Consider the following 57,671-nt stretch of genomic DNA (forward strand, 5'->3'; position numbering starts at 1 on the left):
CCAGCAGGTGAGTGCAGGAACGGGTCACCCGGACACGCCGACGAATCCCCTAGAAGACACCACGGTCAGTCAGAGGGTGAGTCAGACCAGCCGGGTGACCCGCTCCCACATCATCACTGTCAGAGGATGACGATGCCAGGCATCATCATCGCGTGGATGCCCGCCGGACGATCGTCTTGGTCGATGATCTCCGTTCGTTCGTGGACGGCCGTGGCGCCGAGGTGGCCCGCAGCAGCGCCGCCGGCGTTGAACTCCTCGATCGGTACCGCGACCGGCGTCTGGACGAGCTGTGGCTGGATCACGACCTGGGCGGGGACGACACGATCTGGCCGGTCGTGGAGGTTCTGGAACGGGCTGCCTTCGACAAGTGCCCCTTCGACGTCGGCGTCATCAACGTCCACTCTGCCAATCCGGCCGGTGCCGCAAAGGTCGCCCAGGTCCTCCGGCGCTGGGGGTATCGGGTCCGGGTCGCGTCGGGCTCCACTGACGTCGGCTATCTCGACGGTCTCCCGTCGAGCTGACCGGCTCGAACCCGCCGCCCGACAGCTGTCACACCGGGCGCGGCAGTCCCGAGCACCGGTGAGAGGCGTCGCGCTGACCGACGGGCTCGGCTTCCCGTACGTGATCGACGGCATCGGCTCCGGCCGGATCCTCGAATCGGCCACCACCGTGTCGTCGGGGGCGGTCGGATCCTCGTCGCACCGGGCACCACCGGCCCGAGTCAGGCAGTCCGGCGGCCGGGCGCGTGACCGGGCCACCGCTGCCCACGGGAGGGGCCCTGCACCGACCCGCCCGAGGGGATCGTCGGTGTGGTGCGCGAGGATGGGCGCGTGTTCGACGGGATCGACGACATCGACTGGGTGCGGCTCGGTCACGCCTACGGCTCGGCCGGCGATGTGCCCGGCCTGCTCCGCGCCCTGCGGTCGCCCGACGAGCAGGAGCGCCACGCCGCCTTCGGCGCGCTCTACGCCAGCATCTTCCACCAGGGCACCCGCTACGAGGCGTCGGCTTATGCGGTGCCGTTCCTGCTGGAGTTGCTCGCCGATCCGGCCGCCCCTGACCGGGAGTTGGTGCTCTATCTGGTGACGGTGCTTGCGGTGGGCCACGATGCGAGGTGGCTGCCGCAGGGCATCCCGGTGGTCGAGCTGCGTCGGGTGGCCGACGGCGGGCGGGAACTGCTCGCCGCCAAACCGCCTCCGTGGCACGGCGACGACGAGGCCCGCAAGGAGTACGTCGAGTACGCGTACGTGGAGTCGCTCGACGAGGCCGACCGGCAGCGGCTGTGGGCGTACGTCGAGCTGGCCGTCTACGACGCGGTGCGGGCCGGCGTGCCCCTCTTGCGTGACCTGCTCACTGACGCCGCCCCGGGACTGCGCGTCGGTGCGGCGTACGCGCTCGCCTGGTTCCCGCAGGACGCGGCCGGCAGTATCCCGGCGCTCGTCGCGGCGGCCGAGGCCGCAGTGGAGGTGGACGAGGGTGAGGCGGCGACGGCTCTGGTGGCGGCGGGGTTGCTCGGTGCCGCGCCCGACGCCGGGCTGTTGGCTGATCCGCGTCCGGTGATCCGCTGGGCCGCCGCGGTCGGCCGGGCCCGGGTGCTCGGCGTCAACGCCGACGAGGCGACGGTCGACGAGCTGCTCGCCTGGACGGCCGCCGCCGAGCCGGACAACCGGCCGGCCACCGGCGGGGCCGAGGTGCCCTTCCTCGACGGCGACCTCAACGGGTACGCGGGGCTGTCGCTGCGCCTGCTCGGCCCCCGGCACACCGATCGGGCGCTCGACGCGCTGCTCGACCGGCTGTCCGTCGCCGTCGGTGAACAGGCGTTGCCGGTGGTGGCCGAGGCGCTGCGCCTGGCCTTCCCTGGTGGCCGGCTGCCCGCCGGGGTGGACGGTGCTGCGTTGGCTGCCCGGCAACGGCGGCTCGTCGAGGTGCTGGCCCGCTCGCCCGGGGCGTGGCTGATCGACGGCGTGTCGTTCGGCAACTTCGCCTCGCTCGTCGGCGACTACGGTCTGCCACGCAGCCGGGAAGCGATGCTTGCCTACCTCGACGGACCTCCAGCGGGACGCTGATGCGGTGTGGGCCGTCAGCGACGGACAGCCGCAACCGGTGGCGCCGCCTGGACGTGCCGTTCGGGCCGGCCGTGGCACTGGCCCGCTCACCGGTGGCCGCCCCGCTGCCCGCGTCACCGGGCGGCTCACCTCAACCCACCGGCGTACGCCTCAACGGCGAGGCGGCGCTACGTGATGTCGAACAGTTGCCTCAGTCGGGCCTCGATCAGGGGTTGGCCGGCGGCGGACACGTCGTAGTGGCCGGCTCCTTCGAGGACGGCGAGGTTGATGTCGTTGTCGTTGATCAGCATCTTGTTGACGGTGTCGTAGGTGACCGTGGCGGGGCTGGTGATGTCGTCGGTGCCGTACAGCCAGAGAATCGAGCCGGGCAGGGTCGAGTTCTCCAGTCTGCCCTGGTTCTCCGCGTAGAACCGTTTGTTCTCGGGCAGCGAGTTCGGGGTGTCGCCGCGAACACCGGGGTAGGTGGTCAGCCGGTGTGCGGGCGACGCGTTCAGGTAGTGCTGGATGTCCCGTTTGACCAGGGCATTGAGATCGTCCAGGCAGGTACGCCAGTTGTCGCGGTAGAACCTCAGCATGTTGGGGCCGTAGATCGTGGCGGGGTCGATGTCGTAGCCCGCGTACCGTTCGGTCCTGGTGAAGTAGATGGTCTCCGCGTTGGCGAAGACGAGTTGCTCGATCTGGTGCTCCGTTGGCGGGAGCCCCGATCGCGCGGCCGCCTCGATGTCGTTCCACAGGACCCGGTTCATGGCGGGCACGTCCGGTACCGGGGCGAGGGTGATGGTGCCGCGGTAGTCCAGGTCGGGGTCGGCCATGGTGGCCCGGTCGGAGTAGTACGCGGCGGCCAGGGCGGCGAAGCCACCTTCCGACCAGCCCGCCGGCACCCACTGACCCGACAGTCGGTCACCGAGGAGCCGTTGCGCGGCCACCGCGGCGAAGACCATCGAGTTTCCCTCGCTGGACAGCTCGTAGTAGCCGTGCCCCTCCGGGACACCCTCGGCCACCGGGCCGAGTCCCTCGTAGTCCGGGGCGACCACGGCGATGTTCATCTTCAGGATGGACGCCAGCAGGGCCGCGTTCGGCCCGTCGGCCCACCGACCGTGCTCCTGGAGTTGCACGCTCGGCGCGCACTCCGGAGCCCACCCGACGGTGCCGTGCCCCCACACCACGAGTGGCCACCCGCCGGCCGGTGGTGCCTGCGTGGGCAGGAACAGCATGGCGGTGGCGTTGATCTGGCCGCCCCGTATACCGGGCATGCGGTAGACGACGAGTTGACCGTCGGCCACGTCGGCGATCACCGAGGGGACGTTACGCAGCGGCGTGGGGGTGCCGACCACGTCCCCGTCGGCGGCCATCTCGACGGTGCCGGTCGGACCACCGTCGGCACCCCACGCCGGGGCGACGGGGATCAACAACCCCACCAGCAGCACGACGAGCGGGAATCCGCGTCGGACACGACCACGTCGTCCGGGTGATCCGATGGGGCAACTGGTCATCGTGCTCCCGTCGTCGTGAGTTCCCGAGACTGTCCCGGGCAGGGCGTCATGCTCCACCACCATCGACGTGACCCGTCGCGTCGTCCGAGCACCACCACAGGGCCCCGGGCAGCCGGGAGCACGTGGCCGTGACGTGTGCCGGGTCGGCAGGCCGGACCCCGCGACGATCCTCCGGTTCCGGTGCCTACGGGTCGAGAATAGGCCCGTGCGGTCAGCTCAGAGGTGGTTTTCCCGGGCCGGCCCCGGGCCGGCGGCGACGACCGGCCCGGGGCCGGCCCGTCCGACGCCATGACCACCCACCGGGCAGGTGATCGCCTGACCCCAGCAGCGGGGAGGAAGCCCTACCCGGCCAGGCCCTCCGTCACCACGTAGACCTCACCGTCACCGGGTCGACCCGACCTACCGGCATCATCGGGGCGACCCGCCGCCAGGCCCCCAGGAGCACGACGGCCATGGCGCCCTGGCCTTCTCCGGGATCACACCATGGCGGGACCTTCCTGACGAATTCGCCATGTGGGCGGGTGCCGACTCCTGGTTCCGTCGCTGGACTGCGGACGCACGCCGCTTGACCGGTCACTTGTATTTTGCAAGTATGGACCGCATGAGCCTCTTCATCACCTGCCCGGTCGAGAGCGTCGAGCGCGCAACCGCCTTCTACACCGCCCTCGGCTGGACCCTCAACGCCGAGATGTCCGACCACAACGTGTCGTGCTTCGCAATCGCCCCCGAGCAGTACGTCATGCTCGGCAGCCGCGAGATGTACGCGAGCGTCGGCGGAGTCGAAGAGCTGATCGGCGGACCGCAGACGCCCTCGAAGGTCACGGTCTCGTTCGACCTGGGCAGCCGGGACGCGGTCGACGAACTCATCGACCGCGCCGGCGCTGCTGGCGGGCGGATCGGTGACACCGACGACTACCCCTTCATGTACCAGCGCCAATTCGACGACCCCGACGGCTACCACTACTCACCGTTCTGGATGAAGACGGACGCCGATCCGACCGCGTGAGCGACCTCGCCGCGGCCCTCGACATCGTCGGAGCACGGTGGGCCCTGCTCATTGTGGAACGGCTGCTCGACGGGCCACAACGCTACGGCGATCTGCAGCGCGACCTCGGCGTACCGACAAACATGCTCGCGATACGCCTACGCGAGCTCGAAGCGGCTGGCGTGCTGATCCGCCTGCCCCTTCGACACAACACCCGGGCCTATGCGCTGACCGATCGCGGGTTCGCCTTGCGCGAGGCGATCGTCGCACTCGGCAACTGGGGCAGGCGCGACTCCTAGTACGGCACCGCCGTCCGGGATCATGGCTGGTCGTCCACAGGAGGCAGAGCATGCAGGGCACGGTAGGCAGATGACTGCTACCGCAGGCGGTCCGATGGTAAGAGACATGACGCCGCGTCAAGCGGTCGACTTACGGGTGCACCGCTGGCTGATGATCGTGGGGGCGCTCCTCACCGCCGCAGCCCTGCTGCTGTTGTCGCTTCTGCCTGACCCGCCCGCCGAGGCCGTCGCGATGACGGCGTGGGTCGAACGCGGCCACCCGTTGCTGATGTGGAGCAACGAACTGCTGTTCTTCGCGGTCATCTGCTGGGGAGCCGGTGCGCGCGGTCTCTTCAGCGCGGGCCGGGCCGGCCCGTCGGCGCGGATCGACGTGGGAAGGACCGCCCTCACGGTCGCCCTCGTCGCGCTCGTCGTCGTGCTGCTCGCGGTGGGGCGTCTGGTCTACCCGGTGTTTGAGATCGACCTGTCAACCGAGGTCGTAGCCCTGCTCGTCAGCTCGACATTCGGCGCCCTGCACGTGGCGTTCCTGGGTTTCGCCGTTGCTGCGGTGACGCTCGGCTGGTCGACACGCGCCGGACTGGCCGGGCGAGCTGTCGGCATCGTTGCCGCAGCCGCATTCATTGTGGGCTCCTTCCCCTGGTTGACACCGAACTGGTGGAACTCACTGGTCCCGGTGCTGATCGCCGCGTGGGGCGTGTTTCTCGCCTGCGTAACCCGCACCGGGCATTCCGGCGACGCGACGGAGAGGACGGGTACCACTGTCTAGCGCATCAGCCGTCGCGAGACCCTGACGGGAATCCGGGATGGAGGCGGCGTGTAGTGGGCTCGTCGGGCTCGAGCTTGTGGAGTCGCGTCAACCCGACCAGTGCAGACGGTGGGTGGCGTCGTTGATCGGACGGATGACGCACGCGTGATCAGGCGGCGGACCCCATTGACCGTGGGCGTGATCAGCATGGTGTCGGCCGGGTCGTCGTCGGTGGCGTCGTGACTACAACCCCGTCGACCTGCAACCCCGTCGATCTGCCACCCGGTGTCCAGATCAGCCTTGGCCACCTATCGCAGACCGCCCCTGGTCGGCGAGGTCGATGGTCACCTCGGACAGGGGCTGGGCGACACACGTCAGGGTGTAGCCGGCGGCCCGCTGCTGCGGGGTGAGACAGTTCGGCTCGCTCACCACGACGTCGCCGCGGCGAAGCCGCACGACGCACTCGCCGCAGGTGCCGACGGTGCAGGAGAACGGCAGGTCGATCCCGGTGGCGAGACCCGCGTCGAGCAGACTCTGGCCGGGTTCGACCGTCCCCGTGCCGACCGGCTGCCCGGCCGCCTCCACGGTCATCGGCTGGGGCGTGGTCGTCGCGATCGTGGTGCCGGCGCCCGAGGTGTACGTCTCATGGTGCACCCGCGCGTCCGGCACGCCGAGGCTCGCGAGTACCTTCCGTACGGTGCTCATCAGCGCCTCGGGGCCGCAGACGTAGTAGCGGGCGTCTGCGGCCGGCGTACGGCCGGTGAACCAGTCCACCAGGCGGTCCGCGTCGAGGCGGCCGTCCCGGCTGGTCAGGACGTGGGTGACGGACAACCGGTCGGGGTGCTCCGCAGCCAACCGGTCGAGGTCGGCGGCGAAGATGACCTCGTCGGCGTCCCGGCTGCTGTAGAGCAGCGCGATCCGGTCGTGGCCGGCCCGGTCGGCGAGCCGCGTACGGATCATGCTCATCATCGGCGTCACGCCGCTGCCGGCGGCGACGAGCACCATCTCGGTCGACGGCTCGGCCTCGGTGTGGAACGTCCCGGACGGGCCGTGCAGGCCCAGGAGGTCCCCGACGCGCAGCATCCGGTGCACGTGGCCGGAGAGCCGCCCTCCCTCGACATGCTTGACGGTGACCTCCAGCCGCGTCGTCCCCGGCGCGGACGAGGCCGAATAGGCGCGTCGGACCGGGCGGCCGTCGACCTCGACGACGAGCGTGAAGTACTGGCCGGGCCGGAACGCGAAAGGGTCGGGCCGTCCGGCGGCATCTTCGAGGACGAGCGTGACGGTGGTCGGCGTCTCCCGGCGCATCTCCACGACGCGCACCTCCCGCAGCGGACTCCCGGCCCGGTCGCCGTCGGTCCGTCGCCCGTCCGCGACGTCGGCGTAACCCTCCCTACGCAGTGCGGAGCGGTAGGCGCGGCGCATCACCACCCGCAGCGCCCGCGACAGCCCCGGGATCGCGCCGACGACCCTGAACAGCGCCGCAGGCGGCCCGCCCGGCGCGTCCGCCGAGTTCGTGGCGAGGTGCTCCAACGCGATCATGGTGAGATCCGGTGCGGCACTGCGGTCGAGGTGCGCGCCGGGATGCCACAGCCGGGCCCGGGCCACCGCGTCGTTGCCGGTCACCTCGGCGTGTTCGACGTCGATGACGAGCGCCGCGTGCGGTGCCAGCCCGCGCAGCGCGAGGGTCCGTAGCAGTGCCGGGTCGTCGGTTACCACGCCGCGCCCGCGTACGTGCAGCACCCCGCTGCGGCCGGGCACGAGCGCGGCGAAGGCGAGCCGCTCGTCCTGCAGCAGGTTGTGTAGCGTGTCGGCGCGTTTGTTGCCCCTGCGGTCCGGGAGCACGAGCGTCCGACCGTCGAGGATCCGGACCACCGTTCCCCGGTCGCCCCGGGGACTGGTGTCGCTGCCACCCTCGGTGTCCCAGCTCGACAGTGCGAGGAACGGCGCTGCGGCGAGGAACTCGGCCACACCGGGCGCCCCCAACGGCTCGTCGACGGCGAGCTGCGGGGCCGGCGCGGCCTTCGCGGGTGGTTGCCACAGGCCGGACCGGAGGATGGCCTGCGCGCAGTGGACCCACGCCTGCCTGATCACCACCGTGGTCCGTGCTCCCTGCTGGGAGGTGACCGTGCCGTTGACGCGCAGGACCTCGCCGACGCCAGGCAGCAGGAAGAACATCGACGCCGGCCCGGGGGCGGCGTCGGCCTCGGGGAGGGCGAACGAGATCCGCGTGGGGGAGTGGACGTGGGCGAACCCGGCGACGCCACCGACGAACGTCGTCCGGCTAGTGCCGCCGGTGTCGCGGTAGCCGAGCGCCGCGATCGGGCTGTGCGCCAGGACGGTGCGGCAACCTGCGTCGATGGCGTCGACCTGCTTGAGCATGACCATGGACGGCGGGCGGCCGACGAGCGCCTCGACCTCGTCCACGGTCGTGAGTCGATGCAGCACCACGGTTCCTCTCAGCCAGGCGCGGGAGAGCCGCGTAGCCGGCGAAGGTGCCGTCGGCTGTCGGTGCACCGACTCGACGAGACCTTGTATCAGCAGCTCAGGGCAATATTATGAGCAATAGCTCAGCTCTTCGCCTACTCGCTTTCCGTGCCCCGGAAGGACCATCGGATGCCGTCAGCCGACCGTCGTCTTCAGCCTCGTCGCGAGCCCCGCCAGGTGCGGGCCGAGCTCACCCGGGAGCGCATCCTGGCCGCCGCTGCTCACATTTTCAGCGAGTACGGCTACGCCGCCGGCACCACGAACCGCATCGCCGAACGGGCCCGGATCTCCATCGGATCGCTGTACCAGTACTTCCCGAACAAGGACGCGATCCTCGCCGCGCTGCTGGTGCGGCACATCGACCGCGGCACCTGGACCCAGGCCGACGAACTCGACCTGTCCCCGGGCACCCTCGCAGCGACGGTCCGGGCCCTGGTCCGCGACGCGATCGACAACCACAGCGAGGACCCACAGCTGCTACGCATCATGATCGAGGAGGCACCGCTGTCGCAGGAACTGCTCGACACCGTCGACCGGCACGGCAAGCAACGCGTCGCCCAGATCCGCGACCTACTCGCCCGGCACCCGGACGTCCGCGTGACCGACCTCGACACGGCAGCCGAACTCATCGTGCTCACCGTGGAGATCAACACGCACAAGCTGATGGCCGATCCCCGGCCGATCCCGGTCGAACGATTCGAGCGTGAGCTGGCAAACATGGTCACCCGATACCTGCACGGGGACCGACACACGGAATGACCGCAGTAGTGGGGCGGCGGACCAGCACCGACCGGGCTACTGGTCGATGCGGTCGGCCGCCGCTGACACGTTTCCTGCTCAGCCGCGGCGTGGCGGGGACAGACGTACTGGAGAAGGTCGTGCAGGGCGTTCGCGCCGTGCAGCCGGCAGAGTCGGACCGCCTGGTCAAGATTCTGGACGAGGCCCGGGCGCCCGAACCCGAGGGACTGTCGGAGGGCCGCCGTCGGCGGTTGGCGCAGGTGACGGTCCGACAGGGGCAGGCCGACTTCCGTCGCCGGCTCATCGAGGCGTACCAGGGCCGCTGTGCGATCAGCGGTTGCGGCGTGAAGGCGGCGCTGCAGGCCGCGCACATCGAGTCGTACGACAGACCGGCCACCAACCGGGTTTCCCACGGCCTTCTACTCCGAGCAGACCTACACAACCTCTTCGACCAGGGGCTGCTCTGGATCGACGACTCCTACCGGGCCCAGGTTGCGGAAGGGCTCGACCACTACGGCGAGTTCGCCGGGGCCGAACTCCCGCCGACGGCGGATCCCGCGCACCGGCCCGACCAGCGGGCGTTGGCGGCGGTCGAAGTTCTACGGGCGGGCGCAGTCATTGGAACAGTGGTGTCGAGTTCATTGATGGTGCTGGCCCTGGTCGTGGGATGCTCGCCACCCTGGCTCCTTGCCCGAATGGATATTTGAGCCTCCACCCGAACCCCCGTTTACCTGGCCGGCGGTCCGGGATCTGTCATTCATCCATGTCGTCGGTGTGGAACGACGGTGGTGCCGATGTCGCCCGGGCTGCGGTTGCCACCACGATCGAGGCGAGGTCCCCGGGGGCGTCGACGGGGACGATGTGTCCGCTGTCCGGGAGCAGGTGCTGGTCGAGGTGGTCCGCGATCAGCGTGAGTTGGCGCGCGGGTGCGTCTCCCACCGTCGAGGCACCGACGGCTGTCACCGGCATGGTCAGCCGGCCCTGCTCGGCCCAGGAACGGTTCCACTGCGCGTTCGTGGGCATCGCGCGGTAGTGCTCGAAGGCCGCGCGCAGGCTGTCTCGTCCCGTGTAGGCGCCGACGAAATGCCGTACGAGGTCCTCCGGGACCCCGCTGCGGGACCCGATGCCGAGAAAGAAACGGACGTAGCGGTCCTCGTCCCCGCTCAGGACGTTCTCGGCGAGGCCGCCCGGTGTCTGGTGGAACCCGAACCACCATGGTCCGCCGGAGCCGAGGAACGCCTCCGCGCCGGTGAGTCCGCTGATGACCGCCTCGACGATGGTGAGGCTGAGTACCCGATTCGGGTGGGCGGCGGCGAGCGCGAATGCGGGCGCGGCGCCGACGTCGAAGCCGACGATGTGCGCCGACTGCAGACGGAGCGCGTCGAGCTGGCGGACCTGGTCCGTCGCGAGGCTCGCGGCGTCGTAGCCGCTTGCCGTCCGTTCGGTGTCGCCGGTGCCACGTAGGTCGGGCATGAGCACTTCATGGCCTGCGGCGACCAGCAGCGGCTCTACCTCCCGCCAGATTTCCTTGGTGTGTGGAAACCCATGGAGTAACAGGACGGGGCTTCCGGCACCGGCTCGGCGCACGCTCACTCGGAGATCGTCGAGTTGGATCATTTCGATCGTCGAACGGTGGACCCGGGCGGCACGACTCATCACGACTCCTAGTTACCATTGGTTACCTGGGAACGATAGGAGAGCTTGGGTGAGCACGAAAGAAGGCACGTCAGGCACGCTTGGTCACCCTGAGGTAACCACCGAACGGCACGGTGACCTCTTCGACGCCAACTGCCCGACGCGGCTGCTGCTCGACCGGGTGGGATCGAAGTGGACCGTCATGATCGTGTTGCTGCTCGCCGACGGAGAGGAGCTGCGGTTCGGTGCGCTGCGCCGCCGCATGCCGGGTGTGTCCCAGAAGATGCTCACCCACACCCTGCGTCAACTCGAAGACGACGGCCTCGCCCACCGCCGGGTGGAACCCACGAGTCCGCCCGCCGTGCACTACTCGTTGACAGCGCTCGGCGACACGCTCGTCGGTCCGTTGCGCGAGCTCAAACGCTGGGCCGAGCTGAACATGGGCGCGATCGATGCGCTGCGTACGGCTGAGGTCAAGGCCGGTCACGACCAGTAGGCGAGGAGGGCGGGCGGATCCTGTCACGGGGTGATGGTCGAAACCCGCGTACCCCCGGCAGGCTGACGCCAGGCCGGCACCTCGACCGGATGGAAGCCAGCACCACCCCGGTCCTTCCGTCGTTTCCGGGTGGGCCGCCTGCCCGGTCGTCCCGGCACGCCCTGCTGCTCCCGCTCCCGTCAGCCGCCCGGGCAGCGGTTGTCGCCGCCGCTGAGTTCCACGCAGTGCCCTGGCGGGCCGGGCGTCGTGTCTGCCGGCACCGGGGTGAGACCCCGCCCGACGGATGCGGCGAACGGTAGGGCGGGCACGGCGATCACGACGGTCAGCACCAGGAAGACGATCGCGGTTCGGACCAGCCGCAGCCGGTACGCGACGAGCGCGATGACTGCCGGGCCGGCGACCGCCACCAACGCGGCGACCAGCAGGGCCCGGCTCGCCTGGCGTCCGAGGCCCACCAGTTCGTCGGGCCGGCCGTCGTAGTTGGCGTTCCACTGCGCCAAGCCGATGTTCAGCCACCACGCGGCTGCCGCGATCAGCCCGCCGATCCAGGCCAGGACCAGGAGCCCCACGATCGGGCCACCCCACCGACGTGCGCCGGCCGCCTCAGACGTCATGCGGTCCAGCGTGGACGGTCCGATCCGACCGGGCATGAGTCGGCGTACTCAGCGCGCCCGTCGAGGCTGTGTTCGTCGGCCCGGGGACATCCGACCGCAGTCAGGCGCGGTCGGTCGGGGCTGGTTTCTCCGTGAGCTGCCACCGGTCGCCGTGACCCGCGGCGATCACGACCGCCTCGACCAGGCGTCGGGCCGCCGCCGGGTCACCGGCGAGTGTGCTGGTGGCTCCGAGGCCGACCGGTGGCCCGCCGGCGAGGCTCGCGGCCACGGCGGTCAGCCGCCGGTCGCGGTCCGGCACGTCGGCGGTCGCCGCGAACCCGACCACTGCCGCCCAGTCGGTGACCTGTCCCATCCGCACGACCTCGTCGTCCCACAACAGATCCAGGATCCGCACGAGGTCGCCGAAGCCCGGCTGGTCGGGGAGCGCGGTGAAGGTCAGCAGGTGTACGGCGGCCTGCTTGCCGAGCGTGGCGCCGGTGGCGATGTCGGTGCGCAGGGCGATCCGGATCTCGTCACCGGTGAACCCCGAAGCGAAGTCCGGCGGGGGAGGCCTCCGGTGCAACGGCGGCGCGGTGTCGGGGTCGGTCAGCAACTCCGCCACCCGCCGGCACTCCACACACGGCGGCAACGTGGTGATGTCCAGGTACGTGTCCCTGCGGTACGCCTCGTAGGCAAGGTCGATCGCCCACTGGTCATTGCCCCAGACCGGACGCTCCGCAGTGGAGCACAAGGTGTATCCCCGACTCCCGTACTCGCCGGCGCGTTCGAGAGCGAGATCCACCGACAGGTGGTGGAACGTGCCGTCCGTACACGGTCGAGGTGTCATCGTGTCCTCCACACCACCGGGTGCTTCGCCGGTCGTCGGTGACAATGAAGTCTACCTGTCTCGGGCAGTATTCCGGATTGCCGATTACTAACCTGCGCAGATCCAATGGCAATCCCATCACCGTCAATGGGTATTCAGGAAGTCGGCGGGGGGGGGCGACCGAAACCCGTATTGCAGTGCCGAAGCGCACTGTCGTCCACAATGAAAATGGGGATTCAGCTGTGCGGCCAGCGGTCGTGGTGGACCGCCTCGGCGAGAGGCCGGCGTCGACGCCACCCGTGCCGTTCCAGGTCGGGCACGGACTCCAGGTGGGTGACCGGCCCGACGCAGAGCCAGGCCACCGGCCGGATGCCGGCCGGTACGCCCAGCAACCCGGCCAGGAACGACTCCCGGTAGAAGGAGACCCACCCGACGCCCAGCCCTTCGGCGGTGGCGGCGAGCCAGAGGTTCTGGATGGCCAGGCAGACCGAGTAGAGACCGGCGTCGGCGATGGCGTGCCGCCCGAGCACGGCCGGGCCCCCACGCTGCGGGTCGTACGTGACGACGACCGACAGCGTCGACTCCAACACCCCGTCGATCTTGATACCCGCGAACCGTTCGGCCGCCGCGCCGTCGAGGGTGGCGGCGAACGTCGCCCGCTCGGCCTGCACGTGCCGGTGGAACCGACGACGGATGGCAGGGTCCCGGACCAGGACGAAGTCCCACGGCTGTGAGTAACCGACGCTGGGTGCGGCGTGCGCGGCGTCCAGGATCCGGTGCAGGGCGCCGTCCGGCACCGGTTCCCCGGTGAACTGGGCCCGGACGTCCCGGCGGCGGTGGATGGCGTCGTAGAGTTCCACAGGCAGGCTCCCGCTGCGCTCGGCCCACCCCCGACGGGCGGGCGGTCGACGCGAGGCCGGTCTTCGGACTCCCGGATCGACGCCAACCCGTCCGCCTTCCCAGCCGTACGGCCAGTGGCTGCGCTCCTCGCGCCTGGACGGTCGCTCCCCGGTCACCGCGGCGGGCCCGTGCCGGATTCACACCGGCTTCCCGATTCTCCCCGCACCCGCGGGGCACCTCGCACGATCATGCCGCCGCCGATGCTAACCCGTGCCGGTGACGCAGGCCGGCCACGCCCCCGGCGGGCGGCGGGCGGTCACTCGCGCGGACTCCACCCCGGCGGTGTGCCCGCCGATCGCGAAGATCCTCCTGCCGCTGGTGACCGCCGCGCCTTCACGATGGGCGGTGGTGGTGCCGGTGACCGTCGCCCAGGTGCCGGTGTCGGGTGAGTACGCGTCCACCCGGGTGGTGTCCACGCAGTCGACCGGTCTTCCCGAAGGGTCGGTGACCAGTTCACAGCCACCTGTCGCATAGATCCGGCCGTCCGGGCCGGTCGTGGCGTCGACCAGACACCGCCGGCTGGGAAGCGGCGCGAGAGTCGCCCAGGTGTCGGTGGTGGGCGAGTAAGCCTCGACGACGTCGAGGACGTTCAGGACGCCGTCCCCGCAGCCGCCGATCGCGTAGATCCGCCCGTCTGGTCCGCCGGTCACCCCCATCTCGTTGCGCGGTGTGGGCATCGACGCCGCGGTGGTCCACCGATCCACCGTCGGCTCGTAGACCTCCAGGGTGGACAGCGAGCCGTGACGCTCCCCGCCGACGGCGTAGACCCGGCCGTCGGTGCCGGCCGTCGCGGCGAGCAGTTGCCGTCCGCTGGGCATCGACGCGACGGGCACCCACTGGTCGTCGCCCGGCGTCAGGGCGAGCACGGAGCTGAGGAACGCTCCCTCGGCACCGGGAGAGCTGCCACCGATCGCGTAGACGCGCCCGTCCCCGCCGGTGGCCGCCGCATGGCGGTACCGGGGCCGGGGCAGCGACGGACCGGCCCTCCACCGCCGGGTCCGAGGCGTGTAGACCTCCACCACCGTGGTGACCGAAGCCGCGTCGGCACCCCCGATCGCGAAGATCGACCCGTCCGGCGCCGTGGCCGCCGCCAGCGCGAAGCGGGAACTCGACAGCGCGTCGTCGGCCCGCCAACGGAGGGCGGGTCGGTCGCCCCTGACGGCGGCACCGGCGACGGGTGCCGGCAGTTGGGCCACCGCGACGGCAATGGCGAGGAACAGTGTCCTCCATGGTGCGACGCGGCCGAGAATGCGAATTGTCGTCACGACTGGGCGCTCCTTTCGCGCTGAGTCGACGGGCGTTTTCCGCTGATCGGCAGGCTAGCAGTCCGGCGTACGCGACAGCCGCGAAGAACCTGCCAATTTCCCCGAGGGTGAAAATGGTGTCGTGGCTGATTGTGTGTTCGCTCGGGAAGCTGTTGCCGGTCACCTCTCGGGGTCCTGTCCGCACGATGCGGAAAGGAATTCTCCTCACCTGCGCCGTGGGTGGTGCCGGCGTCGGGCGGGGAGCGCGACGCCGTGACCGTCGCACCGGCGGCCGCCCGGGGTGAGGGGGTCGGCACCAGCGGGCCGGCCCGGCCTCCACGCCGGACGGCGCGTCGGCGTGACGTTGCGGGGCTGTCCGGTCGGCCAGGTCCGCACCCTGTCCCCAGCGGGATCCTGGTGGTGCACCGCCCTCCGGCGGAACGCCCCCGGGTCCATCGACCCGGCACCGGTCGGGCGTCCGCCACGCGCAGTGACCGCCGACTGCGCTGAAATCGGGACGGTTCACCATGATGGCCGGCGCTACGGACACCTGACCATGAGCCATGCGGACCAGCTCAAATCAGCCGCAACCCCCGCCGGCGAGCTCCCGGCCGTCCATCGATACGTATTGACGCACTCCATCGCTAATGTTACCGTCAGTCATACTCTGGTCGCTAGCTGTGGCAATAGATCGAAGTAATATCCGGCACCGACCGATGATGCTGTCCAAGTTGAATTCACCGTAGGTCACCCCGTGGCGAAACAGTGCCGGGTTCGCTCCCGGGCACTGACATCTCTGTGATTACGCGACACGAGTTTGCGCTTTTTCGACGGATTGCGGGTGTCTGTAGGAAGGAGAGGTAGTGACCGAGGCCCCGGTGAATTCGGTAGACTCGACGGATTCGGCTGAACTGCCACTGTCGTTCGCCCAGGAACAGTTGTGGTTCCTCGACCAACTCGCCCCCGGCACACCGACGTACAACGTCGCCGTGCTGTACCGGATCGACGGCGACCTGGATCACTCGGCACTACAGACCGCGATGACCCGGGTCGTCGCCAACCACGACATCCTCCGCGCGCGCTTCGACGCGCACGACGGCGTTCCCTACCAGGTCATCGCAGCTCCTCCGGAGCAGGCGCTCGTGATCGACGACCACACCGCGGCGGGGGAGCTCGGGGAGACACGTGCCCTCGACGCGGCGACCACGCTGGCACGGACACCGTTCGACCTGGCCGTGGGCCCGCTCTACCGGTTCCGCCTGTTCCGCGTCACAACGGAACGACACCTGTTGTCCATCGTCATTCACCACATCGTGTGTGACGGCTGGTCCATCAACCTGATCAGTGACGAGATCCGCAGGTCGTACGCGGCGATCCGGCAGGGTCACGAACTCCCGGCCGGCCGGGCCGCCACCGACTACGCCGATTTCGTCAAGGCCCAGCGGGTCGCCTTCGAAGACGGCACCTTCGAAGCGCAGCTCACCTACTGGAAGTCCCAACTGTCGGGCCTGCCAGCGTTGAACCTGCCGGCTGACCACCCGCGACCGCCGTACACCGTCCACCGCGGCGAACACCTCAGCCGGGTCTTTCCGGCATCGACCGGTGCCACCGCGCGCCGCCTCGCCCGGTCGCAGAAGGTCTCGCTGTCGATGCTCCTGACCGCGGCCCTCGGGGTGGTCCTGTCCCGTTACACCGGTGAGGAGGACCTCGCCGTCGGCACCACCGCACTCGGCCGGTCCGATCCCGACCTGGAACAGGTCGTCGGCATCTTCGTCAACGCGGTGGTGCTGCGGCTGGACCTGTCCGGAAAGCCCACCTTCGCCGAGCTGCTCGATCGGGTCAAGGACACCTCCCTGCGGGCCTACGAGCTTCAGGACGTGCCGTTCGAGCGGGTGGTCGACCGCCTTGCCGTCCCCCGCGACCCCAGCCGCAATCCGTTGTTCGACGTCCTTCTCCAGGTGCTCAGCGAGGAGACCGGCAGCGGCTCCCTCGACCTGCCCGGAGCCACCATCAGTGTGGTCGACCAGCAGACGATGCACTCCCGGTTCGACCTGTCGCTGACCTTCGCCGAGTCGGCGACCGAGCTGCGGGTGTCGGCGGAGTATTCGACGGAGCTGTTCGCCCGGTGGCGCATCGAACAACTACTCACCCACATCGAACGCGTCCTGACCGGTGCGGCCGCCGACCCCGGCATCAGGGTGTCCGAGATCGACCTGCTGTCCGCCGACGACCGGGCCGAGCTGATGCGGCTGGGTCACGGTCCGGACGACGCCGTCCGCTCCGACCCCGTGCACGTCCTCGTCGCGGAACGGGCCGCAGCGGCACCCGACTCCGTCGCGGCGGTCTTCGAGGGCGTCGAGCTGACCTACGGGGAACTGGACCGACGTGCCGCCGTCCTCGCCGCCCACCTGAGGCACCGGTGCGGGGTCAGACACGAAGAGCTGGTGGGGGTCGCGATGGATCGCGGCCTGGACGTCCTCGTGGCGTTCCTCGGTGTCGCCAAGGCGGGCGCCGCGTACGTGATCCTCGACATCGACCACCCGGTCGGCCGCCTGGAGTTCATTCTCGACGACACCGACGCACACGTGGTGCTGACCACGAGCGACCTGCTCGCCAGCCTTCCCGAGCCCCGGTCGCGTCGTTACCTGTGCCTAGACCGCGACTGGCCGGACATCGAGTCCGCCGGGGCCGGGGGAGCAGGCGACCCGCTCGACGAGGTGAGCACCGGGGACTCGTTGGTCAGCGTGATCTACACCTCCGGTTCGACGGGCCGCCCCAAGGGGGTGCTGACCGAGCACCGGGCGCTGGTGTCCTACCTGGTCCCGTTCGCCGAGACCTTCAAATTCGGCCCCGGCGACCGGATCCTGCAGTTCGCGTCACTCGCCTTCGACCTGTGTCAGGCAGAGGTCTACACCGCGCTCATCAGCGGCGCCACGCTCGTATGTGCCCGCCGGGAGACCCTGCACTCGACGGAGTCGCTGTCCGCGCTGATCCGCGCCGAGCACATCACCTTCGTCGGCGCACCTCCGACGCTGCTGGCGCTGCTCGACGACGGCCCGTACCCGCACCTGCGCCACGTGTTCACCGGAGGTGAGGCGTGCCCGGCCGAGCTGGCCAACCGGTGGAACGTCGCGGGTCGGACGTTCGTCAACGGCTACGGCCCCACCGAGGCGGCGATCGGCGTGACGCTGCACGTCGTACCCCGCGGGGAATACCGGACCTCGCCGCCCATCGGCGGGCCCATCACCGGACGACGCTTCTACGTCGTCGACGAGCAGTTGGCGCTGGTGCCGGTCGGGGTGCCGGGTGAACTGCTGATCGGTGGCGACGAGGGGCTGGCCCGCGGCTACCTCAACCGCCCCGACCTGCACAGCGAGAAGTTCATCCCGGACCCGTTCCGGTCCACCGGACGGGTGTACCGCACCGGCGACCTCGTCCGCTGGAACCGCGAGGGCCACCTGGAGTTCCTGGGCCGGATCGACACGCAGATCAAGCTGCGGGGCCTACGGATCGAGGTCGAGGAGATCGAAGCGGTGCTGCGTACCCATCCCGCGGTCGACACGGCGGCGGTGAAGCTGGCCGAGGACGCACGGGGCCAGCAGATCCTCGCCGGCTACGTGACCCTGACCGGGTCGACGGAACCATCGGTCGCCGAACTGCGCCGGCACGCCGCCCAGTTCCTGCCGTCATACATGGTCCCGCAGGCCTGGCGGGTGCTGGAGAGCCTGCCGATGTCGCTCAGCGGCAAGCTCAACCGCAGGGCACTGCCCGCACCGGCGGCGTACGTCCAGGCCGACCGGGAGGTCGTCGCGCTGGCCACCCCGACCGAACGGCAGGTCGCCGCCGTCTTCGCCGACGTCCTCGGCATGGCCGCCTGGCGACTCAGCGCCGACGACGACTTCTTCGAACTGGGTGGCAACTCGTTGCAGGCGATGCGGGTCATCAGCCGGGTCAACCAGGCGTTCAGCGCGAAACTCGGCGTCCGGACCCTGTACGGCTCGCCCAACCTGCGCGACTTCGCCCAGCAGGTGCACCTGCAGGCCGTCGCACCACCGGCCGCCGATCCGGCCGCCGAACCGCCCCACCAGCAGGCGGGCCCGCCCGCCGATGCGCTGAGCCTGGCGCAGACGATCGCGCTGGCCATGACCGACGTCCTGGTGTCACCGGCCACCCCGGCCGCCGTCACCGACAACCTGTTCGCACTCGGCGCCGACGAGGAGCACGCGGCGAAGCTGCTCCAGCTGATCGAGCAACGCGTGGGCACCCGGATCACGGCCCGGGACCTCTACACGCCCGTCGTCCTCGCCGCAGCGGTGCAGGCGCGACGGGCCGCCGACCAGCAGGCCGACACCTGGTCGCCGCTGGTGACCCTGGCCGCCGCACCCAACGACGGCACGTACCCGCCGCTGTTCTGCGTCCCCGGTGCGTCCGGCTCCCCGTCCATCTTCGCCGGAGTCGCCCGCCGGCTGAGCCCGGAACGGACGATCATCGGTCTCGAAGCGCCGGGGCTGGAGCCGGGTCAGCACGCACTGCCCGACGTGGTGGCGTTGGCGGGCCGTTTCGTAGCGGCGATCCGGGAACGGCAGCCGACGGGCCCGTACCATCTGCTCGGCTGGTCGATGGGTGGGTTGGTCGCGTTCGAGATGGCGCGGCAGCTCACGGAGGCCGGTGCGCCGGTGCCGTTCCTGACAGTCGTCGACACCCCGCTGCCGGACCCGTCCCGGACGCCCGACGACCGGCGCACCGTCGAACAGTTCGTCGCCGACATCGCGGCCGTGGCCGGTCGGGACGCCCCCGAACTTCCCCCGGGCTACCAGGGCCTTCCCGATCAGTTCGACGCGCTGTACGCGCTCCTGCGGGACACGGTGCTTCCGGCGGAGATCGGGCCGGATCAACTCGGTTGCCGCCTGTCCGTCTACCGGGCCAGCGTGCGGGCCACCTTCCGCTACCGGCCCGCCTGGACCTACCCCGGCCGGCTTTCCGTGCTCAGGACCCCGGGGTCGGTACCGGCCGGGCAGTGGGCCCCGCTGGCGGCCACGGTACGCGAGTACCGCGCCCCCGGCACGCACCACTCGATGTGGTCCGGCGAGCACCGCCCCGTACTCGCGGCGGTCATCGACACCCTCCTCGCCGCAGCGGGAGAGTGAGCGTGTTGCAGCGACTGCCAGTGCGTGAGCGGCGGAGCAGAACGGGCCTGTGGTGGCAGAACCGGGACTTCCGCCTGTTCTGGATAGGCGAGACGGTGTCGATGGTCGGGACCCAGGTCACCGCACTCGCGTTGCCGCTGACGGCGATTCTCGTGCTCGACAGCAGTACCGAGCAGGTGGGTCTGCTGCGGATGGCCCAGCTCCTGCCGTACCTGCTGCTCTCGTTGCTCTTCGGTGCCCTCGCCGACCGGATGCCGCGACGGCCGCTCATGGTCGGGGCGAATGCGGTCCGGCTGGTGCTGATCGGCCTCGTGCCGATCCTCGCCGTCACCGGTCAGTTGAGTCTCGGCTGGCTCTACGTCGTCACCGCAGGGGTGGGTGTCGCCGCGGTGATGTTCGACGTGTGCTGGGTGTCCTACGTGCCCACCATCGTCGCCGACCACACCCGACTCATCGAGGCGAACAGCCGCATCGGCGCGGCGGACGCCGCCGCCCACATCGGTGGGCCCGGCCTTGCCGGTGTACTGGTGAACATCCTCACCGCCCCCATCGCGCTCGTCGTGAACGCCGCCTCGTACGCGGTCTCGATCGCCATGCTGCTGCAGATCAGGGCCCGCGAGGTGAAGCCGGAACGGAGCGACACGCCCCGCAACCTGCGGGCCGAACTGGGCGAGGGACTGCGCTGGGTGTTCGGTAACCCGCTGCTGCGCATCCTCGCGATCCTGGGTGCCTGCTACAACTTCTTCCTGATGTTCATCCAGACGGTGTTCCTGGTGTATGCCGTCCGGGAGCTGTCCCTGAGCACCGCCGTTATCGGCGGCATCCTCTCGTCGGGCGCCGTCGGTGGCCTGATCGGCGCCGCGTCGGCGCAGGCCGCAGCGCGGCGGTTCGGCGTCGGTCGGGTGTACGTGGCCTGCGCGAGCGTGTCCTTCTCCAGCTGGATCGTGGTCCCGGCAGCCGGCGGGCCGCCGGTGGTGCTCACCGCCGTGCTGGTGGCGGTGTTCCTGGTCTCCGCGGTGGCGATGGGGGCGACGAACGTCATCGTCGTCAGCCTTCGGCAGACCTTGACCCCCGACACGCTGATGGCCCGGATGAACGCGGTCATGCGCATGCTGATGCTCGGCGTCGCCGCGCTCGGTGGCCCCGTCGGAGGCGGACTGGCCACCGTCATCGGTCTACGCCCCGCCCTGTGGGTGGCGGCGGGGGCGTCGATCCTGGCGTTCGTCGTGTTCTTCCCGCGCCGGATCCTGCACCTGACGGAACTCCCCGAGCCGGCCGCGACCCGGTGACCGGGGGCCGGCGGATCACCACCGCCGCGTCGGGCTCCTCGACCCCCACCCGGCAACCGGGCGGCCACCCCGAGACCGCAGCGTGGCAGCCTCCGGGCCGACGGCAACGTGGGCGGACGGCCCATCCCCGCCCACCGGTGGTGCCGGCGAATCCCGGTAGCCGTGGCGACCCTGCTGATGGATGATCGACATCTGGGTCGCTAGCTCAACTGGCTAGAGCATCCGACTGGTAGCGCGTCCGCCCTCCGCTCGCGCGGCGATGGGTGCGCTTCCTTCTCCCTGTTGGATCGGAAGGTTCGGGGTTCGAGTCCCCGGCGACCCACCGTGCTACGGCGACAGGCCGCCAATCTCGTCCGAGGTGCCCGGAACGGAGGAACACGTGCTCGAACAGCTGATCATCCAGAGGACCCTGCGCGTGCCGGCGAGCACCGCCGCGCCCGGTGACGGCACCTCGGTGGCCCGGCAGTTGGACGCGGCGCTGCTCGACGTCGGCTTCTCGGCTTCGCGGGCCCTGCTGGAGCACATCGGTGCCCTGGCTCCCGCGCCGGCGACGGATCTCGCCGCCACCGTCGTCTCGGCGGTGCGCGAACTGGTCGGGGACCACGTCCGGCACAACGCCTACTTCATCGGATTCCCGCACGACGTGCCGGACACCGTCGAGTTCTGGGCCGACCGGCTGCGGGCGGCCGTGTTCCCCGGCGGGGGCACGGCGACCGACGCGCAGCTGCGGGCCACGGTCGCCCCGGGTGGGGTGAACCTGCTCGACCTGCCGGGCTACGGCACCTACCAGCACACCTACGCGGAGCTGTTGGCCGCGCACGACACGCTGGTCACCGGGTCCGGTGACCGGGTGACCCTGCTGCACCTCGGGGACACCACCGACGTGGAGGCGGCACGGCTCTATCTGGCCCTGGCCGGCAGCCCGACGCCGCACGGCGAGACCGACCTCATGATCCTCAGCGAGCTGGCGGTGGCCTGCGCGGACGGCGCGCAGCCGGCCGAGATCCCGGTACGGGAGAACCGTGCCGTCCTCAACGGGATCCGACTCGTCCTCGGCCGGCCGCTGGTCGGCGTCGACACGACGACCGACGTGCTGCGCCTCGCCTGCCAGGTTTCCGGCGGGGACGTCTCGCTGGCCGCACCCACCCGGTTCCGTGCCTTCCGACGTCCCGAGCGGCGGATGCTGATGGCCGCGCTGAACGAGGTCGTCGCCGCCAACCCGGGCAAGCTCGGTGACGTCGGACGCTACGCGGAGCGCTGGAAGCGGCTCGGGGAACGACTGCACCCGCACGAGTAAGCCCAGTGGCCGCACGCGCAGGAGGTGTTCACGGTCGCCCGTGGTGAGCGGCGGGTGCCCAACCTCGCCGGCCGTGCGGAGGCGGCGATCCGCGCCGGTGCCGTCGCCCCGGCCGCATCGGTGCTGTCGGCTGCGCCGGGCCTGCTCCTGCGATCTGCCGACCGGCTGCTGCGGCTGGCGTCACCGTCGGAACGCACCACCGTCGTCGACGCGGTCACGGGTGCGCTCGGCTCGGCGTCGGGCCGGGTGCTGCTCTCGCTGCGGGAACACGTCGACAACCGGTTGACGCCCGCCTCGGCCCGGATGTATGCCAGCCGCTCACGTACCGCGTGGGTCGGTCCCGACGAGCGGCCCCCGCTGCCGGCGGGCCTGGTGGCCGAGTTGTCGTCGCTACTCGACGCCGAGATCAGCGCTCGCCTGCCGGCGTCGCACCGGCCGCTGATGGTGGATCCGGAGGTGCTCGACGTCGCACTGCCGTTGTCCGGCAAGGCGACCGAGGCCGGTTTCGCAGTCATGCCGAGGGGGTCGCGGGCCTCGGTGTCCGGTGAGTTGCTGCGCTTTTTCACCTACTGGCGTCAGACCAGCCGCCGCACCGACTACGACCTGTCGGTGCTGCTGCTCGACGACGAGTTCCACGGTGCGGGTCAGGTGTCGTGGACCAACTACCGGCACGACGGCGTGGTGCACTCCGGTGACGTCACCGACGCGAAGCACGGTGCGACCGAGTTCGTCGACGTGCCCCTGACGGCCGCCGGGCACTACGTGGTTCCGCAGGTCAACATCTATGCGGGTGAGTCGTTCGAGGAGGTCGCCGAGTCGATGTTCGGGTACCAGACCCGGGCGCGGGACCAGGGCGGTGCGCCGTTCGACGCCCGGACCGTCCGGGCGCGCTCGCACCTGCGCGGCCAGGGGCGGGTCGCGCTGCCGATGGTGTTCGCCAGGAACGAGCGTGGCTGGCAGGCGGTGTGGCTGCACCTGTACCTGCGGGGATGGCCGTCGTTCAACCGGGTGGAGGGGAACACCTTCACCACGGCCGATCGGGTACGAGCGCTGATGGAGCGGCGGTACCTCACCGTGTCCTACCTCGTGGACCGGTGGCGCGCGCGAGCCGAGGTGACGGCGTGGGACGGCCGACTGCCGGACCAGCCGGTCACCTTCGTCGGCGTCGACGCACCGGAGGGTCTACCGGACGGATCGGAGACATATACTCTCGACCGACTCAGCGAGTTGATCCCTGAGTGAGCGGCGAAGTCGAGGCCATGCGGGTGCTTCCTGCTATTCCGTTCGATTCGGGAACTCCGTGCAAGCGGAGGATCTGGTATTCAGCCCCCGTGCTCCCCTCGACTCTCGCCGGCGGTCCCGGTCGTGGCCTGAGTGCCGTCGTTCTCACTGCGGCGTGCCCGACCGGGGTGCGGCGCGTACGTGGGCGCCTTCGCCCTGTCTGCCGACGAGGCTGAGGAACTCGACGGGCCCGGAGCTGGTGGCGCGCGGGCGAGCGGGAGCAGCTGTTCGAGGGTGGGGCGTCGTAGGCCCGCTTCGAGCCGGGACAGGGTGCTGGCGGAGATGCCTGTCTCGTCGGCCCGACGCGAGCGGCCGGCCATCCGCGTCGCGGTGCAGGTCCGTGGCGCGGGCCCGGCCGTCACCCGGGAACCACGGGGTGTACGCGGATCGCGGCGGCGGTGAACGCCACCGTCGGACCTGACGTGCCCCCGCTGCCGGAACGGCAGCGGGGGCACGGCCTGCCCGCCTACCGGGTCACGGGAGGGTCCACTTCTGGTTGGCGGCGGCCAGGCAGGTCCAGAGGTGGACGGCCTGGCCGTCGGTGGCGCTGTTGTTGGACACGTCGAGGCACTTGCCGGACTGTGGGTTGCGCAGGGTGCCGTCGGCCTGGGCGGACCAGTTCTGTGCGCCGCTGCCGTTGCAGGTCCAGAGTTGGATCTTCGTGCCGTCGGCGGAACCTCCGCCGGAGACGTCCAGGCACTTGCCCAGTGCCTTCACGGTGCTGTTCGGGGTGACCGACCAGGTCTGGGCGGCGCTGCCGTTGCAGGTCCAGATCTGGATCTGCGTACCGTCGGCGGTGGCCGCGTTGCGGACGTCCAGGCACTTGCCGGCCAGCCCGACGATCGGCCCGGTGCCCGGGGTGCCGGGGGTGCCGCCGCCCCGGACCAGGGTGAAGTCGTCCACGTCGAACAGCCCGGCCCCGGAACCGGTGAAGGTCAGGTACACGGTCTGCGTACCGGTGGGCACCCCGGCCAGGGCGGTGCTCACGTCGGCGTACGTGGTCCAGCCACCGGTGTTGGGCACCGCCACCTGGCCGAGCAGCGGGCCGGTGGCCGAGCCGGTCCGGATGCCGATGGTGCCGCCCGAGCCACCGGAGACCACCCGGGCCCGCAGCGAGGTGACCCCGGTCAGGTCCAGCCCCGGGTACGCGGCCCAGTCACCCGGGTCGACGTAGCCGAGGGTCTGCCCCCCGTTGGACCCGGCCTTGGTGAACGCGCTGACCCCGCTGGCCGAGCCGAACGCCTCGGCCTGCACGGTGGTGGTGCCGCCCGGGGTACCGCCCAACTCCTTGATCCGGACGTTGCGGAACGACACGTCGTCGCCCGTACCGTGGTTCTGGAGCCCGATGTGGCCGGCGAGGGAGCGGGCCGGGTCGGTGTTGGTGAAGTCGTTGATCTTCCGCCCGTTGAGGAAGACCTGGAGCCGTTCCCCCTCGACCAGCAACTCGTAGCTGTTCCACTCTCCCGGCGGGTTCAGGGCGGCGTCGCGGGCGGCCAGGTCGGCGGACTGGAACGTGTAGACCGCGCCGGTGGTGCGGTCGGTGGCGTCGGTGGCGTCGATCTGGATCTCGTACCCGTTGTCCACCGCCGACCAGGGGTCGGTCGACGGCGGGAAGCCGATGAAGACGCCCGAGTTGTCGTCGCCGGCCATCCGCCAGTCCAGCTTCAGCGAGTAGTTGGTGAACTGCTTGGCGCTGTACCAGTACAGGCCCATGCCGCCGACGGAGGTGAGAGTCGCGTCGGCGTTGCCGAAGCTGCCCGGACCGGCCTGCGACCAGCCGGTGGTGGACCCGTCGTAGAGGGTGACGTAGCCGGTCTCCGGACGGCAGTCGGCCTTCGCCCGGCCGGCCGCGTACCGGATGCCGCCGAGCAGGTGGCCGCGGAACGCCGCCTCCGCGTACGACCCCTGGGTGTGCCCCAGGCCGGTATAAAACGACCGGCCGGAGCTGACCGTCTTGCACCAGGAGATCGGATGGTCGCCGCCCATCGAGCCGCCCGAGTACGACGACTCGTCCAGGGTGGCGAGGACCCGGGCACCCGCGCGCGGGTTGGTCTGGTAGTTGTACCACTCGTCGGTGCGGGTCCAGGTCTGCGGCAGGTGCCCGGTGGCCGGGTGGGCCCGGTTCTCGACACGGACGCTCGCCTGCTGGATGGCCGGATGGGAGGCGAAGTAGCCGCCCACCAGGCTGCCGTAGTAGGACCAGCCGTACTCGGTGTCGGCGGCGGCGTGGACGCCGACGTACCCGCCGCCGCCGTTGACGTACGACTCGAAGGCGGACTGCTGCGCGGCGTCCAGGACGTCACCGGTGGTGTTGAGGAAGACCACCGCCTCGTACTGGGCCAGGTTCGCGGTGGTGAACCGGGACGCGTCCTCGGTCGCGGTCACGGTGAAACCGTTCGCCGTACCGAGTTCCCGGATCGCCTGGGTGCCGACGGCGATCGAGTCGTGCCGGAACCCGGCGGTCTTGGAGAACACCAGCACGTCGTACGGGGCGTCGGCCGCGCCGGCCGGCGTCGGGACGGCAAGCACTGCGGCGGCGGCGGTCACCGCGCCGAGGACGGATCGAAGGAGTCTGCGCATGTCACTCTCCCGGACGGGGGTGGAGGGTGGTGCCGGGGCACCCGTGGGGTGCCCCGGCGGGCGGGTTACGGCAGGGTCCATTTCTGGTTGGCGGCGGCGAGGCAGGTCCACAGGTGGACGGCCTGGCCGTCGGTGGCGCTGTTGTCGGACACGTCGAGGCACTTGCCGGACTGCGGGTTGCGCAGCGTGCCGTCGGTCTGGGCGGACCAGTTCTGTGCCGCGGTGCCGTTGCAGGTCCAGAGTTGGATCTTGGTGCCGTCGGCGGTGCCCCCGCCGGAGATGTCCAGGCACTTGCCCAGTGCCTTGACGGTGCTGTTCGGGGTGACAGTCCAGGTCTGGGCGGCGGTGCCGTTGCAGGTGTAGATCTGGATCTGGGTGCCGTCGGCGGTGGCGGCGTTGCGGACGTCCAGGCACTTGCCGCCGAGCCCGACGATCGGGCCGGTACCGGGGGTGCCGCCGGTGACGAACGTGAACGTGTCGAGGTCGAACAGCGCCCCCGTACCCCCGGCGAAGGTGAGATAGAGCGTGCCGGTGCTGGCCGGTGCGCCGGAGAGGGTGCCGGTGACGGTGGTGAAGGTCTCCCAGCCGCCGGTGACCGGGACGGTCGCCTGACCCAGCACGGTGCCGGTGGGCGAACCCGTCCGCACCTGGAGGGTGCCGCCGACGCCGTTGGAGGAGACCCGGGCGCTGAACGAGGTGGCCTTGTCCAGCCGGTACGGCTCGAACGCGATCCAGTCGCCGTTGTCGATGCTGCCGACGGTCCGGCCGCCCTCGGCCGTGGCCTTGTCGTAGAGGGTCACCCCGGAGGAGGTCTTGAGGTGCTCGGCTTGGCGCTTGCGCGGCTGGAGGGTGTGCTGCCGGTGGGTGGTCAGCCCACCGGCGTCGGTGTACTCGGCGTCGAAGACGGCGAAGATGTTCGCCGCGTCGTCGTGCTCGCCGTCGACCGGGATGGTGATCGTGCCGGAGCAGCCGTTCTTCGCGGTGATCTGGTGACCGTGCTGGTCGTGGCCGAGCACGTAGGTCATCCTGACCCTGGCGCAGTCGATGGTGCCGTCCTCCGGGTCGGTGACGGTGATGCTGAACGGCACCGTGTCGCCGTAGGAGAACAGCGAACCGTTCGCCGGGCCGGTGATGGTGACCGTCGGGGCGGTGTTGCCGACGCCGATCTGCACGCTGGCCGTGCCGGTCGCGCCCTGCGGGTCCCGGACGGTCAGGGTGACGTTGTAGGTGCCGTTGGCGGTGAACGTCTTGCTGGGGTTGGCCGCCGTGGAGGTGGTGCCGTCACCGAACGCCCACGAGTAGCTCAACGCCCCGCCCTCCGGGTCCGAGGACCCGGCCGACGAGAAGTTCACCGTCAGTGGGGCCGCCCCGGAGGTCTTGTCGGCGGCGGCGACGGCGGTCGGCGCGCGGTTGCCACCGCCGACGTAGTCGTACCGGTACAGGGCCGAGTTGGCGTCACCGTTGAAGTAGCCGGTGCCGTAGTCGAGGACGTACAGCGCGCCGTCCGGGCCGAACGCGGAGTCCATCACCTGCTTGCCGTTCCAGGGGAACGAGGCGTCGATGGCGCCCCGGGAGCCGTCGGCGTTGACGTGGATCGGTTTGATCCAGCCCCGGCCCAGCTCGGTGGCGAAGAACTGGCCGTCGAAGGACTGCGGGAACTTCGTGGTGGACGGGTTCGACGCGCTGTAGCGGTAGACCGGGCCGGCCATCGGCGACTCGGAGCCGCCGCCGAACTCCGCCGGGGTGCCGGCGTCGCCGGCGTACCGGATCCAGGCCGGCTGCGCCCCTGGCAGGGTGGGCAGGCCGGTGTTGCGGAACGAGTTGTTGGTCGGCCCGCCGGTGCAGTTGTACTTGGCCCCTGCGGTGCCGGCGGCGAAGTCCCACTCCGCGTACGTCTCGGCGGCGGTGTTGGTGCCGGTGCAGTACGGCCAGCCGTAGTTGCCCGGCCCGGTCACCCGGTTGAACTCGACCTGCCCGCTGGGGCCGCGCGCGCCGGTGGTGCCGGCATCCGGGCCGTAGTCGCCGACGTAGACGACCCCGGTGGCCCTGTCCACGCTCATCCGGAACGGGTTGCGGAACCCCATCGCGTAGATCTCCGGGCGGGTCCGCGCGGTGCCCGGGGTGAACATGTTCCCGGCCGGGACCGAGTAGCTCCCGTCCGCGTTCACCTTGATCCGCAGGATCTTGCCGCGCAGGTCGTTGCTGTTGGCCGCGCTGCGCTGCGCGTCGTACGCGGGGTTGCGGTTGGTCCGTTCGTCGATCGGCGCGTACCCGGCGGAGTCGAACGGGTTGCTGTCGTCGCCGGTCGACAGGTACAGGTTCCCGGCCGCGTCGAAGTCGATGTCCCCGCCGACGTGGCAGCAGATGCCCCGGTCGGCCGGCACGTCCAGGATGGTGACCTGGCTGGACGTGTTCAGCGTCCAGTTGGCGTTGAGGGTGAACCGGGACAGCCGGTTCACGCCCTGCCAGGCGGAGAAGTCCGTGCCGGTGGCCGGGGCGTCCCCGGCGGGGGTGGACAGCGGCGGGGCGTAGTACAGGTAGACGTGCCGGTTGGTGGTGAAGTTCGGGTCCACCCCGACGCCTTGGAGGCCCTCCTCGTCGTGGGTGTAGACGGGGATCGTGCCCACCACGGTGGTGGTGCCGGCGGCGTCGGTGCGCCGCAGCGTGCCGTTGCGGGCGGTGTGCAGCACCGACCGGTCGGGCAGCACCGCGATGGTCATCGGCTCGCCGACCTCGGGCTCGCCCTTGGCGAGAGTGACCTGCTGGAAGTCGGTGGGGTTGATGGTGTGGGCCTGGGCGGGGGTCGGGCTGCCGAGGGCGATCAGCCCGGCGGTGGCCACGAGTAGTAGTGCGGAGCTGACCGACGCCGTTCGCCGGCCGATTGCGCCATCGTGTGCGGACACTGGCTGTCCGTCCCTTCCTGACCTGCGGTTGCCAGGGCGGGGCGCGCGCCGTCGCGCCGGATGCCGTAGCGGGGGAGGGGGCGATGGGTCACCGCGCCGCCGGTTCACCTCGCTGAAACACTTCCGTGATGGCGAAGACATTAAGCTGTTTCGATCCCGCTGTCCATGCCTTCTGTCGAACCACAGCGGACTTTCCCCCGAACCGCAAAAAGTCCCCGTCGTCGCAGCGCGGGGCCGAGACGACGGGGACGGAAGGAGAGCGGTCCACGCGACGGTGGCCGTGGACGATCCCGTGGACTGTGGTGATCAGCCGGCGCGGCGGTAGTGCATGGCCACCGCGCCGTTGCGGAGCGGCTGCGCCGAGATCAACTCGAGCTGGCGCGTGCCGGGCAGCCCGCTCTCGTACAGCGTCGGGCCGTGGCCGGCGATCCGGGGGTGGACGAGCATCCGGTACTCGTCGATCAGGTCCAGCCGGTCCAGCTCGGCCGCGAGACCGACGCTGCCGAGGAGAATCCCGGCCGGGGTCGCGTCCTTGATCTTCTGTATGCCTTCGCGCAGGTCGCCGGTGATGTGGTGGCTGTTGGTCCAGGGGAAGTCGGTGCGCGTCATCGACACCACGTACTTCGGTTTGGACTCCAGCGTGACCGCCCACTCCGTCGTCGTCGGTGGGGCTTCCAGGTCACCACGGGCGACGGCCGGCCAGAAGCTCTCCATCATCTCGTAGGTGACGCGGCCCCACAGCATCGCCCCGCTCTCGTCCAGAAGTCGGGTGAAGAGCGCGTGTGTCTCGTCGTCGACGATCCCCTCCTGGTGGTCGACGCAACCGTCCAGGGTGACGTTGATGCTGAAGGTGAGCAGTCCCATGGCCGGCGAGTCTAACCCCGCTGACGGCGCGGTCCGGCCACGACATGCACGTCGAGACAGCGCCGAAGTGCGGTCCGCCGCAGCACCGTCCGCTGGTCGGTGAGGGCCGACCGTGGTTGGTCGGTGCAGGCGCGCACGGACGAGGTCGGCGCTGTCCGGCGCGACCGGATCAACCCACGGTCTGCCCGGTGCGCGGGGAGGGATCGCCCATCAGGTCCTGGACCACGGCCCACAGGTGGCCGGCACCGGAGAACAACGCGGGGTCGAACACCTCGTCGCCGAAGTCGACACCGAACTCCTTCTCCAACTCCGCCAGGAGCGCTGTCGCCCGCAACGAGTCCAGGCCGAGGTCGACGAGCGGCTCCGCCGGGATGTCCTGATCCGCGGAGAGCGCCGCCAGGTAACGGCGCAGGATCGCCTCGAACGGCGTCGGCCAGGTGGTGGGTGACGACATCTAGGTCTCCGTCCTGGGCGGGGCCGCATCGGCATGGTCGAGGAACCGTCGGGTCAGCGCCGGATAGTCGATCTTGCCGTTGCTGTTCGTGTCGATCGCGTCCACCGCGAGCCACCGCGTCGGCAACATGTACGGGGGCAACGTCCGGGCCAGTGCGGACCGTACCGCCGCGTGGTCCGGCGGCCGGTCGCCGGCGGCCACGTAGGCGAGGCCGATCTCGCGCCCGGCGGCCTCGGGGGAGTCCACCGCCACGATCGCCACGTCGGCGAACTCCGACAGTTGCCGCGCCACCCGCGCGATCTCGTCCAGTTCGACCCGGTAACCGCGGGACTTGATCTGCCGGTCACCACGACCGTGGAAGTGGGCGAGCCCCTGCTCGTCGATGCTGGCCCGGTCCCCGGTGCGGTACCAGCGGGTGGAGTCGTCACCCTCGACGGTGCCGAACACCGCCGCCGTCTCCGTCGGGCTCCGCCAGTACCCCGGGCTGAGTCCGACCCCGGCAATGTGGAGGTCACCGACCATGCCGGTCGGCAGCGGCCGGCGGTGTTCGTCGAACACCCCCAGGCGCTCACCGGGCAGCGCGGTGCCGATCGGCACGTCGGCACCCGGTGCCGGCATCGACCCGACGTCGTAGTAACTGCTCGCGACAGTGGTCTCGGTGGGCCCGTAGAGGTTGGTGAACCGCACGTGCGGCAGGTTCGCCATCCAGTGGCGCAGGCCGTCGACCGGAAAGGCGTCCCCGCACCAGATCAACCGGCGAAGCTCCGGCATGTCCCGTACCACCCCACGGTTGGCCATCGCCATGAGAACCGACGGCACGGACGACCACTGGGTCAGCCGCGACTCACGGATGAACCGCGCCAGCAGATCAGGTACGAGGTTGTAGTGCGCCGGGACCAGGTGCAGCGACGCGCCGGCCGCCACGGCCGAGTAGATGTCGAGTACGGAGAAGTCGAACGACAGGGCCGAGTGGCAGGAGAGCCGGTCCACGCTGGTCAGTCCGAAGTGTTCCCGCGCCCAGGAAGCCAGCCACAGCACGCTCTCGTGCGTGATCGGCACCCCCTTCGGCACCCCTGTCGAACCTGAGGTGAAGAGCAGGTACGCGAGGTCGGTGGCGGTCGGTTCGGTGGCCGGTGGCGTGGCCGGTGCGGCGGCGATCTCGGCCGCCACGACGTCCTGCGGTCGCCGGGCCTCCGGCGGCGGATCGGTGAGCCAGACCGTGACGGCCGACGGACCGTCCCAGCACTGCCGGAGCAGGCGGTGGGTGGCGGCGTCACCGATGGTCAACCGTGGCTCGGCCGCGACGATCCGGGGCCGCAGCCGGGCCGGCGGACCGGCGGTGTCCAACGGAACGTAGACGCCGCGGCACTTCAACACCGCGAAGATGGCGCAGATCGCCGCGGCGGACCGGGGGAGCAGGAGGACGACCCGGTCACCCGGCCGGAGTCCACGGGCCGCCAGGACGTGGGCGAGGCGGCTGCTCTCCCGCTCCAGGTCGCCGTAGGTCAGCACACCGCCCTCGTCGGCCACCGCCACACTCGACGCATCACGCTCGGCCTGTTCGCGGACCAGGTCGACGAGGCTGCCACGTGCCACGGCCGGTATCCCCATGGCGGGCCTCCCCTCCGGACCTCGTAGTCGGTGACACCGACGAAAATTCCTGCCTTTCTACCACACGAACATTTCCACAGAGGACACGGCGACGCACGGTCGGAGCACAGCGAACTCGCTGCCCGAGCTCCTGTTCAAGCAGTGTCCGAGACCCTGCTTGACACCCGGCACCCGCTCGCCGATTCTCTAGGTGATCACTGGTCGATGTCGATCCTCCGGTCGATCCCACTGCCGGCTGCCACCGGTGCGGCCCCGTGACGCAGGGCGGCCACGGGAAAGGAGTCCCACGGTGACGGCCGTTCTCGACGAACAGCTCATCGACGACCGGGAGACCACTCCCGAGAGCCTGTACCTGCGCTGGGAGCGGCAGAACTGGTCCACCCAGGACCTGGCGATGGCCGCCGACCGACCGGCGTGGCAGGCGCTGCGGCCCTTCCTCCACCAGGAACTCAGGGCCGCTCTCGTCGAACTCGCCGTCGGTGAGGTCGCCGTCGCCCGACTACTGACCCCCCTGGTGTACGCGGCCCCCACCCAGGCCGCCCAGTTCTACCTCTCCAGCCAGCTCGTGGACGAGAGCCGCCACAGCATCTTCTTCCTCGGCTACCTCCAGGCGGTGGAGGGATCCACCGAGCCAACCCACGCGTACGCGCGACGGTGCCGGGCGGACGCCTCCGCCGCCACCGTGGAGCTGTTCGACGCGTACCTGCTGGAACAGACCGAACGGGTACGCCGCGACCCGGACGACCTCGACGCCTGGTACGCCGCGGTGACCACCTACCACGTGGTGGCCGAGGGGGCCCTCGCGTTGGTCGTGCTCCGCTCGGTGGCCGAAGCGGTCCGCCGTTGCGGGCAGTTGCCCGTGCTGGCCGAGGGACTGCGCAACGTGATCCGCGACGAGTCCCGGCACGTCGGTTTCGGCGTCTGGGCGATGCGCCACGCGGTGGTCGACGGTCGCCGCCGGCTCGTCGGCGACCAGGTCCTCGACGCCGTCCCGTACGTGGTCCACGTGCTGGTCGGACCGGAGCGGCGCAACCCGTCGGCGCTGCCGATGGTGGTGCGGGCCCGCGGCCGGCAACTACGCGACCAGTGGGACACCGCCCGGGACGCGCTGCTGCGTCGCGTGCGCGCCGCCGGTCTCGACGACGTCGACGCACAGGTCACCGAGGTGTGGCACGCCGCCGAGGAGCGGGCCGTCGCCGACTACGAGAACCGTCACGGCGTGCCACATCCGATCCGGAGCCTGAACTGAGGAAACCGGAGCCCGAACTCAGGAAACCGGAGCCCGAACTGAGGAAAAAGGGAGAAAGTCCGATGGCAGAGCCCGTCGAGGTGACGGTCCGCCAACTGGTGGCCAGCATGGCACCCCACCCGGGCGGGGACGTCACCGACGGCCAGCGACTCGTCGACGACCTGCACTTCGACTCGCTCGCACTGATCGAACTGGCGGTCGCGTTGGAGAGAAGGTTCGACCTGGCACCGATCTCCGACGACGAGGCGATGGACGTCGTCACGGTCGCCGACGTGGTGGCGCTGGTCAGCCAGGCAACCGGATGACGACACCATGAGCCTGACCGGCTGGCTCACCGAGCCGCGCACCGGCCACGGGCTGCGGGTGGCCACCGACGACGCCGGTTGGGCCCGGCACGACTTCCCCTCGCTCGCCGCCGCTGCACTGGCCGTGGCGGGACTGCTGCGCCACACGGGACTGCGCCGGGGTGAGGTGGTCTCGCTCCTGCTGGTGTCACCGGAGACGTTCCTGGCCGGCTTCTTCGGGGTGCTGGCAGCCGGTGGTGTGGTCAACCCGATGCCACCGCCCGCCGGGCTCGGCGCGGGTGCGGCGTACCCGGAGCAACTGACCCACCTGATGCGGGTCGCCGGCACCCACACCGTGCTCGTCGACCCGCACCTGGCCGGGACCGCCCGCAGCGCCGCAGCCGCCGCCGGACTGGCGGTGACCGTGCTGACCGTCGCGGGTCCCGACCAGCCGGGCGACGTGCGGCCGGGCCGTCCCGCCACGCCTGCCGTCGACGACCCGACGCCACCGGCCGGGGACGAGGTGGCACTGGTCCAGTTCACCTCCGGATCGTCCGGCCACCCCCGGGCGGTGGCGATCCGCGCCGACAACCTCCTGGCCAACATCACCGCGATCCGCCGCTGGCTCGACATGGGCGCTGCGGACGTGACCGCCACCTGGCTGCCGACCTACCACGACATGGGGCTGATCGGCTGCACCCTCGCTCCGGTGCTCAACCAGAGCGACATCCTGGCCATGCGACCGGACCAGTTCATCCGTTCGCCCCGACGCTGGCTGTCCTGCTTCGGCGAGTGGGGGGCGACGCTGACCGCCGCACCCACCTTCGGCTACGCCTACGCCGGCCGGCGGATCGGCCCGGCCGAGCTGGCCGGAATGGACTTCAGTCACTGGCGGGCCGCGATCGTCGGAGCCGAACGGGTCAGCCGACGCACCCTGGAGTCGTTCGCGGCGCTGCTCGGCCCGCACGGGTTCCGCACCCGCACCTTCCTCCCCGCGTACGGGCTGGCCGAGAACACCCTCGTCGCGACCGGCCTGCACCTGGCGCCACCACCGGTGGCGCTGCGGGTCGCCGGCGAGCTGCGCCCCGGCGAGCCGGTCGAGGTGAGCGCCGTCGAGGAGGTCGGGACCGACCCGTCGGCCGACGACGACTGGTTGATCGGCTGCGGCGATGCCCGCGACGGTGTCGCGGTGACCATCGTCGACGACGAGGGCCGACCGCTGCCGCCCGACGTCGTCGGGGAGATCGCACTGACCGGCCGGTCGATGGCCGCCGGATACCACGGGGCCGACGCCCCTGACGCCGCCTTCGCCGAGGGCCGGCTGCGCACCGGCGACCACGGCTTCCTCCACGACGGCCAACTGTTCGTCCTCGGCCGGGCCGGCGACAGCCTCAAGGTACGCGGACGCAACCTCTACGCGGAGGACCTGGAGGCCCGCCTCGCCGGCGTCGACGGCCTCTCCCCGGAACGCGTCGTGGTCCTGGCCGGGTCAGCCGGCCACACACCCGTACTGCACGCGCTGATCCGGCAGCGGCCGGGTCCGTGGGCCGCGGAGGTCGCGCGGATACTCGGCCGGGAGGGCGGCCCCGGCGTACGGGTCCGGGTGCTCAGCGTGCCCGCGCCCGCGGTGGCGCGTACCACCAGCGGCAAACCACGACGGCGGCCCATGTTCCGGGCCGCCACGGACGGCTCCCTCCCCGGCGAGGTGCTCTACGACTCCGCCGAGCCCGGGGCGTGGCCGCGGTGAGCGCGGTCACCGTGGCGGAGACCGACAGGTGGCTCGCCGCGCTGCGCCGCATCACCCTCGTCCCGCCGGCCCACCGCGAGGTCACCGTCGACCAGGCGGGCGCGCTGGGGCTGCTGCGTTGCTCCGCCGAGACGCTGGAGCTGCTGGTCGAAGCCGGGCTACCGGTCACCGGCGCGGGCGACGAACGGCGATTCTGCCACTACGACCTGATCAATCTGGGCCTCTACTCGGGCACCGGGAACAGCCTGCCGGAGATCGGCTGGGAGTTCGCGTTCCGGTTCTCCCTGAAGCCCGCCGCCACCTGGACGGAACCGAGGTCCTGGCGGATGACCGCGACGCTGCGGTGTCCGGACGGCGGATGCGGCGCGGACCCCGGCTGGCTGCTGCACCGACCGGTGCCGGAGCGCAGCGGTGGCACGGCCTCCGGCTGGACCAGCGCCGCCGGGCCCGTGACCCTGACCGACGACGAGGTACGGCTCCCGGCCGTACCCGACCTGGTCGCCGTCGAACTGGACCTGGTCACCGCCGGCCGGGCGGACCGGATCGTCTCCCCCCGGTTGGCCCGGCTCTTCGCCGGTATCCGCCACGGCGGACCGCGTTTCCAGATGCTGCCGTCCAGTTGGCAGGTCGACCCGGACGACACGCTCGCCAACGGGGTGGTCAACTGCGTCTCCGCCAGCCTGTATCTCGAACGGGAGTGCCGGGCCATGGGCTACGAGGCGTACGCCCGGCGGGGTTGGCTGATCGGGATGATGGACCTCGACCACGCCTGGCTGGAGGTGCGCGACGACGACGGCCGGGTCAAGGCGGTGGACCCGGTGATGGCGCTGCTGGCCCGACTGCTTCCCGGCGACCGGACCGCCTACGAGGATTTCTGCATCGGCTCCAGCCTCAACCGGGTGTTGCCCTGCGCCTGCCGGGCGGAGGGCCCGATGGCGGTACACCACTGCGCGGGCCGGACCCGTCCGGTCGCGGTGAGCACCACCATCAAGCCGCGGCGGCCCGGCCGACCACAGGGGCAGCTGCCGTGACCGTCGGGTCCAGGGTGTACCGCGCGGGCACCGAGGCGCGCTATCCGGCCATCACCCAGCGGGGCACCCTGAAACCGACCCAGCTGGTGCACCTCCTCGACGAGGTCTCCGCCGGCTGGTGGCAGGAGATGGCCGGCCTCGACCGCTGGTCCTACTTCGAACGGCACCGGGTCCGTGCCGTGGTGCGGTACGTGGAGGCCTACACCCCGCCGGTGCGGGTGCTCCCCGGAGCGCCGCTCGACGCCGAACTGGCCGTCACCCTCGGTCCTGACCGGCGTGGCTGGTACGGCGGGCACGACGAGCTGACCCTGCGCGCCGCCGACGGCACCGTGGTAGCGGTGTGGACCAGCAGATGGACCTGGTTGGACAGCGGCACCGGGGCACGACCCACACCGCGCACCGAGGCACCCCCGGGCTTCGGCGGCGACTCACCGCTGCTGCCGGAGTCGCCGCGACGACCCCGCAGCGGCGGAACCGAGACGGCGGGCTTCACCTTCAGCGACCGCGAGACGGATCTGAACGACCACGTCTTCTTCGCGTGCTACCTGGAGCGCGGCGAGAACGCGCTGGCCGACGCGGGGGTGCCGCCCGGCCGTACCGACACCAGCCGGTGCTGGTACCTGCGACCGGCGCGGGCCGGTCAGTCGATCACACCAGCGGTCACCAGGACCGAACGCGGGCACGTCGTCGAGCTGCGCTTCGGCCCCGGCGGTTTTCCGGCGGCGGTCTGTGAGTACACCAGCATCGAGCCGTGACCGACCCGGAGCCGTGGCGGGCCGAACGGGATCACGCCGAAGGCGACGCGATCCTGCGGAGGCGGGCCGACCGTCGGGGAGGCGCGGAGGTCGCCGCGCCTCCCCGACGGGTCAGCCCGTCAGCGCGGGCACCGGTTCGCGACGCAGAGCGGCAGGACGTTAGGTAGTCGTCGCGGCCGTCGCCGTTCAGGTGCGTGTCTTTCCGAGCGGCTGCCGAGGATATTTGACGGGCAATCTGCCGCCCGGCCGCCAATTATCGGCGCTTCCGGGCTGGCTGAGGGAGCTGGGAGTTTGCCGCAGTGACTGTCAGCGGCCGGTGGATCCGTCGATCCTCTCGCGGATGATGTCCGCGTGCCCCGCGTGGCGTCCGATCTCCTCGATCATGTGGACCAGCACCCATCGCTGCGACGGCGGCAGGGCGCCGCGGCCGGGCGGCCGGGGTGCCGGCTGGGTCAGATCGGTCCAGGTTTCGATGACCTGGTTCGCCTGCGCGATCGTTGCCCGGTAGCCGGCGAGCAGGCCGTCGACGGTGTCGTCACGAGTGGGCTGGAAAGTGCGGCGCATGTTGGTGATCGGTTCTTCGAGGAAGTAGAACCGCTCGACGGCGGTCATGTGTTTGATCAACCCGAGGAGGTTGGTGCCGGAGGGCACGCCGGCGGTGCGGACCTCGGGCTCCGGTACGCCGGCGACCTTGTCCATGATCGCATTGCGGAGGTAGTCGATGAAGCCGACCAGAGTGTCCTTCTCCCCGGGGGCGGTCCATCCGGGCCCGGTGTCCTTGCGTTTCCTGGTTCGGGTGGTCGGCGGCATCAGCTTCTCCGATCATGTCGTTGGATGAGCAGAACGTTGTCGGTGACGGTGGCGCTGCGGCCTCCCGGTCCGGTGGCCCGGCGGCGCGGCATGTCGGCGCGTACGACGGACCACCGGGTCGGGTCGAGGGCCAGCTCGGCTGCGGTCTCGCCGGGTGAGGGGTAGTGCGTGTCGGGATCTCTGTTCCACGACCAGGGCGCGGTCGAGCCGTGGTCGACGATCAGGAGACGACCGCCGGGGCGCAGCGCGTGCGCCGCGGTACGCAGTACCCGCGCGCGATCCAGCGCGAAGGGGGTGTGCAGGTACTGCGCGGAGATCAGGTCGAACTGCCCGTCAGGGAAGCTCCGGGCCAGATCGTGCTGTTCGCCGGTCACCCGGCCGTCGACGCCGAGTTGCCGGGCGCGTGCACGCACCCGTTCCACGGCGGCGGTTGAGATGTCCACGGCGGTGACCTGCCAGCCATGCCGGGCAAGCCAGATGGTGTCGCCGCCGGCGCCACATCCCAGGTCGAGGGCATCGCCGGGAGGCAGTGTCCCGGCTGTCTCCTCCAGCACCGGGTTGGGGTGCCCGACGCCGCCGCCGCGCCGGGCGCGGTGGTGCTGTTCCCAGAACGACTCGGCATCGAGTGCACCGGTCACCGGTCCGCCCCCCTCGCGAAGAACGTCACCAGTTCGGTGGTGACGAATTCCGGGTTCTCCTGGATCAGCCAGTGCCCGGCCCTGGGCACCTCCACGGCGCGGGTGATGGTGGACATGAGGGGCCGGACCGTCGAGCGGGTGAAGTCGAGCGTGCCTTCGGCCGTCAGCAGCATCACCGGCATGGTGATCGGCTTCGCGGCCTTGTTGTCCCGTTCGTCCTGGTCCAGGGTGCGGTAAAGCTCAAACCCACCGGTCAGGACCTGCGGGCGCTGGTACGTGCGGGCGTACTCGTCGATCTGTTGTGCGGTGAAGGGAGCCTCCGCGCCCGGCCCGCCGAAGCTGACCCCACCGTAGGCAACATACCCGTAGAAAAGAGACAGATAGCCACGGACGTCGTCGTCGACCAGCAACTCGGGGAACCCGTCCTGGTGGTGGAACGACATGTGCCAGCTCGCCTGCCGGTAGGCGCTCGCGCTGAGGGCGGGGCCGGGCATCGGATAGTCGAGGTGGGCGTACTTGACGACCTCGTCCGGGAACTGTGTGGCGTACTGGAACGCCACACCGGCACCGAGATCATGGCCGGCCAGGTTGATCTTCTTCAGCCCCAGCTTGTCGACGAGCAACCGGTGGACGTAGCGGGCCAGGGTCGCCTTGTCGTAACTGGACGGCGCACCCTCGCTGTCGCCGAGTCCCGGCAGGTCAAGCGCATACACGGTGTACTTCTCGGCGAGCGCCGGCATGATCTCGCGCCACGAGTACCACGACTGGGGCCAGCCGTGCAGGAGGACGAGCGGCTCGCCCGTGCCGCCGGTGACGTAGTGCATCGTCACGCCGTCGACGTCGGCTGTCTCGTGGGTGAACTGACGGTTGAACGGGGCATCATCCCGGGTGGCCGCGTCGTGACCTGCCGCGATGGTGGCGCTCGCCTGCTGTGCCGTCGTGTTCTGCGCCCTGCCTCCGGTGGTCGTGCACGCTGTCGCCAGGACGAGCGCGACCGTGGCGGCCGCGACGGTGCGCGACCACCGTGTTGCTGGTCTCGCAGTTGCTGCTGATGTGAGCATCGGTTGTCTACCTCCGCTGCCAGCATGACCAGCAGTGTTGCCTATTTGCGAGAAACGTTGCGGATCCGCATCATGGGTCCATGAACGTCACGTCGCACGACGTCCTCGCGGGCGTCGGCCCACGCCTGCACGCACTACGCAAGGCCCGGAACATCTCCCTGGCCGCCCTGGCGGCAGAGACCGGCCTGACCGCAAGCACGCTGTCGCGTCTCGAGAACGGGAAACTGCGCCCGACGCTGGAGCAACTCCTGCCGCTGGCGCGGGCGCACGGCGTCCCGCTCGACGAACTGGTCGCGGCCCCGCCCACCGGCGATCCACGCATCCACCTGCGGCCGGTACGGCGGTCCGGCTTCACCGTCGTGCCGCTGACCAGACGTCCCGGAGGCATCCAGGCCTACAAGGTGATCTATCCACCGGCCGGCAGATCGGCCGCGACGACACTGCAGACCCACGAGGGGTACGAATGGTTCTACGTACTCAACGGGCATGTCAGGCTCGTCCTCGGTGACCAGGAATACCAGCTGGGCCCCGGCGAAGCCGCAGAGTTCGACACCCGCATCCCGCACCAGATCGGCAGCGCCGACGCTCAGGCCGCAGAGCTGCTCACCCTCTTCAGTGCCCAGGGCGAACGCGCCCACCTGTCGCCCTCCCTGACATCTCCCACCTGAACGACCCGGCTCCGGAGCAGACACCTCACCCGAGCCAGGCCGAGGGTGGCGCGACCAGCCACAACATCCTTCGCAGAAACGGCCCAGGAGCTCGGCTACCCCGCCTACGTGCCGTCCGGCACGCCGGGCCCGACCCGCAGCGACCTGCCCGACCGGGCATCGGCGAACATGAGCCCCATCAGAACGACGAACGCCGCCTGATGGAACTCCGGCGGGAAGATCCCCGGCGGGATCGTTCCCGGGTGAAGATTGCCGAGCCACCGCTGCACCAGCGCGGCGCTCTCGTGTTCGTCGACGCCGGCGAACACCTCGACCGCCCGTTCATAGGGGCGTCGAACCTCGTCGACCGGCCCCGTGTCGAGCAAGGCCAGGCAGAGGCCGAGCAGCGCTTTGCCTTCGCGGTACCGGTCGCCGACCGTCCGGAAGATACCGGCGGCCCGGGAATGGGCGACGGCCGCGTCCCCGCACCGCCCCGCCGCCCGCAGATTGTTGCCGAGGTTGTTCGAGGCGACACCCTCGCCCGGCCGGTCACCAGTCTCGCGACACGCCTCCACTGCCAGTTCGTAGGCCTCGGCGGCATCGTCGAACCGTTCCGCGTCCTGCAGGGCCACACCGAGGTTGCTCAGCGCGATGCCCTCGCTGCGCCGGTCGCCGGCCTCGCGGTACGCCTGCGCCGCCCGGGTGTGGGCGGCTGCCGCCTCGGCACACCGTCCACCTCTGCGCAGAGTCAGACCGAGGCCGGTCAACGCCAAGCCTTCGTCGTCCCGGTCACCGCTGTCCCCGAAGAGCTCGACGGCCCGGGTGTGTGCGACGACCGCCTCGTCGAACCGCCGCACCGCCCGCAGCGCCGAGCCCAGATGGTGCCGTGCCTCAGCTTCGTGGTGCCGGTCGTCGAGCTCGCTGAAGATGTCAGCGGCTCGGGTGTGCACGGCGATGGCCCGCTCGTGCTGCTGCATCCCCTGCAGGTCCGCGCCGAGGTTGTTCAAGGCGAGAGCCTCACCCTGCCGATCCCCGGTCTCGCGACAGATCCCGGCGGCCCGGGTGTGGGCGGTGACCGCCTCGTCGAACCGCTCCACCGCCCGCAGCGCCTGGCCGATATTGTTCAGCGCCGTGCCCTCGCTGTGCCGGGCGTCGATCTCACGATAGATGTCCAACGCCCGGGTATGGGCGGCGATCGCCTCGTCGAACCGCTCCACCGCCCGCAGTGCCAGGCCGAGATTGTTCAGCGCCACGCCGACGTCGTGCCGGTCACCGGTCTCCCCGATGAGCTCGACCGCCCGGGTGTGGGCGGTGACGGCCTCGTCGGACCGGCCCGCCTCGTTGAGGGCCGCGCCGAGGTGGCTCAGCGCCATGCCTTCGCCGTGCCGGTCCCCGGCCTCCCGGCAGAGGGCACGGAAGCTGTCGGTGACCGTGATCAGCTCCGACAGATACCGACGGAACGACAGGAACGTGTACAGGAGCGACGCCAGTCCGATGCTGGCCGTGCGGTGCCCGTGCGTCGCCGCGGTCGTACAGACGGCAATCAGATTGGGCCGTTCGACCTCCAACCAGGCCAACGCCTGTGCCCGCGTGGAAAAGGTGACCGTGACCGGGGGCGGCTGCATCTGCCCGGCGGCGGCGTAGGTGGTCTCGATCCGGGCCAGAGCGTCCTCCGGGACGGAGCGCGCGGCGAGCGCGGCGGCGACCGACGGAGGCTCCAGCTGGACACTGGCGGCGGCGGTGGTCGCGACGTAGTAGGTGAACAGCCGGGCACGGGCGGCATCCGGAGCATCGGCCCCGGCGGCCGAGTCCGACTGCTCCTCGGCGTAGAGGCGGACCAGGTCGTGCATCCGCCATCGCCCCCAGCTGGGGCCGGCCTCGACGAGGTGGGCCCGGGCCAGGTCCGCCAGCAGCGTCTCGGCCCGCTGCGCATCGGTGTCGACCAGGCATGCGGCGGCCTCCGTGCCGACCTCGGGGCCGGGGTTGACCGGCAGCAGTCGAAACAGGCGGGCCTGGGTGGGGTTCAGCTGCCGGTAGGAGAGGTCGAACGCGGCGCGCACCGCACGGTCCTCCCGGGTCAGCCGGTCCAGCCGGGTGTGTGCGGCGCGCAACGCCCCCGCGAGGGAGGCCAGCGTACGGGTGCCGGGATCGGCCAGCAGACCGGCGGCGATGTGCAGCGCCAGGGGCAGGCCCGCGCACAGTCCGGCGATCTCGGCAGCGGCCTGCGGCTCATCGTGCCCCCTGCTGTCGGCCGGGCCGCGCAGCTGTCCCAACTGGTCGACCAGGAGCCGAACGGACGTCTCGACGTCCAACACGTCGAGGTCGTGCAGTCGGGCCCCGACCGCCAGGGTGTGTCGGGAGGTGATCAATGTGGCGGTGCTGTCGTCGCTCGGCAGCAGCGGGGTCACCTGGGCGGCGGTGGCCGCATTGTCGATCACGAGCAGCAGCCGCCGGTCCTGTGCGGCATAGGCGGCCAGCACGCTGCGGAACAACGCACTGCGGTCCTGCTCGCCAGCGGGGATGTACTCGCCGGGCAGCCCCAGTGCCTGCAACAGGCCGAGCAGTGCCGCGCCGGGCGACAGGCTCCGTTGCGGGTCGTAGCCGGACAGGTCCACGAACAGCACTCCGCCCGGGAACCACCCCGGCTGTCGTCGGGCCCGGGTGGCGGCCTGCACGACCAGCTCGGTCTTGCCGACCCCGGCCAGACCGGCCACCGCCGAGACCGGTCCCGCTCCGGTGCTCCCGCCGGGAGCCAGCTCCCTGAGCAGCAGCTCGACCTCGGTTTCCCGACCGGTGAAGGACGTCGTGGCCCGGGGGAGCCCGGCGGGGGTGACCTGAGGCGGCAGGGTCACGTTGATGGTGTGACCCTGAATCACCACGTTGAGGAACACCCCACCCGTGATCGTGTTCGAGGTCGCTCCGTCCGTCCGCCGGCCGAAGAGCCGGCGTCCGAACCCGTCGCCCTTCACGTCACCCTGCCCGGGACGGGTCGGCACCGTCGTCGGCAGCCGGCGGGTCTGCTGGCTGCCGGACGACGTCACGGGCCTGGACGACCGGGCCTCGGTACGTGCCGGCCGTGATCGTGTTGGTCACCGCACCCTCGGCGGCCGCCCGGGAGGCCGGGGCGGGCGGGACCCCGAGCGTCAGGTCACGGGCCTGGATGACCGACTGGGCAAACTCGCCACCCTGGATCGTGTTGTCGACCCGACCGGCGGGCCCGGGCCCGGCCTGCGGCGTGGCCCTGCGGGTCGCCGCCGCGGTGTAGGCCGTCAGCGCCAACCCCAGCACGGTGGCGAAGATCCCCAGCGTGCTGGCCCACTTGTCGGCCTCCGTCACGCCGACCCGGACGAACGCCACGCCGAGGCCGACCAGGCCCAGCGAGCAGAGCGTGCCGGCCGCCCACCCGGCGATCTTCGTGTTACGACGGGTCATCGTTCCATTGTCTAGGGTCACCGCCACCGGTGGAATACAGCCGGGGCGGCGGGCGACGTTCGGCCGGCGGCCGGTGGTCGGTGCTCCGGCGGCGAGACCGCGGAGGATGGGGGCGAGCCCCGCCTCGAAGGCGGTTTCGTGGCCGATGGGCGGCAGGCCCGCGCTGTCCGTCGGTGTCGGTCACGGCGTATTCCCGCAGGGGGCGGACTTCACCGGGCCGGTGCCAACCCGTTCTCGACGGCGATGCGTTCGATCTCGGCGGGTGTGCCCGTCATCAGGGCGCGGCAGTGCCAGTTGACCAGGTCGGCGGGCCAGTCCCACCACGCGGCCCGTCGCAGCCGGTGGATGTCGTCGTCGTCGAAGCGCTGCCGGATCGGCCGCGCCGGGTTACCGCCGACGATCGTGTAGGCCGGCACGTCGGTGGTGACCACCGCACCGGCGGCGATGATCGCCCCGTCGCCGATGCGTACGCCCGGCATGACCGTCGCCCGGTAGCCGAACCACACGTCGTTGCCGATGACGGTGTCACCCCGGCTGGGCATGGCGGTCACGACGTCGAGGGTCCGCTCGGCCCATTCGCCGCCGAAGAGGGTGAACGGGAAGGTCGACGGACCCGTGACCGGGTGGTCGCCCCCGGCCATCAGGAACCGCGTGCCTGCCGCTATCGCGCAGAACCTACCGATGACCAGCTGTTCCGGCCCGAAGTGGTAGAGCACGTTGCGCTGCTCGAAGCCGGTCGCGTCGTCGGGATCGTCGTAGTACGTGTAGTCCCCGACGGTGATCTTGGGGGAGGTGACCAGCGGTTTGAGGAACACCACCCGGGGATGCGTCGCCACCGGGTGGAGGGTCATCGGGTCGGGCGTCATGGCGGACCTCGCTCGTTAAGGCTACGGCTGTAGCGATAGCATCGTGGCATGGCGTCGCCACGACCGACAAGCGATCACCCCGCCGAGGCGGTGACCGACCGCGCGCGCCGACCCGGCGGACGCAGCGCAGCGGTCCGCCGGCGCGTACTCGACGCCGCGCTCGCCCAGTTGGTGCAGCACGGCTACGACTCCCTGAGCATCGACGTGGTGGCCGAGCGCTCGGGTGTCCACCGCACGACGGTCTACCGACGCTGGCGGGACGTCGGCGGCCTGCTGGCCGACGTCCTGAACGAGGCGAGCGTCGACGCCTGGCGCCCACCCGACACCGGCTCACTCGAAGGTGACCTCGTCGCGGCCAACCACGAGGTGTACGCGGCACTGACCACCGACCCGGTGACCGTCGCGCTCATCGGCGCGTCCTTCCGGTCCGACCAGGCCGCCGAGGCCCTACGCGCCTTCTGGGTCGACCGCTACGACCGCTGCGCCGACATCACCCGGCGTGCTGTCGAACGCGGTGAGATCCCGGCGGGCACCGACAGCCGTCAACTGCTCGTCGCCGCAACCGCCCCGCTGTACCACGAACTCCTCCTCCTGCGGGCGGCCAGCGACGCCGACCTTCCCGAACGCGTCGCCCGCAGCGTCGCCACCGCCGCCCGCGCGGGCGCCTACGCCCACCGGTAGCACGCCAGCGAACCCGGGCCGGACCCGCAGCGATCACGTGGGTCAGTCGGGACGACGCTCACCCCCGGCGTCGGCCAGACCATCGACGAGCAGCTGCGCCTCGTCGGTCGAGATGGCCATCGTGGTGCTGAGCAGGTCGACGGCCTGTTCGCGGTGCCCGGCCTCCACGAGTGCCGCGATCCGCAGCCAGGCGAACGCGTCGACCATCGCGTCGGGTGGCGCGGATCGCCCCTCCAGCGGGACGGTGGGGTCCTGAGCCGACCGGTCCGCCGCCGGATGATCCACGGTGGCGGGGGAGGCCGTGTCCGCGGTGGACGCGGCAGCAGTCAGCGGGTCGGACGGGACGTCGTCAGCGGTGGTGGCCCGGGCGGCGGCTTCGTGTCTGCGGGCGTCGGCGATCCGGGTGGCCGCGTCCCACTGGCGGGTGTCCGCGCCCGGGGACGCGGCGGCAGCGGCCCGGGCCTGCAGCTCGCGTACCTGGGAGCCCAGCAGGTCCCGGCTGCCGCCACGGCAACGCAGGATCATCGTGATCACCGTGATGAGCACGACCGCGACGACGAACCCCAGCACCACCTGGTCACCAGGATTCCCTGCATCGTGTTGGAGTCACCGCGAGCGGGCAGAAAGTTTCAGATCTTTCTCCGATATTTTCCAGTCGTCACCTTGCATCTCATTGACGAATATCCATGTCAGGCGTTAGCGTCGGTTCCGAAAGAGTTTCTTGAGGAGGCTCTCTGCCTCGGCTCCACCTCTCTGGCCGCGAGGAAAAGCAACGATGGGCGGAGAGAAACCGAAAGGCCCGATCCGGAGCGCCGTTGGTCGCGGGAGGCTTGGCCGCGATGCCGACTGCTCGGCCGATCACCGCGGTCAGGGCTCACGCCGCCCCCGATGCCCGGTGCGTGTGCCGCCGCCGGTCGCCCCGGGGGTGGCGTGTCATCCAGGTGCGCAACGGCACCGCGGCTGCGGGCCGCCGACGGATGGAGCGCGGTGTCGAACCTCGGCCACGGCCCGATCGCCCTGACCAGGCGACACCGTGGCCCCGCGGCACCGAGTCGGCCGGCAAGCCACCACCCGAACACCCTGGCGGCCAGTCGCCTGCGCGACCGGGCACGCGCCCGTCCCGTCCCGTCCCCGAGAAGGGTCCCTATGAGGAACAAACGTCTCGCACTCTGGGCAACGATCGCTGCCCTGTCCCTCGGCGTTGTCGGGGTGGGTGCCCTGGTAGCGCCGGTCTACGGTGCGACCACCGCGGCCGAGGCCGGTGCGTCCGGCCTGGCCGCCGGCGGCTGCGTCGCTGATCCCGCCCTGCGCGGCGCGACGAAGAGTCCGCTCTACACCGTGACGGCGGACGCCACGCCGCTGTTCGTGGAGAAGATGACCAAGTACGCCCCCGAGATGCAGGTCCACTACGCCCACTGCTCCATGGCGGGGGCGGGAACGGCCACCTTCTCGGTCACCGTCGCCGAGGGCTTCAGCTCGTACACCGTCAGCCCCAAGAGCCGGAAGCTCGCCGTCGCCCGCAGCGGCAATACCATCACCTTCACCAGCGGCCCGAACTATCTGATCGTCCAGTTCGACACCAAGGAACTGCTGTTCGTCCTGATCGACGCGCCCGAAACGAACGCACCCCAGGTGGGGGACGCCAACGTCAAGAACCTCGCCGACTACGGCGTCGACAACACCGGGGCGACGCTGGTCACCTCCAAGATCCAAAGTGCCATCAACGCCGCGTCCGGGGCGACCCGCAACGTCCTCTACGTGCCGCCGGGCCGGTACCTGGTCGGTGAGCTGTGGATGAAGAGCAACATGACCCTGTACCTGGCAACCGGTGCGGTCCTCTACGGCTCGAACCAGAAGGCGGACTTCAACACCGGCAGCGGTGGGGTGAACATCGAGGGCATGCAGCACGCCTCGCTCCGGATGTTCCAGGTGCGAAACGCCAAGCTGCTGGGTGGCGGGGTCATCGACGGCAACGGGAAGTACCTGCGGGCCCAGGGCATCAACCTGGCCCTGCTGAAGATCGAAGAGAGTTCCGACATCCTGGTCGACGGCATCACCGTCCGCGACTCCAGCTACTGGAACACGCTCGTCTACCGCAGCGACCGGGTCACCATCAGGAACTACAAACTCATCAACTGCCGGCCCACGACGGGCTACAACAACACCGACGGCGTGGACTTCGACGAGTCGACCAACAGTCTGCTGTCCAACGCGTTCCTCTACACCGGTGACGACAACATGGCGACCAAGAACGAGTTCGCCAACAGCGGCACGGTCAACACCAAGAACGTCGTCCACGAGCACATCGTCTGCTACAGCAACTCCGCCTGCGCGAAGATCGGCACCAAGACCGAGGGAACGTCCATGGACGGTGTCGTCTTCCGCGACATCGACGTGGTGAAGGCGGGACGCTCGATGGTGATCGACGCGGTCGACACCGCCGTCGTGTCGAACACCCGGTGGGAGGACGTCAGGGTCGAACAGACCGACAGTCTGATCGACCTCCAGGAAGACCGGCCACCGTCCTGGCGAACGGTGAAGAACACCTCGACGATCCGCAACGCCTACTTCACGAACGTCTCCTCGGACGTGAAGAAGGTCGTCAACCTGCACGGACGCTCTTCGAGCGTCAACATCAGCGGCGTGCACTTCAGCAACTTCACCGTCCAGGGCAGGCCGGTCACCAGCCAGACCGACTCGGACGCGACCTGGAACATCAACGCCTATGTCTCGAACATCACCTTCTCCACGACCCCCCCGACCACGCCGCCGCCGACGACCCCGCCGCCCACCACGCCTCCGCCGACCACGCCGCCCCCGACCACCACGCCGCCCACCACGCCGCCCCCGACCACCACGCCGCCGCCGAGCCAGTCCGGCGCCTGCGAGGTGGGCTACACGATGAACTCCTGGAGCGACGGGTTCACCGCCAGCATCCGCATCACCAACCGGGGCACCTCGGCGATCGACGGCTGGACCCTGGCGTTCACCCTGCCCAACGGGCAATCCGTCACCAACGGCTGGAACGCCACCTACACCGGTTCCAGCGGTCAGGTCTCCGCCCGCAACGTCTCGTACAACGCGACGCTGGCAGCGGGCGGGTCCACCGACATCGGCTTCCAGGCCACCCACACCGGCAACACCGGCGAGCCCGACTCCTTCACCCTCAACGGCATCAGCTGCGCCATCTCCTGACCTGACCAGCGAACCGGCCGGTGTGGCCGCATCCCGTCTCGGGACGCGGCCACACCGGCCGCCGTAGGGGCGGGTGATCCGGTGCACCGCCGGTGCCGGTGCGTGCGCTGAGCACGGTGCGTCCGCCCGGGTCATGCCCCGGTCGACCCGGGCGGGATCGCGTCCGGCCCGATGGCGCGTCCCCGTCGACCGCGGCGGGCGGCAGTTTGTTCACAGCATTGGAATACCGGAGTTAACCCGGTTCTCGGTTTATCGCAGAATCAAGACGATCGTCGATGCCTTCATGTACGATCGTCTATCGGTGACGTACGAGGACGGGGATCTTCCGTGCTGCATGGCCGGTACCACCCCTGATGTCGGCTGCGGCCCTGGTCGCACCAATGGAAGCGTTCCGCCGGTGTCCGGCTGTGGCGGCTGGCTGAGCCGCAGTTCGGCTCCCGGGGAAAGACGTCGTCTTCGCGTCGTCGGCGACCCCATCCATGGCCAGAACGGCGAGGTGGCAGTGACATGAAGGTTCTCGTAATCGGCGGTGGCCCGGCTGGTAGCACCGCGGCGACAGCGATGGCCCAGTCCGGACTCGACGTGCGGCTCATCGAGAGCGCCCACTTTCCGCGATACCACGTGGGTGAGTCGCTCACGCCGTCGTGCCGGGTGGTGCTGGACGTCATCGGCATGTCGAAAGTCATCGACGACTATGGTTTCGTGAAGAAGAACGGCGGCGTCATCCACTGGGATGACGACCAGTGGGCGTTCGACTGGCAGGCGCAGTCCGGAGTGCAGTCGTGGCAGGTGGATCGCAGCGAGTTCGACATGCTGCTGCTGGAGCACGCCCGCCAGAACGGGGTTGCCGTCACCACCGGCGTCACCGGTCGTTCAGTTAAGTTCGCCGACGGCCGGCCCGTGGCCGTGGAGTGCTCCTCGGAGCACGGTGAATCGTTCACCCTGGATGATTTCGACTTTCTGATTGACGCCACCGGCCGTAACGGGCTGCTCAGCACCCGTCACTTCGGCAACCGTGAGCCGCTGAGCAACCTGCGGAACGTCGGCATCTGGGGCTACTGGACCGGCGCCAGGCTGCTGCCCGAGACGCCGACCGGAGGAATCAACATCATTTCCTCGCCGGAGGGTTGGTACTGGGTGATCCCCATGGCCGGCGGACGGATGAGTATCGGTTACGTCACCACCAAGGACGCCTTCGCCCGTGACCGTTCCGAGCATCCGTCGTCGGACGACCTGTACCGGCACCTGATCGCCGCCTCGCCGACCGTGGCGGATCTGACCGCCGGGGCGGCGTTCCTGGGCACCACCAGGGTCGAGACCGACTACTCGTACATCGCGGATCAGTTCTGCGGGCCGGGTTACGCGATCGTGGGCGACGCCGCGTGCTTCCTGGACCCGCTCCTGTCCACCGGCGTGCATCTGGCGCTCTACAGCGCGCTGACCGCGGCGGCGTGCGTCGCTTCGATGGACCGTGGCGAGGTCAGTGAAGCGGAGGCCCTCAGGTTCTTCGAATTCGCCTACCGTCGTGCTTACATGCGTCTCTTCGCGCTGGTGAGCATCATGTACGAGCGCTATCTCGGTAAGGACGGCTTCTTCCTCACGTCGGACCGGTTGATCGGAGACGAGCAGGCTGCGCAGGCGGATGAAGGTGTCTCCTCCCGTTCCTTCGCGGAGATCATCGGTGGCCTGTCCGACCTGCGTGAGGCGGCCAACTCGTCCACCCGTGTCATCACCGATCAACTGCGGGACGAGGCGGTGCGGGTGCAGCTGCGGGCCGTACGCGCACCGGACTCCGTCGGGCCCGACTTCACCCCGGTCCGTGGCAACCCGCTCTCCGATGCGGAGTCGGCTGACTACCGCCTCGTCACCAGCCCGCACCTCGGCCTTGAGCGGGTCCGTGAGACGCCTGCCTGAAAGCGCTCACGGTCGCTCCAGCCCTGTCCCGACGGTCCGCGCCTGACCCGGGCTCGGCAGGCCGCGCCTGACCCGGGCTGGGCCGGCTGCGCCTGACCCGGGCGCGGCAGGCCGCGCCTGACCCCGGCTGGGCCGGCTGCGCCTGTCGTGCAGGTCGTGACGTGCCGACTGTGCGCGCCCAGGTCATGGTGGCGTAGCTGACCGTGGTTGCCCTGGCCGTGCGGCCAGGGCAACCTGGGGGCTGTACGGCCAGGACGACCCGGGGCCGTGCGGGAGGGGGCGCCGGGTCGGGCCGGCGTTGCGGACTCGTGCGGTCTTCCTCCCTGTTTGACAGCCGATGGACGTACTGCTAGTTGTTAATAGAGTTTCCTAATTCCTGCGGTGCCCGCCTGGGCGAACGTCGCGTCCGGGCACCGACCGGCCGGCGGCCTGCCGCCCTTCCCCCGAGGAACGCCATGGTGCGCAGAAGAACAGTCGCCTACACGGTGGGCACCCTGCTGACCGGCATCGCGGCGGTCGGCTACGGCCTGCCGTCGGCCAGCGCCGCGGCCGCCGGCCCGATCACCGGTCTGGCCGGTAGGTGCGTCGACGTGGCCGGTGCCAACCCGGCCAACGGCACGGCGGTGCAGCTCTACGACTGCAACGGCACGGCGGCCCAGACGTGGACGGTGGGCAACAGCGACAGCTCGATCCGCGCGCTCGGCAAGTGCCTCGACGTCACCGCCGCGTCGACCACCAACGGCACCAAGATCCAGCTGTACGACTGCAACGGCACCGGCGCCCAGAGATGGACCGCCGCCGGTGGTGGTGCCCTGGTCAACCCCGCCTCGGGCAAGTGTCTCGACGTGACCGACCACAGCACCGCGAACGGCGCCCGACTACAGATCTGGACCTGCGGTGGCACCGCCAACCAGCAGTGGACCCTCCCCGGCGGCGGCACCCCCACCCCGACCCCGACCGCCACCGCCCCGGCCGGCACCAACCTCGACGACCCGGCGAAGAAGGACGTCGCCATGCAGCTCGTCTCGGCGGCCGAGAACTCCTCGCTCGACTGGCGTGCCCAGTTCTCCTACATCGAGGACATCGGCGACGGTCGGGGCTACACCGCCGGCATCATCGGCTTCTGCTCCGGCACCGGCGACATGCTCGAACTGGTCCAGGCGTACACGAACACCAAGCCCGGCAACGTGCTGGCCGGCTACCTGCCGGCGCTGCGCGCCGTCAACGGCACCGCGTCGCACGCGGGCCTCGACCCGAACTACCCCCGCGACTGGCGCACCGCCGCCAACGACCCGGTGTTCCGCGCCGCCCAGGAGGCCGAACGGGACCGGGTCTACTTCACCCCGTCGGTCCGCGACGGGAAGAACGACGGGGTCCGGGCACTCGGCCAGTTCGCCTACTACGACGCGGCCGTCATGCACGGGTACGAGGGCATGCGGCAGATCCGCAGCCGCGCCCTCACCCGGGCGAAGCCCCCGGCACAGGGCGGCAACGAGCGGACCTGGCTCAACGCGTTCCTCGACGAGCGGGTCGTCGAGATGAAGAAGGAGGAGGCCCACTCGGACACCTCCCGCGTCGACACGGCCCAGCGGGTGTTCCTCGACAACGGCAACTTCGACCTGAACACGCCACTGGTCTTCGCCGTCTACGGCGACCAGTTCCGCATCGGCTGAAACGTGCCGTGCCACGGTGTGGTCCAGGGCGTCGGCGCGGTGCCGGCGCCCTGGACCGTTCCCTCAGGGTGCCCAGGGTGTCGTGACGTTCCAGGTGCTGTCCGCGGCCCACAGCACGGGTGTGTTCCACGCCGAGCCGCCCGTGCCGTCACTCAGCCAGACCTCCGAGTTGAAGTGCCGCAGGTACCTGCCCCGGAAGTTGTAGGACTCCAACGAGACCCCGCCCCCGCCGACCCCGACCCGGGCACACCAGGTGGCGTCCGCGCGCAGCAGCGCCGAGCCGTCGTCCGGTGAGTTGCGTACGCGCGACTCCTGGTGCCGGAGGAACTGCCCGGGGAAGTTGACCGACTCGAATGAATAGCACGCCGCGTCGGCCAGACCCGCCCGGACCGTGTACGTCGCGTCGTTCCTGAGCACCGCCGAGCTGTTGGCGTCCACGACCTCGGTGTAGGCGAGGCTGTCCCGGTGCCGCAGGAACCGGTTGGTGTACCCGGGAGTCGTCACCTGTAGGGAACGGCGGGTGTTCAGCGGCAGCGCCACCGGTGCCGAGCTGCCGACCGTCCTCGACGCGGCGATGAGGGCCAGGTTCGCGGCCCGCACCCGGGCCTGGTCCATCTTGACCACCTGCCGGTCGTAGGTGAGGAATCCGTTCAGCTCACCCTCCTGGTCGGTGATCTCGGTGTAGACCGAGGCGCTGAGCCCTTTGCCGATCATGAGGTTCTGGGTGCCCTGCACCAGGCCCACGTAGCGGTCGGTCAACGCGGTCGCGTTCGGCTGCCACTCGTAGGCGAAGAAGCTGCCGTTCGGGCTCCACTCGTGTCCGGGCGCGCGCAGGCCGAGGCCGCCGAACTCACCGAGCACGGCGATCCGGCTGCCCGACGGCACCGGTGAGCCCGGCCCCAGATAGACGTGCCAGTCGTCGATGTCGCCGTTGCCGGGATCGCCCAACGACTGGCAGCAGTTGTGGCCGCTGTGCGCGTTGACCAGCCGGGTCGGGTCCTGGGTCTTGACGGCCTGGGCGACCCGGCGGGTGTCGGCCAGCGCCCGCTCACCCCACCCCTCGTTGTAGACGGTGTAGGTGACGACGGCCGGCGAGCTGCGATGCTCGTTCACGATCTCGCGGGCCTCGGCTTCGAGCTGCGCCTGCTGCGCGTCGGTCGCGTTGATGTCCTGCGCGGTCAGGGACGGGACGTCCTGCCACACCAGCAGACCGAGCCGGTCGGCGTGGTAGAACCAGCGCTGCGGCTCGACCTTGATGTGCTTGCGCACCATGTTGAAGCCCAGGTCCTTGTGTTTTTGCAGGTCGAAGGCGAGCGCGGCGTCGGTCGGCGCGGTGTAGAGCCCGTCCGGCCAGAAGCCCTGGTCCAGCGTGCCGGCCTGGAAGACGAACTGACCGTTGAGCTTGGGCCGTAGGACACCGTTGACCACGCCGGTGCTGATCTCGCGCATCCCGAAGTAGTGGGTGGTCCGGTCGACCTGACCGCCCCCGGCATTACGCAGGGTGATGCGCAGGTGGTAGAGGAACGGGTCGTCGGGCGACCAGCGGCGGGCGTTCGGCACGGGCACCGCGAACTCGGTGAAACCGCCGGTGGCGGAGCCGACCACGGTGGTGCCGTCGAGCGCTTCGGCCAGGACGCGGTGACCACTGACGTCCCCCCGGGTGAAGACCCGCACGCGCAGGGTGTCGTCAGCCAGCCTCGGGGTGAGGTCGACGCTGCTGATCGAGGCCGTCGGCACCGGTTCCAGCCACACGGTCTGCCAGATGCCCGAGCTGGGCGTGTAGAAGATCCCGCCGGGCTGCTTGGTCTGCTTGCCGATCGGCGGCAGACTGCCGTTCTGCCGGCTGTCCGTCGGGTCCCACACCTTCACCACGATCTCGTTCGCGCCGCCGCGCAACGGCGCGGTGACGTCGAGGGTGAAGGCATCGTAGCCACCGGTGTGACCACCGACGGCCACCCCGTTGACCCAGACGGTGGTCTGCCAGTCCACGGCACCGAAGTGGAGCAGCACCCGGCGTCCGTTCCAGCTCTCGGGCACCGTCACCACCCGCCGGTAGAACAGGTAGTTGCGGTTGTCGCCGGCGGCGCGCTGCACCCCGGACAGGGCGCTCTCCACCGGGAACGGCACGTTGATCCGCTCGGGCAGTTCGGTGCCGAACGCCGGGGCGTCGTCGGTGGCGGACTGGCGTAGCTGCCATTCGCCGTTGAGGTTGAGCCAGTCCGACCGGGTCATCTGCGGTCGCGGGTACTCCGGCAGCGGTGTGCCGACGAGTGCCTGGGCCGTCCAGGGGGTGGTCAACGGCGGGTTCTTGGCCGGTACGGCGCGCGCCGGGGTGGCCGGCGCGGCGAGCAGGCCGGCGACCAGGGTGAGGACGAGTAGCAGGGGGGCGGCGAGGCGGACGGGATCGGGACGTGTCATGCCGTCTCCATCGGACGGGCCGTCAGGGCCGAACTGCGCCGCCGGCGGCTGGCAGTGGGTGTCGGGCGGCCGGTCAGGTCACGTCCGGTCCCCAGGCCGGGCGCGGACGTCGGGGGAAGTCCCGGGCGACAGGTGGCAGTCGGCAGAACTTCCGGGCGGTGTGTATAACGTTATAGATCCCCGGCGGACAACGCGTCAATCCCCATCCGTCGATGCGTTGCCGCCCGCGCGTCCGCCACCCGGATCGGTAGCCTCATCTCCGCACCGCCGCGCTGCGCCCGGTGGACGTCGCGTCGCTCCGGCGGTCGCGGAGCGGCGGTGCCGGGAACCGGTCGACGGTGCAGGAGGCGGGGACGGCAGATGGGTGTCAGCCTGAAGGACATCGCCGAGCGGGCGGGAGTCTCCCTCGCCACCGTCTCCAACGTGGTCAACGGCTACCGGCCGGTGGGGGAGGTCACCCGGCAACGGGTGCAGCGGGCCATCGACGAACTGGGCTACACCCCCAACCTGAGCGCCCGGCACCTGCGCCGTGGACGCACCGGGTTGATCGCGCTGGCCGTTCCCGAGTTGACCAATCCGTACTTCGCCGAACTGGCGGACGTGGCCATCCGCGAGGCCGCCGGCCTCGGGTACACGCTGCTGATGGAGAACACCGCCGCCGAGCGCGGTGCCGAGTTGGCCCTCCTGGAGGGGGCGCAGCGGCACCTCATCGACGGCCTCATCCTCAGCCCGGTGGCGATCGGTCGGGAGGAGGTGCTGGCCCGGCGGGCCCGGATGCCGTTGGTCCTGATCGGGGAGGGGGTCTACGACGTGCCGTACGACCGCGTCGCGATCGACAACGTCGCGGCGAGCCGGACGGCGACCGCGCACCTGGTCGCGCTGGGCCGTCGGCGGATCGCGTTCGTCGGCGCACCGCCGGGGGGCGACCGGCAGTCCGCGCACCTGCGCATCCGTGGCTACCGGGAGGCGCTCGACGCGGCCGGGATCCCGTTCGACCCCGGTCTCGTCGTACCCACGGAGCAGTTCGGTCGAGCGGACGGCGAGCACGCGATGCACCACCTGCTGAGCCTGGACCATCCTCCCGATGCCGTGCTCGCCTACAACGACCTGACCGCCATCGGCGCCCTGCGAACGCTCGCCCGGTCCGGGGCGGGAGTGCCCGACGACGTGGCGGTGGCCGGCATCGACGACATCGAGGAGGGACGCTTCAGCAATCCCACCCTGACCACCGTCGCCCCGGACAAACGCGCGATCGGCCGGTCGGCGGTGCGCCGGTTGGTGTCCCGCATCGAGGGGGAGGGGGGTCCGCCGATGCACGTGCAGCCCTCCTTCCACCTCATCGAGCGGGAGAGCACCGGCCCGGCGCGCTGACCGGCCCCTTCCGGGGTGCCCGGTGTGTCGTCCCGCAGGCGGGTGGTCTCTCCCGCGTGGGCACCGGCGCGGCCGGGGCCCGGCAGGAGGCCGTGCCCTGCCGGCAAGCGGCGGTAACTCGTTGCTCACGGGTGACTACTCCACAAGCATTCTCCCGCCAGGTGAGACAGCATTGCAAGCCTACTAATCCTATCGGCAGGATAGGAAATCAAAGGGCTGGCGTTGTCGTGCTGGTCAATGGTCTGCAGGGGTGGAGGACGACGCGCCCCACGTACCGAAAGATGGGATGTCGATGACCGTCACGCACCCCGTCGGTGCCGAGGAGGTCGTGCTCGGCGGCGGCCGGTCGCCCGCACCGCCGGACCGCCCACCCGCCACCGGCACCGCCGCACGCCTCACCCGACCACTACCCGCCCTGCTGCTCGTCGGCCTGCTCGCCGCCGGCTGGCAGCTCATGGCACACACCTCCGACAGCGCCCTGATCCCCGGCCTCGGCGACATCGCCCGCAACCTGGCCGACATCACTACCAGCGGCGCGCTGGGGGAGAACGTCCGGGTCACCCTCACCCGCGTCACCCTGGGCTTCGCCGCGGCATTCGTCGTCTCCGTCGCCGCCGGCATCGCGATGGGCCGCAGCGAATGGCTCCGCCGCTTCCTGGAGCCCGCCGTACTCATCGGACTGGCCACCCCCGGCCTGGTCAAAGCCCTGCTGTGCGTGATCTGGTTCGGGGTCAGCCTGGTCAACCCCGTCCTCACCGTCGCGCTCGCGGCAGCACCCGCGCTGACCATCAACATCGCCCAGGGCGTCCGCGCGGTCGACCCGGCGCTGGGCGAGATGGCCCACGTCTACCGGCTCGACGCGCTGACCCGGCTGCGATACCTGTGGCTGCCCGCCATCGTCCCCGACCTGTTCACCGGAGCCCGACTGGGCATCGCCATGGCCTGGAAGGTCATCGTGCTGGTGGAGATCTTCGGCCTCGCCGACGGCGTCGGCTACCAGCTCAACCTGGAGTTCTCCCAACACAACGTGGCCGGCGTACTCGCCTGGACCGTCGCCTTCGCCCTGGTCATGGCCGCCATCGAGTACGGGCTGCTACAGACCCTGGAACGCCGCGCGGTGCGCTGGCGGCGGGTGGCCCTGCGATGAGCACCCGGATCAGCCTCGACGGCGTCGACAAGACGTTCACCAACCGGCGCACCGGCGAACGGCAACAGATCTTCCGCGACTTCTCCCTCACCCTCGCCCCCGACGAACTGGTCGCCGTGGTCGGCGGCTCCGGCACCGGCAAGACCACCCTGATGCACCTGATCGCCGGCCTGGAACGCCCCGACCGGGGCACCGTCTCCACCGGCGGCACCCGACCCCGCCTCGGCATGGTGTTCCAACAACCCCGGCTGCTGGACTGGACCTCCGTCGAGACCAACGTACGGCTCGCCGCGACGGCAGCCGGCATCGACACCACCGAGGTCGCCCCGATCCTCGACGCCGTCGGCCTGACCGAGTACGCCCGGTCGTACCCGTCGGTGCTCTCCGGCGGGCAACGCCAACGCGTCGCCGTGGCCCGCGCGTTCGTCGTCCGACCCGAGGTGCTGCTGCTCGACGAGCCGTTCAGCGCGCTGGACGAGCTGACCGCCCGCCGCCTGCGGCTGCTGCTGCAACAACTCTGGCTGCGGACCCCGCGCACCGGCCTGCTGGTCACCCACAACGCGCTGGAGGCCGCGTTCCTCGCCGACCGGGTGGTGGTGCTCGGCGGACGCCCCGCCGAGGTGGTCGGGGAGTACCGCATCGACCGCCCGCGCCCCCGCAGCCCGGAGGACCCCGAACTGTTCGACGTGCACCGCCGCATCGTCGCCGCCCTCACCTGAACCCGCCCGACCCCGCAGCGCGGCCACCGGCCCGCCGCCATCACCCGCGCGCCGGGCACCCACCCTGAACCACCTGGAAGGAACCCCCGTGTCCACGACA

Annotated in this window: 43 protein-coding genes, 1 tRNA gene, 4 pseudogenes and 1 riboswitch (1 of these 49 running past the window's edge); of the genes and pseudogenes, 27 read left to right on the forward strand and 21 right to left on the reverse strand. The window is 70.6% G+C overall.

Annotation, left to right across the window (positions count from 1 at the left end):
• Positions 1 to 152: 152 nt before the first annotated feature.
• Entirely contained in the window at positions 153 to 521 is a 369-nt protein-coding gene (locus JQN83_RS28385; protein ID WP_208570225.1) for a cyclic-phosphate processing receiver domain-containing protein, read from the forward strand.
• 309 nt (positions 522 to 830) lie between these two features.
• On the forward strand, positions 831 to 2,066 hold the full coding sequence (locus tag JQN83_RS28390; protein ID WP_208570226.1) for a hypothetical protein: 1,236 nt from the start codon (positions 831 to 833) through the stop codon (positions 2,064 to 2,066).
• A 167-nt stretch (positions 2,067 to 2,233) separates the two neighbouring features.
• Here JQN83_RS28390 and JQN83_RS28395 read toward each other — a convergent pair whose 3' ends face one another.
• Entirely contained in the window at positions 2,234 to 3,493 is a 1,260-nt protein-coding gene (locus JQN83_RS28395) for an alpha/beta hydrolase (protein WP_208570227.1), read from the reverse strand.
• A 658-nt stretch (positions 3,494 to 4,151) separates the two neighbouring features.
• On the opposite strand from JQN83_RS28395, the gene JQN83_RS28400 reads away from it, so the two are divergent.
• The 3 genes from JQN83_RS28400 to JQN83_RS28410 all read left to right on the forward strand — a co-directional run bounded on the left by JQN83_RS28400 (position 4,152) and on the right by JQN83_RS28410 (position 5,609).
• Complete coding sequence (locus JQN83_RS28400; RefSeq protein WP_244253399.1) at positions 4,152 to 4,565, forward strand: VOC family protein; 414 nt, start codon at positions 4,152 to 4,154, stop codon at positions 4,563 to 4,565.
• A complete protein-coding gene (locus tag JQN83_RS28405; RefSeq protein WP_208570228.1) occupies positions 4,562 to 4,843 on the forward strand; it encodes a winged helix-turn-helix transcriptional regulator in 282 nt (93 codons plus the stop codon). The genes JQN83_RS28400 and JQN83_RS28405 overlap by 4 nt, the downstream gene beginning before the upstream one ends.
• A 106-nt stretch (positions 4,844 to 4,949) precedes the next feature.
• Positions 4,950 to 5,609 (forward strand): hypothetical protein, encoded by a 660-nt coding sequence (locus JQN83_RS28410; protein ID WP_208570229.1) that lies wholly within the window; start codon positions 4,950 to 4,952, stop codon positions 5,607 to 5,609.
• Positions 5,610 to 5,882: 273 nt separating this feature from the next.
• On the opposite strand, the gene JQN83_RS28415 is transcribed toward JQN83_RS28410, so the two are convergent.
• The gene (locus tag JQN83_RS28415; protein WP_307799837.1) at positions 5,883 to 8,036 is read right to left on the reverse strand and encodes a 2Fe-2S iron-sulfur cluster-binding protein; all 2,154 of its coding nucleotides are present in this window, start codon (positions 8,034 to 8,036) and stop codon (positions 5,883 to 5,885) included.
• Positions 8,037 to 8,252: 216 nt separating this feature from the next.
• On the opposite strand from JQN83_RS28415, the gene JQN83_RS28420 reads away from it, so the two are divergent.
• The gene (locus JQN83_RS28420; protein ID WP_307799839.1) at positions 8,253 to 8,834 is read left to right on the forward strand and encodes a TetR/AcrR family transcriptional regulator; all 582 of its coding nucleotides are present in this window, start codon (positions 8,253 to 8,255) and stop codon (positions 8,832 to 8,834) included.
• Positions 8,835 to 8,923: 89 nt separating this feature from the next.
• A complete protein-coding gene (locus tag JQN83_RS28425; RefSeq protein WP_208570231.1) occupies positions 8,924 to 9,520 on the forward strand; it encodes an HNH endonuclease in 597 nt (198 codons plus the stop codon).
• 46 nt (positions 9,521 to 9,566) lie between these two features.
• Here the strand turns inward: JQN83_RS28425 and JQN83_RS28430 are convergent, their stop codons facing one another.
• The gene (locus tag JQN83_RS28430) at positions 9,567 to 10,469 is read right to left on the reverse strand and encodes an alpha/beta fold hydrolase (RefSeq protein WP_244253401.1); all 903 of its coding nucleotides are present in this window, start codon (positions 10,467 to 10,469) and stop codon (positions 9,567 to 9,569) included.
• A 49-nt stretch (positions 10,470 to 10,518) separates the two neighbouring features.
• Between JQN83_RS28430 and JQN83_RS28435 the strand changes: the two genes are divergently transcribed.
• Positions 10,519 to 10,944 (forward strand): winged helix-turn-helix transcriptional regulator, encoded by a 426-nt coding sequence (locus JQN83_RS28435; RefSeq protein WP_208570232.1) that lies wholly within the window; start codon positions 10,519 to 10,521, stop codon positions 10,942 to 10,944.
• A 179-nt stretch (positions 10,945 to 11,123) separates the two neighbouring features.
• Here the strand turns inward: JQN83_RS28435 and JQN83_RS28440 are convergent, their stop codons facing one another.
• The 4 genes from JQN83_RS28440 to JQN83_RS28455 all read right to left on the reverse strand — a co-directional run bounded on the left by JQN83_RS28440 (position 11,124) and on the right by JQN83_RS28455 (position 14,528).
• Positions 11,124 to 11,558 carry a hypothetical protein gene (locus JQN83_RS28440; RefSeq protein ID WP_208570233.1) on the reverse strand — a complete coding sequence of 145 codons (435 nt, stop codon included), beginning with the start codon at positions 11,556 to 11,558 and terminating at the stop codon, positions 11,124 to 11,126.
• A gap of 100 nt (positions 11,559 to 11,658) precedes the next feature.
• On the reverse strand, positions 11,659 to 12,384 hold the full coding sequence (locus JQN83_RS28445) for a hypothetical protein (RefSeq protein WP_208570234.1): 726 nt from the start codon (positions 12,382 to 12,384) through the stop codon (positions 11,659 to 11,661).
• A 215-nt stretch (positions 12,385 to 12,599) separates the two neighbouring features.
• Positions 12,600 to 13,223 carry a 5,6-dimethylbenzimidazole synthase gene (gene bluB / locus JQN83_RS28450; protein WP_208570235.1) on the reverse strand — a complete coding sequence of 208 codons (624 nt, stop codon included), beginning with the start codon at positions 13,221 to 13,223 and terminating at the stop codon, positions 12,600 to 12,602.
• Between the two features lie 37 nt (positions 13,224 to 13,260).
• A riboswitch (cobalamin riboswitch) is annotated at positions 13,261 to 13,459 on the reverse strand.
• 7 nt (positions 13,460 to 13,466) lie between these two features.
• Positions 13,467 to 14,528 carry a Kelch repeat-containing protein gene (locus JQN83_RS28455; protein WP_208570236.1) on the reverse strand — a complete coding sequence of 354 codons (1,062 nt, stop codon included), beginning with the start codon at positions 14,526 to 14,528 and terminating at the stop codon, positions 13,467 to 13,469.
• An 842-nt stretch (positions 14,529 to 15,370) separates the two neighbouring features.
• On the opposite strand from JQN83_RS28455, the gene JQN83_RS28460 reads away from it, so the two are divergent.
• The 4 genes and pseudogenes from JQN83_RS28460 (at position 15,371) to JQN83_RS28475 (ending at position 23,482) form a co-directional block, all read left to right on the forward strand.
• Positions 15,371 to 19,654, forward strand: a complete 4,284-nt coding sequence (locus tag JQN83_RS28460; protein ID WP_208570237.1) for a non-ribosomal peptide synthetase — start codon at positions 15,371 to 15,373, stop codon at positions 19,652 to 19,654.
• A 5-nt stretch (positions 19,655 to 19,659) separates the two neighbouring features.
• Positions 19,660 to 20,943, forward strand: a complete 1,284-nt coding sequence (locus tag JQN83_RS28465; protein WP_208570238.1) for an MFS transporter — start codon at positions 19,660 to 19,662, stop codon at positions 20,941 to 20,943.
• A gap of 194 nt (positions 20,944 to 21,137) precedes the next feature.
• A tRNA-OTHER gene (locus JQN83_RS28470) sits at positions 21,138 to 21,265 on the forward strand.
• Between the two features lie 57 nt (positions 21,266 to 21,322).
• Positions 21,323 to 23,482: pseudogene (locus JQN83_RS28475) on the forward strand (TerD family protein).
• Positions 23,483 to 23,724: 242 nt separating this feature from the next.
• Here JQN83_RS28475 and JQN83_RS34410 read toward each other — a convergent pair.
• From JQN83_RS34410 to JQN83_RS28505, 6 genes and pseudogenes are all read right to left on the reverse strand, one after another.
• A pseudogene (locus tag JQN83_RS34410) lies at positions 23,725 to 23,841 on the reverse strand (helix-turn-helix domain-containing protein); the annotation flags it as partial.
• 154 nt (positions 23,842 to 23,995) lie between these two features.
• Positions 23,996 to 26,101: a ThuA domain-containing protein gene (locus JQN83_RS28485; protein ID WP_208570239.1), complete on the reverse strand. Its 2,106-nt coding sequence runs from the start codon at positions 26,099 to 26,101 to the stop codon at positions 23,996 to 23,998.
• Between the two features lie 65 nt (positions 26,102 to 26,166).
• Positions 26,167 to 29,145, reverse strand: a complete 2,979-nt coding sequence (locus tag JQN83_RS28490; protein WP_372444162.1) for a PQQ-dependent sugar dehydrogenase — start codon at positions 29,143 to 29,145, stop codon at positions 26,167 to 26,169.
• A gap of 165 nt (positions 29,146 to 29,310) precedes the next feature.
• A complete protein-coding gene (locus JQN83_RS28495; protein WP_208570240.1) occupies positions 29,311 to 29,868 on the reverse strand; it encodes a dihydrofolate reductase family protein in 558 nt (185 codons plus the stop codon).
• Between the two features lie 169 nt (positions 29,869 to 30,037).
• Entirely contained in the window at positions 30,038 to 30,322 is a 285-nt protein-coding gene (locus tag JQN83_RS28500; protein WP_208570241.1) for an acyl carrier protein, read from the reverse strand.
• Positions 30,323 to 31,918, reverse strand: coding sequence for an amino acid adenylation domain-containing protein (locus JQN83_RS28505; protein WP_208570242.1), 1,596 nt, complete (start codon positions 31,916 to 31,918; stop codon positions 30,323 to 30,325). It abuts the gene before it with no gap.
• A 304-nt stretch (positions 31,919 to 32,222) separates the two neighbouring features.
• Here JQN83_RS28505 and JQN83_RS28510 point away from each other — a divergent pair, with 304 nt between their 5' ends.
• The 5 genes from JQN83_RS28510 to JQN83_RS28530 all read left to right on the forward strand — a co-directional run bounded on the left by JQN83_RS28510 (position 32,223) and on the right by JQN83_RS28530 (position 36,999).
• On the forward strand, positions 32,223 to 33,182 hold the full coding sequence (locus JQN83_RS28510; protein WP_208570243.1) for a ferritin family protein: 960 nt from the start codon (positions 32,223 to 32,225) through the stop codon (positions 33,180 to 33,182).
• A gap of 62 nt (positions 33,183 to 33,244) precedes the next feature.
• The gene (locus JQN83_RS28515) at positions 33,245 to 33,487 is read left to right on the forward strand and encodes an acyl carrier protein (RefSeq protein WP_208570244.1); all 243 of its coding nucleotides are present in this window, start codon (positions 33,245 to 33,247) and stop codon (positions 33,485 to 33,487) included.
• Between the two features lie 7 nt (positions 33,488 to 33,494).
• Positions 33,495 to 35,213: an AMP-binding protein gene (locus JQN83_RS28520; protein ID WP_208570245.1), complete on the forward strand. Its 1,719-nt coding sequence runs from the start codon at positions 33,495 to 33,497 to the stop codon at positions 35,211 to 35,213.
• Positions 35,210 to 36,244: a hypothetical protein gene (locus tag JQN83_RS28525; RefSeq protein ID WP_208570246.1), complete on the forward strand. Its 1,035-nt coding sequence runs from the start codon at positions 35,210 to 35,212 to the stop codon at positions 36,242 to 36,244. Before JQN83_RS28520 ends, JQN83_RS28525 begins: the two co-directional genes overlap by 4 nt.
• A complete protein-coding gene (locus JQN83_RS28530; RefSeq protein ID WP_208570247.1) occupies positions 36,241 to 36,999 on the forward strand; it encodes a hypothetical protein in 759 nt (252 codons plus the stop codon). The genes JQN83_RS28525 and JQN83_RS28530 overlap by 4 nt, the downstream gene beginning before the upstream one ends.
• Before the next feature lie 306 nt (positions 37,000 to 37,305).
• On the opposite strand, the gene JQN83_RS28535 is transcribed toward JQN83_RS28530, so the two are convergent.
• Genes JQN83_RS28535 through JQN83_RS28545 form a run of 3 tightly spaced genes read right to left on the reverse strand, consistent with a single transcriptional unit; the run spans position 37,306 to position 39,508 of the window.
• The gene (locus tag JQN83_RS28535) at positions 37,306 to 37,809 is read right to left on the reverse strand and encodes a DinB family protein (RefSeq protein ID WP_208570248.1); all 504 of its coding nucleotides are present in this window, start codon (positions 37,807 to 37,809) and stop codon (positions 37,306 to 37,308) included.
• Positions 37,809 to 38,447, reverse strand: a complete 639-nt coding sequence (locus JQN83_RS28540) for an SAM-dependent methyltransferase (protein ID WP_307799843.1) — start codon at positions 38,445 to 38,447, stop codon at positions 37,809 to 37,811. Before JQN83_RS28540 ends, JQN83_RS28535 begins: the two co-directional genes overlap by 1 nt.
• Entirely contained in the window at positions 38,444 to 39,508 is a 1,065-nt protein-coding gene (locus JQN83_RS28545) for an alpha/beta fold hydrolase (protein ID WP_208570249.1), read from the reverse strand. Before JQN83_RS28545 ends, JQN83_RS28540 begins: the two co-directional genes overlap by 4 nt.
• An 80-nt stretch (positions 39,509 to 39,588) precedes the next feature.
• Here JQN83_RS28545 and JQN83_RS28550 point away from each other — a divergent pair, with 80 nt between their 5' ends.
• Positions 39,589 to 40,176, forward strand: a complete 588-nt coding sequence (locus JQN83_RS28550; RefSeq protein ID WP_208570250.1) for a helix-turn-helix domain-containing protein — start codon at positions 39,589 to 39,591, stop codon at positions 40,174 to 40,176.
• Between the two features lie 104 nt (positions 40,177 to 40,280).
• Here JQN83_RS28550 and JQN83_RS28555 read toward each other — a convergent pair whose 3' ends face one another.
• The 3 genes from JQN83_RS28555 to JQN83_RS28565 form a co-directional block, all read right to left on the reverse strand.
• The gene (locus JQN83_RS28555) at positions 40,281 to 43,196 is read right to left on the reverse strand and encodes an ATP-binding protein (protein ID WP_208570251.1); all 2,916 of its coding nucleotides are present in this window, start codon (positions 43,194 to 43,196) and stop codon (positions 40,281 to 40,283) included.
• Positions 43,126 to 43,587 carry a hypothetical protein gene (locus tag JQN83_RS28560; RefSeq protein ID WP_208570252.1) on the reverse strand — a complete coding sequence of 154 codons (462 nt, stop codon included), beginning with the start codon at positions 43,585 to 43,587 and terminating at the stop codon, positions 43,126 to 43,128. The genes JQN83_RS28555 and JQN83_RS28560 overlap by 71 nt, the downstream gene beginning before the upstream one ends.
• A gap of 209 nt (positions 43,588 to 43,796) precedes the next feature.
• Positions 43,797 to 44,453 carry a CatB-related O-acetyltransferase gene (locus JQN83_RS28565; protein ID WP_208570253.1) on the reverse strand — a complete coding sequence of 219 codons (657 nt, stop codon included), beginning with the start codon at positions 44,451 to 44,453 and terminating at the stop codon, positions 43,797 to 43,799.
• A gap of 48 nt (positions 44,454 to 44,501) precedes the next feature.
• Between JQN83_RS28565 and JQN83_RS28570 the strand changes: the two genes are divergently transcribed.
• A complete protein-coding gene (locus tag JQN83_RS28570) occupies positions 44,502 to 45,134 on the forward strand; it encodes a TetR/AcrR family transcriptional regulator (protein ID WP_208570254.1) in 633 nt (210 codons plus the stop codon).
• Between the two features lie 42 nt (positions 45,135 to 45,176).
• Here the strand turns inward: JQN83_RS28570 and JQN83_RS28575 are convergent, their stop codons facing one another.
• A complete protein-coding gene (locus JQN83_RS28575; RefSeq protein WP_208570255.1) occupies positions 45,177 to 45,707 on the reverse strand; it encodes a hypothetical protein in 531 nt (176 codons plus the stop codon).
• 849 nt (positions 45,708 to 46,556) lie between these two features.
• Between JQN83_RS28575 and JQN83_RS33500 the strand changes: the two are divergent.
• The 4 genes and pseudogenes from JQN83_RS33500 to JQN83_RS28590 all read left to right on the forward strand — a co-directional run.
• A pseudogene (locus tag JQN83_RS33500) lies at positions 46,557 to 47,810 on the forward strand (glycosyl hydrolase family 28 protein); the annotation flags it as partial.
• An 81-nt stretch (positions 47,811 to 47,891) separates the two neighbouring features.
• Positions 47,892 to 48,329, forward strand: a pseudogene (locus JQN83_RS28580) (cellulose binding domain-containing protein); the annotation flags it as partial.
• 507 nt (positions 48,330 to 48,836) lie between these two features.
• Positions 48,837 to 50,243, forward strand: coding sequence for an NAD(P)/FAD-dependent oxidoreductase (locus tag JQN83_RS28585; protein WP_208570256.1), 1,407 nt, complete (start codon positions 48,837 to 48,839; stop codon positions 50,241 to 50,243).
• A gap of 455 nt (positions 50,244 to 50,698) precedes the next feature.
• A complete protein-coding gene (locus JQN83_RS28590; protein WP_208570257.1) occupies positions 50,699 to 51,916 on the forward strand; it encodes a chitosanase in 1,218 nt (405 codons plus the stop codon).
• A gap of 63 nt (positions 51,917 to 51,979) precedes the next feature.
• On the opposite strand, the gene JQN83_RS28595 is transcribed toward JQN83_RS28590, so the two are convergent.
• Complete coding sequence (locus JQN83_RS28595; protein ID WP_208570258.1) at positions 51,980 to 54,334, reverse strand: AbfB domain-containing protein; 2,355 nt, start codon at positions 54,332 to 54,334, stop codon at positions 51,980 to 51,982.
• A gap of 360 nt (positions 54,335 to 54,694) precedes the next feature.
• Here JQN83_RS28595 and JQN83_RS28600 point away from each other — a divergent pair, with 360 nt between their 5' ends.
• The 4 genes from JQN83_RS28600 to JQN83_RS28615 all read left to right on the forward strand — a co-directional run.
• Positions 54,695 to 55,705 carry a LacI family DNA-binding transcriptional regulator gene (locus JQN83_RS28600; protein WP_208570259.1) on the forward strand — a complete coding sequence of 337 codons (1,011 nt, stop codon included), beginning with the start codon at positions 54,695 to 54,697 and terminating at the stop codon, positions 55,703 to 55,705.
• 292 nt (positions 55,706 to 55,997) lie between these two features.
• Positions 55,998 to 56,852 (forward strand): ABC transporter permease, encoded by an 855-nt coding sequence (locus tag JQN83_RS28605; protein WP_208570260.1) that lies wholly within the window; start codon positions 55,998 to 56,000, stop codon positions 56,850 to 56,852.
• Positions 56,849 to 57,571, forward strand: coding sequence for an ABC transporter ATP-binding protein (locus tag JQN83_RS28610; protein ID WP_208570261.1), 723 nt, complete (start codon positions 56,849 to 56,851; stop codon positions 57,569 to 57,571). The genes JQN83_RS28605 and JQN83_RS28610 overlap by 4 nt, the downstream gene beginning before the upstream one ends.
• Positions 57,572 to 57,659: 88 nt before the next feature.
• Positions 57,660 to 57,671, forward strand: partial view of an ABC transporter substrate-binding protein gene (locus tag JQN83_RS28615; protein WP_208570262.1) — the start only. 1,005 nt of this gene lie beyond the right edge of the window; 12 of the gene's 1,017 nt are visible here — the first part of the coding sequence; the start codon lies at positions 57,660 to 57,662; the stop codon falls past the right edge of the window.

Origin of the sequence: Micromonospora antibiotica, assembly GCF_017599305.1 — a bacterium.
Classification (GTDB): Bacteria; Actinomycetota; Actinomycetes; order Mycobacteriales; family Micromonosporaceae; genus Micromonospora; species Micromonospora antibiotica.

Bases quoted from the DNA above. Each gene is read 5' to 3' on its own strand.
- JQN83_RS28500 (WP_208570241.1), bottom strand. From the start codon at position 30,322: ATGTCGTCACCCACCACCTGGCCGACGCCGTTCGAGGCGATCCTGCGC.
- JQN83_RS28585 (WP_208570256.1), top strand. From the start codon at position 48,837: ATGAAGGTTCTCGTAATCGGCGGTGGCCCGGCTGGTAGCACCGCGGCG.
- JQN83_RS28520 (WP_208570245.1), top strand. From the start codon at position 33,495: ATGAGCCTGACCGGCTGGCTCACCGAGCCGCGCACCGGCCACGGGCTG.
- JQN83_RS28490 (WP_372444162.1), bottom strand. From the start codon at position 29,145: ATGTCTTCGCCATCACGGAAGTGTTTCAGCGAGGTGAACCGGCGGCGC.
- JQN83_RS28410 (WP_208570229.1), top strand. From the start codon at position 4,950: ATGACGCCGCGTCAAGCGGTCGACTTACGGGTGCACCGCTGGCTGATG.
- JQN83_RS28495 (WP_208570240.1), bottom strand. From the start codon at position 29,868: ATGGGACTGCTCACCTTCAGCATCAACGTCACCCTGGACGGTTGCGTC.
- JQN83_RS28445 (WP_208570234.1), bottom strand. From the start codon at position 12,384: ATGACACCTCGACCGTGTACGGACGGCACGTTCCACCACCTGTCGGTG.
- JQN83_RS28535 (WP_208570248.1), bottom strand. From the start codon at position 37,809: ATGCCGCCGACCACCCGAACCAGGAAACGCAAGGACACCGGGCCCGGA.
- JQN83_RS28430 (WP_244253401.1), bottom strand. From the start codon at position 10,469: ATGAGTCGTGCCGCCCGGGTCCACCGTTCGACGATCGAAATGATCCAA.
- JQN83_RS28610 (WP_208570261.1), top strand. From the start codon at position 56,849: ATGAGCACCCGGATCAGCCTCGACGGCGTCGACAAGACGTTCACCAAC.
- JQN83_RS28595 (WP_208570258.1), bottom strand. From the start codon at position 54,334: ATGACACGTCCCGATCCCGTCCGCCTCGCCGCCCCCCTGCTACTCGTC.
- JQN83_RS28600 (WP_208570259.1), top strand. From the start codon at position 54,695: ATGGGTGTCAGCCTGAAGGACATCGCCGAGCGGGCGGGAGTCTCCCTC.
- JQN83_RS28570 (WP_208570254.1), top strand. From the start codon at position 44,502: ATGGCGTCGCCACGACCGACAAGCGATCACCCCGCCGAGGCGGTGACC.
- JQN83_RS28560 (WP_208570252.1), bottom strand. From the start codon at position 43,587: ATGACCCGTCGTAACACGAAGATCGCCGGGTGGGCGGCCGGCACGCTC.
- JQN83_RS28440 (WP_208570233.1), bottom strand. From the start codon at position 11,558: ATGACGTCTGAGGCGGCCGGCGCACGTCGGTGGGGTGGCCCGATCGTG.
- JQN83_RS28400 (WP_244253399.1), top strand. From the start codon at position 4,152: ATGGACCGCATGAGCCTCTTCATCACCTGCCCGGTCGAGAGCGTCGAG.
- JQN83_RS28590 (WP_208570257.1), top strand. From the start codon at position 50,699: ATGGTGCGCAGAAGAACAGTCGCCTACACGGTGGGCACCCTGCTGACC.
- JQN83_RS28605 (WP_208570260.1), top strand. From the start codon at position 55,998: ATGACCGTCACGCACCCCGTCGGTGCCGAGGAGGTCGTGCTCGGCGGC.
- JQN83_RS28545 (WP_208570249.1), bottom strand. From the start codon at position 39,508: ATGCTCACATCAGCAGCAACTGCGAGACCAGCAACACGGTGGTCGCGC.
- JQN83_RS28550 (WP_208570250.1), top strand. From the start codon at position 39,589: ATGAACGTCACGTCGCACGACGTCCTCGCGGGCGTCGGCCCACGCCTG.
- JQN83_RS28485 (WP_208570239.1), bottom strand. From the start codon at position 26,101: ATGCGCAGACTCCTTCGATCCGTCCTCGGCGCGGTGACCGCCGCCGCC.
- JQN83_RS28565 (WP_208570253.1), bottom strand. From the start codon at position 44,453: ATGACGCCCGACCCGATGACCCTCCACCCGGTGGCGACGCATCCCCGG.
- JQN83_RS28515 (WP_208570244.1), top strand. From the start codon at position 33,245: ATGGCAGAGCCCGTCGAGGTGACGGTCCGCCAACTGGTGGCCAGCATG.